The organism is Marinomonas sp. G8-14 (genome assembly GCF_055808935.1).
In genome coordinates this window covers 807,402-865,072 of the sequence record NZ_CM147891.1, presented here as the reverse complement: position 1 = coordinate 865,072, position 57,671 = coordinate 807,402, and the positions used below count along the sequence as shown (strand labels likewise).

At 43.3% G+C, this 57,671-nt stretch carries 55 protein-coding genes, 1 tRNA gene, 3 pseudogenes and 1 riboswitch (2 of these 60 cut by a window edge); of the genes and pseudogenes, 15 read left to right on the top strand and 44 right to left on the bottom strand.

Features of this window, described 5'->3' with window-relative positions:
* The 9 genes from AC0L6V_RS04350 to AC0L6V_RS04310 form a co-directional block, all read right to left on the bottom strand.
* On the bottom strand, positions 1-321 hold the start of the coding sequence (locus AC0L6V_RS04350) for a cytochrome-c peroxidase (RefSeq protein WP_409419854.1). 861 nt of this gene lie to the left of the window's left edge; 321 of the gene's 1,182 nt are visible here — the first part of the coding sequence; the start codon lies at positions 319-321; its stop codon lies off the left edge, out of view.
* A gap of 166 nt (positions 322-487) precedes the next feature.
* Positions 488-745 carry a cell division topological specificity factor MinE gene (minE, locus tag AC0L6V_RS04345; RefSeq protein WP_111605983.1) on the bottom strand — a complete coding sequence of 86 codons (258 nt, stop codon included), beginning with the start codon at positions 743-745 and terminating at the stop codon, positions 488-490.
* 1 nt (position 746) lies between these two features.
* Entirely contained in the window at positions 747-1,556 is an 810-nt protein-coding gene (gene minD / locus AC0L6V_RS04340; RefSeq protein ID WP_409419420.1) for a septum site-determining protein MinD, read from the bottom strand.
* A 61-nt stretch (positions 1,557-1,617) separates the two neighbouring features.
* Entirely contained in the window at positions 1,618-2,112 is a 495-nt protein-coding gene (minC, locus tag AC0L6V_RS04335) for a septum site-determining protein MinC (RefSeq protein WP_418138794.1), read from the bottom strand.
* Positions 2,093-2,344 (bottom strand): septum site-determining protein MinC, encoded by a 252-nt coding sequence (locus AC0L6V_RS04330; RefSeq protein WP_418138793.1) that lies wholly within the window; start codon positions 2,342-2,344, stop codon positions 2,093-2,095. Before AC0L6V_RS04330 ends, minC begins: the two co-directional genes overlap by 20 nt.
* 303 nt (positions 2,345-2,647) lie before the next feature.
* Positions 2,648-6,361 carry an AAA family ATPase gene (locus AC0L6V_RS04325; RefSeq protein WP_265217622.1) on the bottom strand — a complete coding sequence of 1,238 codons (3,714 nt, stop codon included), beginning with the start codon at positions 6,359-6,361 and terminating at the stop codon, positions 2,648-2,650.
* Positions 6,358-7,635, bottom strand: a complete 1,278-nt coding sequence (gene sbcD / locus AC0L6V_RS04320; protein WP_265217621.1) for an exonuclease subunit SbcD — start codon at positions 7,633-7,635, stop codon at positions 6,358-6,360. Before sbcD ends, AC0L6V_RS04325 begins: the two co-directional genes overlap by 4 nt.
* Before the next feature lie 62 nt (positions 7,636-7,697).
* Positions 7,698-8,138: a hypothetical protein gene (locus AC0L6V_RS04315; RefSeq protein ID WP_418138792.1), complete on the bottom strand. Its 441-nt coding sequence runs from the start codon at positions 8,136-8,138 to the stop codon at positions 7,698-7,700.
* Between the two features lie 31 nt (positions 8,139-8,169).
* On the bottom strand, positions 8,170-8,580 hold the full coding sequence (locus tag AC0L6V_RS04310; protein ID WP_418138791.1) for a 2Fe-2S iron-sulfur cluster-binding protein: 411 nt from the start codon (positions 8,578-8,580) through the stop codon (positions 8,170-8,172).
* A gap of 577 nt (positions 8,581-9,157) precedes the next feature.
* Here AC0L6V_RS04310 and AC0L6V_RS04305 point away from each other — a divergent pair.
* A complete protein-coding gene (locus tag AC0L6V_RS04305) occupies positions 9,158-9,310 on the top strand; it encodes a hypothetical protein (RefSeq protein ID WP_265217618.1) in 153 nt (50 codons plus the stop codon).
* A gap of 602 nt (positions 9,311-9,912) precedes the next feature.
* On the opposite strand, the gene AC0L6V_RS04300 is transcribed toward AC0L6V_RS04305, so the two are convergent.
* Both AC0L6V_RS04300 and gorA read right to left on the bottom strand, forming a co-directional pair.
* Positions 9,913-11,385 carry an aminoacyl-histidine dipeptidase gene (locus tag AC0L6V_RS04300; protein WP_265217617.1) on the bottom strand — a complete coding sequence of 491 codons (1,473 nt, stop codon included), beginning with the start codon at positions 11,383-11,385 and terminating at the stop codon, positions 9,913-9,915.
* Between the two features lie 246 nt (positions 11,386-11,631).
* A pseudogene (gene gorA / locus AC0L6V_RS04295) lies at positions 11,632-13,004 on the bottom strand (glutathione-disulfide reductase).
* Between the two features lie 179 nt (positions 13,005-13,183).
* On the opposite strand from gorA, the gene xthA reads away from it, so the two are divergent.
* Positions 13,184-13,999 (top strand): exodeoxyribonuclease III, encoded by an 816-nt coding sequence (xthA, locus tag AC0L6V_RS04290; RefSeq protein ID WP_265217615.1) that lies wholly within the window; start codon positions 13,184-13,186, stop codon positions 13,997-13,999.
* A gap of 177 nt (positions 14,000-14,176) precedes the next feature.
* Positions 14,177-14,491, top strand: coding sequence for an ArsR/SmtB family transcription factor (locus tag AC0L6V_RS04285; RefSeq protein WP_188322979.1), 315 nt, complete (start codon positions 14,177-14,179; stop codon positions 14,489-14,491).
* Between the two features lie 10 nt (positions 14,492-14,501).
* Here AC0L6V_RS04285 and AC0L6V_RS04280 read toward each other — a convergent pair whose 3' ends face one another.
* From AC0L6V_RS04280 to AC0L6V_RS04265, 4 genes are all read right to left on the bottom strand, one after another.
* A complete protein-coding gene (locus AC0L6V_RS04280; RefSeq protein WP_265217614.1) occupies positions 14,502-15,197 on the bottom strand; it encodes an alpha/beta fold hydrolase in 696 nt (231 codons plus the stop codon).
* 19 nt (positions 15,198-15,216) lie between these two features.
* Positions 15,217-16,056: a DNA ligase gene (locus AC0L6V_RS04275; RefSeq protein WP_265217613.1), complete on the bottom strand. Its 840-nt coding sequence runs from the start codon at positions 16,054-16,056 to the stop codon at positions 15,217-15,219.
* Positions 16,057-16,244: 188 nt separating this feature from the next.
* Entirely contained in the window at positions 16,245-18,173 is a 1,929-nt protein-coding gene (htpG, locus tag AC0L6V_RS04270; protein WP_265217612.1) for a molecular chaperone HtpG, read from the bottom strand.
* Between the two features lie 193 nt (positions 18,174-18,366).
* Entirely contained in the window at positions 18,367-19,104 is a 738-nt protein-coding gene (locus tag AC0L6V_RS04265) for a helix-turn-helix domain-containing protein (RefSeq protein WP_418138790.1), read from the bottom strand.
* Between the two features lie 149 nt (positions 19,105-19,253).
* Between AC0L6V_RS04265 and AC0L6V_RS04260 the strand changes: the two genes are divergently transcribed.
* The 3 genes from AC0L6V_RS04260 (at position 19,254) to AC0L6V_RS04250 (ending at position 20,481) form a co-directional block, all read left to right on the top strand.
* Positions 19,254-19,607 carry a hypothetical protein gene (locus AC0L6V_RS04260; RefSeq protein WP_265217610.1) on the top strand — a complete coding sequence of 118 codons (354 nt, stop codon included), beginning with the start codon at positions 19,254-19,256 and terminating at the stop codon, positions 19,605-19,607.
* A 78-nt stretch (positions 19,608-19,685) separates the two neighbouring features.
* Positions 19,686-20,132 carry a DUF2145 domain-containing protein gene (locus tag AC0L6V_RS04255; RefSeq protein WP_418138789.1) on the top strand — a complete coding sequence of 149 codons (447 nt, stop codon included), beginning with the start codon at positions 19,686-19,688 and terminating at the stop codon, positions 20,130-20,132.
* Positions 20,101-20,481, top strand: a complete 381-nt coding sequence (locus AC0L6V_RS04250) for a DUF2145 domain-containing protein (RefSeq protein ID WP_418138788.1) — start codon at positions 20,101-20,103, stop codon at positions 20,479-20,481. Before AC0L6V_RS04255 ends, AC0L6V_RS04250 begins: the two co-directional genes overlap by 32 nt.
* 92 nt (positions 20,482-20,573) lie before the next feature.
* On the opposite strand, the gene AC0L6V_RS04245 is transcribed toward AC0L6V_RS04250, so the two are convergent.
* Positions 20,574-21,284, bottom strand: coding sequence for an O-methyltransferase (locus AC0L6V_RS04245; RefSeq protein ID WP_265217608.1), 711 nt, complete (start codon positions 21,282-21,284; stop codon positions 20,574-20,576).
* Complete coding sequence (locus AC0L6V_RS04240; RefSeq protein WP_111605999.1) at positions 21,274-22,005, bottom strand: DUF599 domain-containing protein; 732 nt, start codon at positions 22,003-22,005, stop codon at positions 21,274-21,276. The genes AC0L6V_RS04245 and AC0L6V_RS04240 overlap by 11 nt, the downstream gene beginning before the upstream one ends.
* 183 nt (positions 22,006-22,188) lie before the next feature.
* On the opposite strand from AC0L6V_RS04240, the gene AC0L6V_RS04235 reads away from it, so the two are divergent.
* Positions 22,189-22,273 (top strand) — tRNA-Leu (locus AC0L6V_RS04235).
* A gap of 154 nt (positions 22,274-22,427) precedes the next feature.
* Here AC0L6V_RS04235 and pyrC read toward each other — a convergent pair.
* The 5 genes and pseudogenes from pyrC to sbcB all read right to left on the bottom strand — a co-directional run bounded on the left by pyrC (position 22,428) and on the right by sbcB (position 30,082).
* A pseudogene (pyrC, locus tag AC0L6V_RS04230) lies at positions 22,428-23,460 on the bottom strand (dihydroorotase).
* A 7-nt stretch (positions 23,461-23,467) separates the two neighbouring features.
* Entirely contained in the window at positions 23,468-25,297 is a 1,830-nt protein-coding gene (locus AC0L6V_RS04225) for an LTA synthase family protein (protein WP_265217607.1), read from the bottom strand.
* Between the two features lie 198 nt (positions 25,298-25,495).
* Entirely contained in the window at positions 25,496-27,415 is a 1,920-nt protein-coding gene (locus tag AC0L6V_RS04220; RefSeq protein WP_265217606.1) for a DEAD/DEAH box helicase, read from the bottom strand.
* A 168-nt stretch (positions 27,416-27,583) separates the two neighbouring features.
* A complete protein-coding gene (locus AC0L6V_RS04215; RefSeq protein ID WP_265217604.1) occupies positions 27,584-28,618 on the bottom strand; it encodes an AI-2E family transporter in 1,035 nt (344 codons plus the stop codon).
* A gap of 9 nt (positions 28,619-28,627) precedes the next feature.
* Positions 28,628-30,082: an exodeoxyribonuclease I gene (gene sbcB, locus AC0L6V_RS04210; protein WP_409419414.1), complete on the bottom strand. Its 1,455-nt coding sequence runs from the start codon at positions 30,080-30,082 to the stop codon at positions 28,628-28,630.
* Positions 30,083-30,174: 92 nt separating this feature from the next.
* Between sbcB and AC0L6V_RS04205 the strand changes: the two genes are divergently transcribed.
* On the top strand, positions 30,175-30,684 hold the full coding sequence (locus AC0L6V_RS04205; RefSeq protein ID WP_409419413.1) for a YchJ family protein: 510 nt from the start codon (positions 30,175-30,177) through the stop codon (positions 30,682-30,684).
* Here AC0L6V_RS04205 and AC0L6V_RS04200 read toward each other — a convergent pair.
* From AC0L6V_RS04200 to AC0L6V_RS04180, 5 genes are all read right to left on the bottom strand, one after another.
* Positions 30,681-31,733, bottom strand: coding sequence for an HD domain-containing phosphohydrolase (locus AC0L6V_RS04200; protein WP_409419412.1), 1,053 nt, complete (start codon positions 31,731-31,733; stop codon positions 30,681-30,683). The two genes, AC0L6V_RS04205 and AC0L6V_RS04200, sit on opposite strands and share 4 nt — an antisense overlap.
* A gap of 18 nt (positions 31,734-31,751) precedes the next feature.
* Complete coding sequence (locus tag AC0L6V_RS04195) at positions 31,752-32,855, bottom strand: response regulator (RefSeq protein WP_418138787.1); 1,104 nt, start codon at positions 32,853-32,855, stop codon at positions 31,752-31,754.
* Positions 32,836-34,197, bottom strand: a complete 1,362-nt coding sequence (locus AC0L6V_RS04190; protein ID WP_418138786.1) for a hybrid sensor histidine kinase/response regulator — start codon at positions 34,195-34,197, stop codon at positions 32,836-32,838. Before AC0L6V_RS04190 ends, AC0L6V_RS04195 begins: the two co-directional genes overlap by 20 nt.
* Entirely contained in the window at positions 34,167-34,667 is a 501-nt protein-coding gene (locus AC0L6V_RS04185) for a putative pterin-binding protein (protein ID WP_265217594.1), read from the bottom strand. The genes AC0L6V_RS04190 and AC0L6V_RS04185 overlap by 31 nt, the downstream gene beginning before the upstream one ends.
* Before the next feature lie 197 nt (positions 34,668-34,864).
* Positions 34,865-35,764: an aldo/keto reductase gene (locus AC0L6V_RS04180; protein ID WP_265217593.1), complete on the bottom strand. Its 900-nt coding sequence runs from the start codon at positions 35,762-35,764 to the stop codon at positions 34,865-34,867.
* Between the two features lie 275 nt (positions 35,765-36,039).
* On the opposite strand from AC0L6V_RS04180, the gene aroA reads away from it, so the two are divergent.
* Complete coding sequence (aroA, locus tag AC0L6V_RS04175) at positions 36,040-37,317, top strand: 3-phosphoshikimate 1-carboxyvinyltransferase (protein WP_265217591.1); 1,278 nt, start codon at positions 36,040-36,042, stop codon at positions 37,315-37,317.
* 127 nt (positions 37,318-37,444) lie between these two features.
* Here the strand turns inward: aroA and AC0L6V_RS04170 are convergent, their stop codons facing one another.
* The 7 genes from AC0L6V_RS04170 to rsmI form a co-directional block, all read right to left on the bottom strand.
* Positions 37,445-37,927, bottom strand: a complete 483-nt coding sequence (locus tag AC0L6V_RS04170) for a Spy/CpxP family protein refolding chaperone (protein ID WP_265217589.1) — start codon at positions 37,925-37,927, stop codon at positions 37,445-37,447.
* Between the two features lie 198 nt (positions 37,928-38,125).
* A complete protein-coding gene (thiH, locus tag AC0L6V_RS04165; protein ID WP_265217587.1) occupies positions 38,126-39,298 on the bottom strand; it encodes a 2-iminoacetate synthase ThiH in 1,173 nt (390 codons plus the stop codon).
* Positions 39,295-40,071: a thiazole synthase gene (locus AC0L6V_RS04160; RefSeq protein WP_265217585.1), complete on the bottom strand. Its 777-nt coding sequence runs from the start codon at positions 40,069-40,071 to the stop codon at positions 39,295-39,297. Before AC0L6V_RS04160 ends, thiH begins: the two co-directional genes overlap by 4 nt.
* Before the next feature lies 1 nt (position 40,072).
* A complete protein-coding gene (gene thiS / locus AC0L6V_RS04155; RefSeq protein ID WP_111606012.1) occupies positions 40,073-40,270 on the bottom strand; it encodes a sulfur carrier protein ThiS in 198 nt (65 codons plus the stop codon).
* Positions 40,267-41,781 (bottom strand): thiamine phosphate synthase, encoded by a 1,515-nt coding sequence (gene thiE, locus AC0L6V_RS04150; RefSeq protein WP_265217583.1) that lies wholly within the window; start codon positions 41,779-41,781, stop codon positions 40,267-40,269. The genes thiS and thiE overlap by 4 nt, the downstream gene beginning before the upstream one ends.
* Positions 41,782-41,797: 16 nt before the next feature.
* On the bottom strand, positions 41,798-43,816 hold the full coding sequence (gene thiC / locus AC0L6V_RS04145; protein ID WP_418138785.1) for a phosphomethylpyrimidine synthase ThiC: 2,019 nt from the start codon (positions 43,814-43,816) through the stop codon (positions 41,798-41,800).
* Between the two features lie 183 nt (positions 43,817-43,999).
* Positions 44,000-44,104: riboswitch (TPP riboswitch) on the bottom strand.
* A 74-nt stretch (positions 44,105-44,178) separates the two neighbouring features.
* Complete coding sequence (rsmI, locus tag AC0L6V_RS04140; protein ID WP_265217581.1) at positions 44,179-45,039, bottom strand: 16S rRNA (cytidine(1402)-2'-O)-methyltransferase; 861 nt, start codon at positions 45,037-45,039, stop codon at positions 44,179-44,181.
* Between the two features lie 101 nt (positions 45,040-45,140).
* On the opposite strand from rsmI, the gene AC0L6V_RS04135 reads away from it, so the two are divergent.
* From AC0L6V_RS04135 to AC0L6V_RS04125, 3 genes are read left to right on the top strand one after another with little or no spacing between them, the layout of a single operon-like run.
* Positions 45,141-46,928 (top strand): penicillin-binding protein activator, encoded by a 1,788-nt coding sequence (locus AC0L6V_RS04135; protein WP_409419409.1) that lies wholly within the window; start codon positions 45,141-45,143, stop codon positions 46,926-46,928.
* Complete coding sequence (locus tag AC0L6V_RS04130) at positions 46,879-47,262, top strand: YraN family protein (protein ID WP_265217578.1); 384 nt, start codon at positions 46,879-46,881, stop codon at positions 47,260-47,262. The genes AC0L6V_RS04135 and AC0L6V_RS04130 overlap by 50 nt, the downstream gene beginning before the upstream one ends.
* A 5-nt stretch (positions 47,263-47,267) precedes the next feature.
* A complete protein-coding gene (locus AC0L6V_RS04125) occupies positions 47,268-47,861 on the top strand; it encodes an SIS domain-containing protein (RefSeq protein ID WP_409419408.1) in 594 nt (197 codons plus the stop codon).
* A gap of 86 nt (positions 47,862-47,947) precedes the next feature.
* Here AC0L6V_RS04125 and AC0L6V_RS04120 read toward each other — a convergent pair whose 3' ends face one another.
* The 5 genes and pseudogenes from AC0L6V_RS04120 to zapE form a co-directional block, all read right to left on the bottom strand.
* Positions 47,948-48,328, bottom strand: a complete 381-nt coding sequence (locus AC0L6V_RS04120; protein ID WP_265217576.1) for a ClpXP protease specificity-enhancing factor — start codon at positions 48,326-48,328, stop codon at positions 47,948-47,950.
* A 95-nt stretch (positions 48,329-48,423) separates the two neighbouring features.
* Positions 48,424-49,056, bottom strand: a complete 633-nt coding sequence (locus AC0L6V_RS04115; protein WP_111606020.1) for a glutathione S-transferase N-terminal domain-containing protein — start codon at positions 49,054-49,056, stop codon at positions 48,424-48,426.
* 397 nt (positions 49,057-49,453) lie between these two features.
* A complete protein-coding gene (rpsI, locus tag AC0L6V_RS04110) occupies positions 49,454-49,846 on the bottom strand; it encodes a 30S ribosomal protein S9 (protein WP_072839866.1) in 393 nt (130 codons plus the stop codon).
* A 14-nt stretch (positions 49,847-49,860) separates the two neighbouring features.
* Entirely contained in the window at positions 49,861-50,289 is a 429-nt protein-coding gene (gene rplM / locus AC0L6V_RS04105) for a 50S ribosomal protein L13 (RefSeq protein WP_111606021.1), read from the bottom strand.
* A 152-nt stretch (positions 50,290-50,441) separates the two neighbouring features.
* Positions 50,442-51,541, bottom strand: a pseudogene (zapE, locus tag AC0L6V_RS04100) (cell division protein ZapE).
* 128 nt (positions 51,542-51,669) lie between these two features.
* On the opposite strand from zapE, the gene AC0L6V_RS04095 reads away from it, so the two are divergent.
* A complete protein-coding gene (locus AC0L6V_RS04095) occupies positions 51,670-52,125 on the top strand; it encodes a ZapG family protein (protein WP_265217573.1) in 456 nt (151 codons plus the stop codon).
* Positions 52,126-52,175: 50 nt separating this feature from the next.
* On the opposite strand, the gene AC0L6V_RS04090 is transcribed toward AC0L6V_RS04095, so the two are convergent.
* On the bottom strand, positions 52,176-52,937 hold the full coding sequence (locus AC0L6V_RS04090; protein ID WP_265217572.1) for a Nif3-like dinuclear metal center hexameric protein: 762 nt from the start codon (positions 52,935-52,937) through the stop codon (positions 52,176-52,178).
* 18 nt (positions 52,938-52,955) lie between these two features.
* Between AC0L6V_RS04090 and AC0L6V_RS04085 the strand changes: the two genes are divergently transcribed.
* Together AC0L6V_RS04085 and AC0L6V_RS04080 are read left to right on the top strand one after the other, a co-directional pair.
* Positions 52,956-53,648 (top strand): S1C family serine protease, encoded by a 693-nt coding sequence (locus tag AC0L6V_RS04085; RefSeq protein WP_418138784.1) that lies wholly within the window; start codon positions 52,956-52,958, stop codon positions 53,646-53,648.
* A gap of 13 nt (positions 53,649-53,661) precedes the next feature.
* Complete coding sequence (locus AC0L6V_RS04080) at positions 53,662-54,009, top strand: S1C family serine protease (protein WP_265217570.1); 348 nt, start codon at positions 53,662-53,664, stop codon at positions 54,007-54,009.
* Here the strand turns inward: AC0L6V_RS04080 and AC0L6V_RS04075 are convergent.
* The 4 genes in view from AC0L6V_RS04075 to murA are tightly spaced (at most 1 nt apart) and all read right to left on the bottom strand, a layout consistent with a single transcriptional unit that may run on beyond the window.
* Complete coding sequence (locus tag AC0L6V_RS04075; protein WP_265217569.1) at positions 54,006-54,557, bottom strand: SRPBCC family protein; 552 nt, start codon at positions 54,555-54,557, stop codon at positions 54,006-54,008. The genes AC0L6V_RS04080 and AC0L6V_RS04075 overlap by 4 nt on opposite strands.
* Positions 54,557-55,867: a histidinol dehydrogenase gene (hisD, locus tag AC0L6V_RS04070; protein WP_265217568.1), complete on the bottom strand. Its 1,311-nt coding sequence runs from the start codon at positions 55,865-55,867 to the stop codon at positions 54,557-54,559. Before hisD ends, AC0L6V_RS04075 begins: the two co-directional genes overlap by 1 nt.
* The gene (gene hisG / locus AC0L6V_RS04065; RefSeq protein ID WP_111606028.1) at positions 55,868-56,512 is read right to left on the bottom strand and encodes an ATP phosphoribosyltransferase; all 645 of its coding nucleotides are present in this window, start codon (positions 56,510-56,512) and stop codon (positions 55,868-55,870) included.
* Between the two features lies 1 nt (position 56,513).
* On the bottom strand, positions 56,514-57,671 hold the 3' portion of the coding sequence (murA, locus tag AC0L6V_RS04060; protein WP_111606029.1) for a UDP-N-acetylglucosamine 1-carboxyvinyltransferase. It continues 105 nt past the right edge of the window; 1,158 of the gene's 1,263 nt are visible here — the last part of the coding sequence; its start codon lies off the right edge, out of view; the stop codon is at positions 56,514-56,516.

The window sequence follows — 57,671 nt, the reverse complement described above, 5'->3', positions numbered from 1 at the left end:
ATAGCCTGCTGTTGGTGTATTGCGTCCGCCCATTGAATGGCCATCACTTCCCAATGAGACCGCACCCAACAATGCATCTTGTCTCTTATCAACAAACGCATTAGCAATATCATGACACGTACCACAAGACTGATTACGCTGTTTCGATAAATTTGTATCAAAGAACAATTGCGAACCAAGCAGCGCTTTCGGATCTGAAAGAGAAATGGGAAGTTCGGGAGAAACGTTCTCAGCGTTAGATACACCCACTGCTTGTTTAGGTTCGCTACAAGCAGAGAGAAACACCACAACAGCCATCATACTAAAACAAGAACGCAGCATTAAATTTTGCTCAAACTGAAAAATGAATAAGCTAGATAATACACCGACACAAAAAATCAGTAAAACAATGACAATCATTCTTAATTAATTTTGCAAAAAAAACACCTAACACGATCTATATCAAGAAGGTGTTAGGTGTTTTCTAATGGTAACCCGTAAAATAAGACTAATTTTGCTCAGGCAACGTGACATTTAGCTCCAACACAGAGCAATCATCGGTATTGTCGAGCTGTATCTGCACATCTTCATTACCGATATTCACATACTTACGAATCACATCAATGATTTCTTGTTGCATTTGTGGCAAATAATCAGGTTGATGGCGCTTACTGCGCTCATGAGCCACAATAATCTGCAGTCTGTCTTTAGCAACAGACGCGGAGCTAGGCACGCTTTTGCTTTTAAAATAGTCAAAAATTCCCACACTAACCCCCTAATAATCGTTTGATGAAGCCTTTTTTCTGAACTTCTAAGAATCGCAACGGACGCTCTTCGCCCATCAAACGGTCAACCGCATCCATATAAGCAAGACCCGCCTCGGATTCAGTATCTAATATAACCGGCGTACCTTGGTTTGACGCTTTTAAAACCGCTTCCGACTCAGGAATGACACCAAGCAATGGAATCGCCAAAATATCTTCCACATCGGATACACTTAACATTTCTCCTAGAGCAACACGCCCAGGATGATAACGAGTTAAGAGTAGATGCTCTTCAATAGGCTCTCTCCCTTCTTCTGCACGTTTTGACTTACTTTGCAAAATACCCAAAATACGATCAGAGTCGCGCACAGATGACACTTCTGGGTTCGTTACAACGATGGCCGCATCAGCGAAATACAGCGCCATTTGAGCGCCCTTTTCGATTCCGGCTGGAGAGTCACAAATAATGTACTCAAACTCTTTAGCAAGCTCCTCAAGAACCCACTGAACGCCCTCAGTAGTCAAGGCATCTTTATCGCGAGTCTGTGACGCAGGCAAAATAAACAAATCTTTTGTCCGCTTATCTTTAATCAAAGCTTGAGATAGAGTCGCTTCTTTGTTGATAACATTCACAAAGTCGTAAACCACTCGACGCTCACAGCCCATAATTAAATCTAAGTTACGTAAGCCTACATCGAAATCGATAATAACCGTTTTATGTCCTTTTAACGCGATACCAGTCCCAATAGCAGCACTGGATGTCGTCTTTCCGACACCCCCCTTGCCTGAGGTGACTACTATAATTTTTGCCAATGCTTTATCCCCCGACAAACCCAAATAGGGTTTATCTAACTAATTAAATGAATAGTAAACCTTAGAGCGGTACGATTTCTAAACTATCGTCAACTAATAACACTTGCGCCCCATCTTTCCAAACGATATTTCGCAGCGCATCACTCAACATAAAATTACCTGCGATAGAAACCAGTTCAGCCTCCATGCTTTTACAAAAAATTCTTGCCTCAACGTCACCTTTTACGCCAGCCAAGGCACGCCCACGCAATGCACCATAGACATGAATATTACCATCGGCTAACACTTCCGCGCCCGCACTGACTTGATTCAGAATAATCAAATCCCCTTCGGCATAGACTTGCTGCCCAGAACGAATCGGTTTAGTAATCACTTTCGTTGTTTGAGGCACGAGGCGCTCTTCAACAACGGTTTTCACCACCACATCTGGACTAGCCTCTTCTTTTTCCGCTGTGGATGTCGTAATTGCCCTTGCTTTACTCGCAGGCAAAAGCGGAATTTTGACCAACGCCTTCCATACAGGCAAAGCCTCTGGATCACAACGCCAACCAATCACACCAAGACCGAGCTCCACTGACCGACTGAATAAGAACATCAAACTCATCAATCGTAATGCCACGCTTCATTTTTGAAATATCAATAATGATCGGCGCTTGATTAAAAAAATGTGGAACCTGATCAATCTTTTCTTTTAAATGAAAAACGATGTCATCTAATGAAAAAGTCTGAATCTCCAGCAAAATCGTCGTAACGACACTTCCTTTAAGTCGGAAGCCTGAGTCTGTCATGCAAACTGTCCTTTTTTAATACCTTAAATGGCCCCAAATACTGCCAAGCCGCACTGAATTTTCACTATCAGCATTGAAAATCTATTCTATCAAGCTACATGATTAAAGAAAGCCATCAAGACACACTATTTACATTCTCGCTACATATTATTTGCTCTCTTATAGGGCTAAGAATAACGCAAAATGCACAATAATGAACGAAAGATTAAGCTTTTGATTTAGTTAATATTTTACAACTTACTTACATACTTGTTCCCATTAATCTGGGGAAAACTTTTGCACCACAAACACACAACAAAATTCTCATTCATTTGTTGAATGCGGTGCAAATTCTGGTGCAAGACGACTAACGCCTAAACCGCTTTGCTTAGTCAATTTTATCTGCACAGGAATACGCTCTTTCAGCGCACTAATATGGCTGATGATACCAATGGTTTTACCAGATGAGTGCAGGTTATCCAAAGCGTCCAATGCAGACTCAAGTGTCTCGCCGTCTAACGTGCCAAAACCTTCGTCCAAAAACAAAGAGTCGATACTGGTTTTATGAGACACTAAATCAGATAAAGCCAAAGCCAGCGCCAAACTGACCAAGAACGACTCGCCCCCAGATAAGGTCTTTGTATCTCGAGAAGCGTTTGCTTGCCAAGTATCGACCACCAACAAAGACAATGTCTCTTCATTGCGCATTAATTGATATCGACGATGCAAGATAGCCAAATGCTGATTGGCTAAATACACCAAATGATCTAAGGTGAGACTTTGCGCAAAACGGCGGAATTTTGCACCATCAGCAGAACCAATCAGATGATTTAGGCGCTCAAGATGCACAAACGCCTCTCGACGGGCCTCTAAGGTTTCTTTGGATTTCGCCACCTGTTCCCTACGTTGAAATTCTTCTTGGATCTGCTGAGTGACCACGCCCCACTGACGATGCATTGTTTGACGCTCAATTTCAAGCTGAGCATGTTTGTCCACAAGAACATCGAATGGTAACACCATCAACTCCGTCTCGTCTGGCACCATATTATTATGCTTTAACAAAGACTCAGCGGATTGATTCAGCAAGGTCTGTGATCGGGAAACGGCTTCCTGTAATGATGTCAATCTTGCTTGACGATGACTAACCTCTTCTGTGGATAACATCGCCTGTAACCAAACACCCTCGCCCTCAAAGCCTTTCTCAACCAAACGTTTCTGCCATTCAGATAGAGCAAGGTCATATTCCTTTTCTAAGGCAAGATGAGACTTAGAAAGCGTCGCCAATGTCGCCTTACTGGACGCTAATGCCTGAGCCATCTGCTGCCACTCCACTTCGACTTTTTCGAGCATTTGATGAGCATGATCAACCTGAGACTGCCTGTCGTGACGAAGCTCACCAATACTCTTGTCACCTAAAAGGGCATTTAACTGCTCTTCAATAGCCTGTAAGCTAGCCTCAAATCCAGCGACCTTTTCACTCGCTTCACCATATAACTGCTGACTGTCTGTTAACGCGTTTTCTAGGTTCTTTACCTCATAAGCAAGCTGATCTTTTTGCTGCAACAACACCTCGTAACCCGCTTTACTATTTCGCCACTGTGTTATCGCGTCTTGCAACTGTGCCAATGCCTCGGTCAAGGACAAGTCAAAGTAACTTTCAGGAACACCCGCTTGCTGCATGTCATTTTTCAAACGCTCAATGGTTTGTGCTTGCTCACCTTTCCTACTGGCTAAATTCTGCTGGAGCGTCTCTAGAGTTTGCCAGAGTAACTGACATTGAGATTCATTTTTCGCCGCCTGCTGTTGTGTCGCTTGCTGCTGAGCATGCAAGTTTTGCAACTCAGCCTCTAACGCTAAACGAGACCGCTGAAGCGCCTCAAGCTTAGGAGCAATGTCTTGCATATCTCGCCACTCTTGATCCACATACTGCACCAGAGCCAACACCTGTTCTTTATTAGAAAGACTAACACTAGCGCCTTGGCTTTTCCTGTCATGATGTAAAGATGCCAGCCACTCATTCAACTCCTGCTCTGTTTTCAGTAAAACATCCACTAATGGCTGACGACGAATTTGAATAGACGCAAATTCCCTCTGCATGGATTCCAAGTCCGCGGCCAACTGCATTCCTTCGCCTTTCAAACTATCAAGCTCTTTGCCTAAGCGAATAAATTCATCTTGACGACCAGAGTCTGCTTGGTACAAGGCATTGGCAAAATGATGTTCTGCTGAGCCACACAGTGGACAAGCATCATGCTCACCCAATTCATCCCGTAATTGAGTGAGCGCCACGATATGACGCTCGGCCTCTGCGAGTTTTTCAATCGATTTTTGAAGGAGAAGCTTATCTTTATAAGCGTGTCTTTGCTGCGCTAACTGAGTTTGTTGCTGCTGAATACGCTGCGTCATTGCATTCAAGTTCGCGTCCAACTCTGTTAATTGTGCTTGCTGTTCTTGGTACTGATGGAACTGCTTCCAAAGAGATTGCGCATGATACTGAGCGCGTTCAGCCTGATGATAGACTTTCTGCCAATCTGCGTAGTCACGTTGCGAGGACAAGGCCATAAAAGCATCAACATCTCTCTGCAGGGTGTTCTGATGCTCAGATATCCGCGCTTGATCCTGTTCAAGCTTAGCCTGATTTTCTAAATACAAAGCGCGAGCCACCTCATAGTTCTTTGTATTCGACACAATTTGCTGTTCAAGCTCAACAATCGCTTGGGTATTCGATGCCATGCTTTGCGCTTGATGCTGCCAACTGGCTAATTGATGTTCAATCTTCTCCGGCGAGCGCCAACGACTCAAAATCGCCTTACTTTCATCGCAGGCTTTATTAATATCCGTTTGTTTCTCAGTCATGCCTTTTAGTTGCGCCTGCTGATTTTCGACTTTTTCAGCGGCTTGCATGAAGCGAGCTGACGCATCTTGGTGCTGCGCCTTCACACTTTCTTGGCGTGTCAGGACAGGCTGAATCTCATCATTGATCTTATTATTCAACGCCACTAATTCAGCATGCGCCTTGGTTAATTGCCCTTTTGCCTGCTCAACCGATTCGGCTAAAACTTGGCTTTGTTTGAGCTGTGCGTCTTGCATTTCAGTGTATTTGCTAACGTCAGCCTGATTCTTATCTAAGCGCGATTTTAAGTCTTGCTGCTTTGCATAATCCGGTTGCAATACTTGTGCGGTCAATGCCTGCTCAAGTTGCTGCTGTTGAGGAGCAAAGTCCGCAAGGACCTGGGTTGCTTCATCGAATTGCTGCTGATATTGCGCCACTTGCTCTTGCAAATTTTGTTCTGTACGTCGCCATTCCAAAACTGCTTGATGATGTTTTAGCGCTCGAGCATTGGTTTTTTCATTGGCTTCAAAATTCGACTCTGTTTGCTTTAGCTCTGAAAAAGCCTCGTCTGTCAGCAATTGAGCTTGCTCATTGATTTTTTCCAAGGCGGCGATGGCCTGCTTTTCTTGCTTGTGTTTATCAAACACCCACTTAGATACATCACCGTAAATTTCCGTACCGGTTAGCTCTTCTAATAGCTCGGCTCTGTCATTAGGCAACGCATTCAAAAAGGCCGAAAACCCACCTTGAGCCAACAACATAGACTTGGTAAAACGCGAAAAATCCAAGCCAGTGATCTCAGCAATTTTATCAATTTTTTCGTTTATCTTGGTGGTGATAATGGTGCCATCACGTTCGCATAGCTCACAGGTCATGGGTTGCAACTTGCCATCGCTTTGACCGCGGGCGCGTCGTTGCCCCCAGAAAGCGCGATAACCTTTCCCCTTAATTTCAAACTCCACTTCCGCCAAACATTCAGACGTATGACGCGTCATCACATCATTCTGACTCGGCGAGACTTTCAAACGCGGTGTTTCATGGTACAAAGCCAGACAGATGGCATCCAATAAAGTCGACTTACCCGCGCCCGTTGGCCCAACAATGGCAAACACGCCCGCATCGTCAAACGGCGCTTTGGTAAAGTCAATTTCCCACTCGCCTTTGAGGGAATTCAGATTCTTTAGGCGCAGTTTGCAAATTTTCATGATTGCTTCTCCTCGCCGTTTTGCTGATGCGCTTCCAACTCCGTCAAACAGGCATTAAAAAGCTCCGTCAGAGTTTTAGACTCTTCTTCATCCAACTCTAAATTCGATTTAAGACTCTGCTGAAACACATCACCGACCGTCAATTCTGACAAGGTTTTACGCGCCTCAAAACCGTCGTTCTTTTTCTCTATGGCACTTCTTCGCATGACTCGCAGCAACTCGATTGGCTTGCCCTCAATCACCTCTAGCAAACGCTTATGCACATCGCTCAAATAATCATCTGCAATCACAGTGACTTCCAACCATAAAGTTTTATCTTCGTCTAATGGCAAGGCAGAAATCTGCTTAATAACATCTTTCAAATTGCCTTTTACACTCGCCATGGGCTGAAAATTTGGAATCGTTACCAACTGAACAGGGTCCACCGGCTCGGCAAACAAGTCTTCAACAAAGGTGTCTTCACCTAACAAGTCGGTATTCAGTATCACCAGCGTCTTGTCTCGTCCCAGTTCATCAAAACTCAACGGAATGGGTGACCCGCTGTAACGGAATCGACCGCTTTTACTGATTGGCTGAGCACGATGAATGTGCCCAAGCGCAAGGTAATCAAACGCCGGAAACACAGACGTCGGCAAGGCTTCTAATGTGCCGACATAAAGATCGCGAACCGACTCACTCACTTGCCCGCCCACCGCGGTCAAATGCCCAGTACCAATAATCGGCACTGGCGTTTTCAGCGCTTTATTTTTCTCACACGCTGCTTCATACACCTGCTGGTAAAATTCGCCAATCGACTGCAACAAACTCAACTTCTTGTCTTGCTCAGATTGCCCAGCAACGCTTTGCATCACGTCTTTTGGGCGCAAATACGGCACAGCACAAACCCAAGCAGCCACCTCGCCGGTCTTGTCTTTCAGCGCAACAACATGAGAGTCAATATCTTCGAGAGTGGCTTGGCTAGACACTTGCGTATCAAGATACATCAGCAAACTCTTAGATTCATTTAACATACTGACCGAATCGTGATTACCCGCAATAATCACCAACTGACAGTGGCGAGCCTTCATATCCAACACCAACTGATGGTACATTTCACGGGCATAACTTGGCGGAGAACCAGTATCGAACACATCGCCCGCGATAATCACCGCATCGACTGACTCTCGATCCACCAGCGCCAACAACCAATCAATAAAGGCCTTATGCTCATCTCGGCGGGATTTCCCCATAAAGTGCTGACCAAGATGCCAGTCAGAGGTATGTAGAATTTTCATTAATAGAATCCGTGAATAAAATTAAAAAGCATAAAAATATGCATAAAAATAAAAAGGCCAAGCTACCGAACAAAATGCAGCTGATTCGGATGAATCCGCAAAGGACGTAACAACCTACCCCAATCCTTCGCAGACACGTTTTGACCATGGTAAATAAGCTGTAAAGAGGCATCGCCTGCATCCACCAGCGCCGCTTGAAGAAACGCCAACAGCGCAGCATCCGCCAAACTTAGCTTGGGATCACTCTTCGCAGGCAAAACAAAATGCCCGAGAAAACTTGGCGTATAATCCAGCACTGCCTCACGCCAATAAGATTCAAAAATAGCGTTATCCGGAGAAGAAATCACCACCACAGGCGCATCGGAAATGTCCATTTCAAACAACAAACGTCCTTTTCTAATCCCCGTGAATAATTGAACAGCAAGCTTATCATCAGACGAAAGCGCCAAGGCTCGCCACCAATCCTCAGCGGAAACATGCTCTTTCTGCAGAACCAATTTCAAAGGGGCGCCAGCAGGATTTAGTGTCATGCATTCATAAAAATGAGCCTCGCTCAGCAGACGAATATTCAGATACCTTACTCGATAACCTTTCAGAGAGAAGAGACACAAAAACGCGGTCGCCAAAAGAATCGTCACTTGCTCCTAAAAGAGTCAGCTCAATCGATGCTTCATCAATAGTGATATTACTTAAAACAGTAAAAGAGGAAGACTCAGCCGGCGTTTGCCGAGTTAAAGACATCGCCGACACCACGGTCGTTTGACAGGAAAGAATCGACTCGCAATTACTCACATCATAAAGACGACAAGCCCCACACGCCCCAGCGCGACAACCGTAACGAACATCCGCACCCTGAGAAAGCAAGGAAGACAACAAGTTGCCCCCCAACACCACCTCAAACTGCTCGTCATCCAATTTTATCGTCAGCGCCTGTGAATCCATCATCCAACCTCGTTTTTTGATACGGCTATTATGACATATTCTCACACCTCACCCTCGCCCTTTCTTAAAACCCATTCCTAAAAAAGAAAAGGCAATGCTGATTGAACGCATTGCCTTAGGATCACATTTTGAAATGAGAAGGTTTGGTAGCAACAAAGTGAAATGACATTCCTCCCTCGAAACTATCGCCTACCTCGTTTTACTTTGTTTGAGTGGCAATTTTTCTTCAGAATGCTGTTTGGCTTCATCAAGGGCAGATCTTAATTCTGTGAATAAATCGCGATTACACATCACGTCATGCCTCCATATAAATCCAACAAAACACCGCTTATTAAAATATGTAATTTTTCAATGTACAGTTGCTCTTTTCATTTATGCAAGGGACTCATAGTGAAAAGATTTGCCTTCGTTAACGACGCAGCTGAACGCGAATACAAGATACTCTGTTTAAACGCAAGCTTTATCGGGCTAAAGCCACCTTACTTGATCCACCCTCTATAAAAATCGCACGGTTTAATCGCTTTAATTAAACCACGCCATAAATTATGCTTCTGGGTAATTCTAAAAATGAAGCTTAATTATGCATACTCTTACCACAAATGATGCTAAGAGAAATTTTGACGAGCTTGAAGCAATGAAACTTGATTACCTAAAACACTACGTTGAATCTGCCAAAAAAGAGTTAGACAGTGGTGACACAGCCGACGGTGAAGCTTTTCTAAACACTCTTTGAGGGCTAATGGTCAAAGCCAAAGACCTTTTAGCCCGTCCAGTCAAAAAGTGAAAGCTTCGCTTTCAACGGCACATTACGCTGCGCTCATGATGCTCTACGATTAGCTATGAAAAAGGCACGGCCTACAAAAGTCGATATATACAGGCCTAACGCCAGCCATTCACCTTGGTTTGATTTTGCGCTGACGCGTTGAGCCTGCGAAACAGGCGCAAGCAAAGCAATACCAAGGTGAGATATAGTACGACGCCCTTGTGCCACGAAGAAGTCAGTTCGACGCGACGAAGTTGCGCGACGTTATGGCGTTTCAGGGTCATTAACAGAAAGAGGCTCTCTACCAATAAAACCAATCTATGCCTTACGGTAAAAGGAGCGTAGGTAAAAATGATGTACCTATGAAAGAAATCAGGCATTAAAGATCTTAAAGCGAATTTTTGCTTTTCTTTATAAGGTAAGTTTTGGGCGCTTGCAAAAAGTTATCCGCTCAGCATTCACTGAATTGAAGAGCGGAATAACCTTTAGGAATACAAAGCCAATAAGAGGATTCAAAAGAAATAAAAGAACAACCCCATCTTCCGTCTTCCCCTTGAAGAAGGGGAAGCAACTTAGGCCTTCGGCGTGGACGCCAACAACGCGACGAGTAGTCGCCAAAAATCCCCAACGGAGTCGATTTCCATGCGCTCTGTTGGTGAATGGGCACCACGGATGTTGGGGCCGAAGGAGACCATTTCCATACCAGGGTATTTCGCGCCGATGATGCCGCACTCTAGGCCCGCATGGATGACTTTTACATTGGCTTCGTGCCCCATGACATTGGTGTGAACGGTTAAGAAGTGCTTGAGTAAGCATGCCTTTGGATCTGGGCGCCAACCAGGGTAGCCATTTTCGAGTTTCACGTCAGCTTGAATTAATGAGAAAGCAGATTTTGCCACGTAAGCCAGGTGCTCTACGGCAGAATCCACTAACGATCGTACTAACAAGCAGGCATCAAACGCTTTTTTACCGTCAGCGGTGTTACGAAGATTCATCACACCAAAGTTACAAGAGGTTTCGGTGACGCCTTCCAAGTCCGCACTCATGCGATGAACACCATGGGGCGCGCAGTACATGGCATTTAACAAAGCGTCTTTAGCGTTGCTTTCCAGTTCTGAATCCAATGCCGCCGTGGCTAAGGTAACGCTTAAATTCGCTTCTGTCGCTGAAAACTCCGCTTGTGTGGCTTTCTCAAATGCTTCAATAAAGGCAAACAGTTTAGCTTGGTCTTTGCTGCTGACGTTGATGGTCGCTGTGGCATCCCGTGAAATGGCATTGCGTAATGTACCGCCGCTAAACGCGCTTAAACCAAAATCACAACGCTCTTTTAGCAAGTTTAACAAACGGACTATCAGCACGTTCGCACTGGCACGACCTTTATGGATATCCAATCCAGAATGTCCACCACGTAAACCAGAGACGGTAATTTTGAAGGCTTTTTGGTCACTATCAGCCGCGATAGCGACGTACTGTTTTTCAATATTGATGTCCATGCCACCTGCACAGCCAATATACACATCGCCACGATCTTCAGAGTCCAAGTTTAATAAGATCTTGCCCTGTAAAATGCCCTCTTCGAGTTGTAGAGCACCCCGTAGACTGGTTTCCTCTTCGATGGTAAACAAGGCTTCAATAGGTCCATGGACTAAGTCAGTCGCTTCTAGTACGGCCATGGCGGCGGCAACACCAATGCCATTGTCAGCACCAAGGGTGGTTCCGGTTGCGTGAACCCAACCATCGATCACTTGGGTGACAATCGGATCTTTGGTGAAGTCATGGTCGATGTCGGCATTTTTCTGCGCAACCATATCCAAGTGACCTTGTAAGACGACAGTTTCTCTGTCTTCCATGCCTTTGTTGGCGGCTTTGCGGATTAATAGGTTGCCGACTGGATCAACATAGGTTTCATGACCTAGCTTGGTCGCCCATTGAATGAGGTGTTCTCTTAGTGCCGCTTCATGATAGGACGGTCTTGGTGTGTTACATAATGTTTGAAAATGGCGCCAAATAGCCGCAGGTTGTAACGTTGTTAGTACTTCGTTCATTTTAGTCTCGTGTATTTTTTTAAGAACATGTTGCGAATGCTAGCCACACTAATGAAGTGCCGCCATTGAGGCAATCGAAATTAAGACTATGCTGATAGAGAAAACGTATGCGCTGTACAATTTGATCGTGAAGAAGAAACCAAATTCTAGATTAGATGGACAAACATTAGACATACAAAAAAGACGCCATGATAAACCGTATCAAGGCGTCTTCTTCAGTGCATTACTCGAGCGTCTTTGTCCGTCTTATTTTTTCTTTAAAGACGCAGCTGAAAAAGTCACAAACTCTTCCGCGCTGGTTGGGTGAACCCCTACCGTGTCGTCGAAATCCGCTTTGGTTGCACCGGCTTTGATCGCAATCCCTAAGCCTTGGATAATCTCGCCAGCGTAATCGCCGACCATGTGCGCACCAATGACTTTATCGTCTGCATTGTTTACCAACAACTTCATCATAGAGCGTGACGTGCTGCCACTCAGTGTGTGTTTCATTGGGCGGAAGTCCGTTTGATACACTCGGAAGTCTAAGCCTCGCGTCTCGGCTTCCTGCTCACTTAAGCCTACGGTGCCTATTGCTGGTTGGCTGAAAACAGCGGTTGGAATATTGTCATAATCGAAGGTCACTTCTTTGCCTTCAAACCAATAAGCGATCAACGCCATGGCTTCTTTAATCGCAACCGGCGTTAACTGGATACGATCCGTCACATCGCCAAGAGCAAAGACGCTTTTTGTAGAAGTAGTGAAGTTTTTATCAATGATCACTGCACCGTTTGTACCGGTTTTGACGCCCGCTTTGTCAAGCGCTAGGGAAGCCACGTTGGGCACACGACCAGTGGCATAAAGAATCAAACCAAACTCTTCTACATGACCATCTTTAAAATACACTGTTCGAGCGCCTTTTGGGTCCGCCGCATCCGCCAATTCAATGTATTCAACGTCGGTATTTAAACGAACATCAATGCCAGATTTTTTGTATTCTTCACTGGCAAAATCCCGAACATCTTGGTCGAAGCCACGCAGCAACTGATCTCCACGGTAGGCAAGGCTGGTTTCCACGCCTAAGCCATTCAGAATACCAGCAAATTCAACAGCAATGTAACCACCACCAACAACCAGTGCTTTTTGAGGCAGTTCTTCTAAAAAAACATCTCGTTAGAGCTGACGACGAGGTCGCTGCCTTTAAATTCAGGGATAAAAGGCTTAGCGCCAACAGCAATCAAGATGCGTTCTGCGGTATAGGTTTTACCATCTACCATAACAGTATGCGCATCGACAAAACTCGCAAAACCGGCAATGACCTCAACACCAGCATTGCCAAGTAAATTGCCGTAGATGCCGTTGAGGCGTTGGATTTCTTTGGTTTTGTTATCACGTAAAACCGACCAGTTAAACTCAACACCTTGGTGAGACCAACCATAACCAGCCGCTTCGTCAAAACCATGGCCAAATTCTGAACCATAGACAAAGAGTTTTTTAGGCACACAACCGATGTTGACACAAGTGCCACCCAATGCGCCGCCTTCTGCAACGGCGACTTTATAACCTTTCGATGCTGCTATTCGGCTCGCTCTAACGCCACCAGAGCCTGCGCCAATAACAAATAAGTCGTACTGATAAGGCATTTTGAGTCTCCAAAATTACTTTTTAAACCATTCGTACAGTGTAACAGGCCAGCCAAAAGAAGTTAAAAACAATCCCATATACGTGCCATGAAAAAGCCATCAATTCATCTTATTTAACCGCTTTATGTAAACCCCACATCTCGGTATCATTGAGCAAATTCGTTTAACAAGGAATCCCCGTGAAATTTGTCTCTTTTAACATCAACGGTTTACGTGCTCGACCACATCAAATAACCGCGCTTGTCGAAAAACACGCACCGGACGTCATTGGCCTGCAAGAAATCAAGGTGCACGATGATGCTTTTCCTCACGAGATTCCACAATCTGTTGGCTATCATGCTTATTATTACGGACAAAAATCCCATTACGGCGTGGCTATTTTTAGTAAGCAAGAAGCGACTAACGTGGAGTACGGCTTTCCAGATGATGATGAAGACGCGCAGCGTCGAATGATTATTGCGACGTTTGACACTCCCCAAGGACCAGTAAAAGTGATAAACGGTTACTTCCCTCAAGGAGAAAGCCGCGACCATGAAACTAAGTTTCCAGCGAAGCGTAAATTTTATGCAGACTTAATGCAGTACCTTGCAGCCCATTCTCCTGATGAAAAAATCATTGTCATGGGTGACATTAATATTTCCCCTACGGATTTAGACATCGGCATTGGAGAGGTCAACGCCAAACGCTGGTTAAAAACAGGCAAATGCAGTTTCTTGCCAGAAGAAAGAGAATGGTTCTCTACCTTGGCCAACTGGGGACTAACAGACACTTATCGTCAGCTTAACCCAACACGAGATGATCGTTTCAGCTGGTTTGACTATCGCTCCAAAGGCTTTGAAGACACGCCTAAACGTGGCTTACGAATCGATGTCATTATGGCCTCCAATGGACTGACACCTTATTTAGAAGATGCCGATGTAGATTACGATTTGCGCGCCCTAGAGAAGCCATCCGATCACGCCCCTATTTGGACAAGCTTTAATCTTAACAAATAAAAAGCCATGACACGGTCATTGTGCAAATATCATACAACACGACATAATGACCGCATTACCTGACAACAACAGTAGTTGACAGCGACTACTACCGAGTTTATCCACAGACAATGTGGATGGTTTTGTTGACGGCAGAAAACACGATGCACCAACGGCTACTTTAGAAAGAGAAAAACAATGGAAAACACAACGCCTACCATGAAAGATATGCTACAACAATCCTCACAAGCCGCCCTGTTTTTAAAAGCACTCAGTAACGAGAATCGTCTGATGATTTTATGCCATTTGCTGGATAAAGAACTGTCCGTGACGGCTTTAAATGAAAAGCTGCCTTTGAGCCAATCCGCCCTTTCACAACACCTTGCGATATTGCGAAAAGACGGTTTAGTCAACACCCGTCGAGAGTCACAAACTATTTTCTATATGATAGGCGACAGCAGAGTAAAAGAGCTGATCCAAACACTTCACAGACTTTTTTGCCCAACACTTTAGTGCGAGGGGATTAGCCTTTATAAAACGCCAGCATCCGCTGAGCCAGCCACGCTGGCTGCTCCAAAGGCACCATATGCCCACAATGATCGATCTTTTGCAGGGCGTAACGCTCACAAGACTGCATTTTATCTAATACCGCGCCCGATAATAAAATATCGTCTGTACCGACAAGAAAACACAACGCAAACCTTGCATGTTCAAGCTCAGTTAATAGCTCTGGACGCTGCAAACTGCTTTTCAATTGCTGAATAAAAACCGCTTCGCCCAATGCTTCGTCCATGGCCAAAATGCAACCAATCAGCTCGCTATTACCTTGGTTCACAGGACTCAACATAGCTAGGGCTTTTTTACGCGGTATGCCATGATAGCCTTGTTTCGCAACCCAATTAAGGGCAATTTCACGTTGCTGACGCTCTGACTCTAACAAGCCACTTGCGGTATTAGACAAGACCATTAGTCGGTTTACTCGCTCAGGGTATGTCAAGGCAAAAGCACAAGCAATGTACCCTCCCATAGAAAATCCCAACAGATTAATGGGCGCTGTCGGCAATATCTTAGCGAGGGCTGCGACCATTAACTCAATCGAGCTTTCACTGGGTATCGCCACATGGCGCAGTGCAATTTGGGAACCTAGAGCCTGTTGCGTTGTGTCCCAAAGGCGCTGATCACACATAGTACCAGGCAAACAATAAACCTCTGTCAGCACGATCACCTCTTCAAAAGCATTAATAGTCTATTTCTCGAAGCCGCAAAAAACTGGCGAATCTTGGAATGCCTCGCTCCGTAAAACCATGATATTTATAGGTTACATAATCACCAGGCTGAGGTGGGTTACGTCGTTCATCATCGGAAAAACCGCTGCCAATTTTAAACTGAATGCCCGATGGCATTTCAACCAGAATCGACCCCATCATACCATCGTATTTACCTGCGCCATTCATGATAGCAATCACTTTGGCTTCTGCATCCATGTGTGGCTTCAGTTTTAATAAATTATCAGTGCAGCCACTTTCAAACGTCGCCGTCTTGCGATGCAGCATTAAACCCTCTGCGCCATTTTTTACGTAAGCATCCAATAATAATGCCAATGCCTGATTATCCACGACAGTAAATTGTTTGACAGGAAGGACATGGGAGGCATTCAGGCCATTCACAATCCGAGTATAACGTTCATACCGTTGCTCAAATGGCATCTGTCTAGCTTGATCCGGTGCATCAAACACCATGTAATGGATTTTTCGCCATTCACTATCAACTGGTGTATTTTTTCGCACCGTTGACATAATAAAAGCAAAGTCATTATGTGTTGACCACAGCTCGCCATCTAACCAAACCTCGGGCAGTGGGTCAACAAACCAATCTGGCGCATAGATGGAATTTCCTTGGCGGGTTATCAATTGCTTTCCCGTCCAAATCGCTCGAATGCCATCGTATTTTTCACTAATTAAATAGTCATTAACGGGGACATCATCAGAGAATTGAGAGGCTAATTGCACCTGTGGTTGAGACACAGCAAGTGCCGAAAAAAGCAGAAAACACGTGGCTAGGCATTGTTTTAAAAACATATGTCACTCCTTTGAATAATTAACACGTTGAATAGTTAACACACTGTCCTTAGTGCCTTATCAACCTAAAGAATTATCCAACAAAAAGCAAACCACCTGCCATAAAAAAAGCCCCTATACAGTTTAAATAGAGGCTTTACTGAGCTTAGCATCACGGCGTAATGAGACAATTACACCGTTTGCTAATATTACTTACTTAGCTGAACAATCAATTTGTTCATACGACTAACAAACGTCGCGGGGTCTTCTAGCTGACCACCTTCAGACAAAGTTGCTTGTTCGAATAACAGCCAAGCCATATCCGCAAAACGTTCTTCGTCTGTTTCAGCGTCCATCTTAGCAACAATGGGGTGATCTGGATTCACCTCCAATGTTGGCTTAGATTCAGGCAATTTCTGACCCGCTTGTTCAAGCAAGCGACGCATCTGCAGACCCATATCGTATTCCCCAACCACTAAACACGCAGGAGAATTGGTTAAACGATCGGTACTGTTTACGGCTGTCACTTTCGACTCAAGTACGGTTTTCATGCGATCCAGAAGCGGTTTGATTTGCTCAGCCTTTTCTTCTTTCTCTTTCTTCTCTTCTTCGTTTTCTTGGTCAGCTAAGTCTAGCTTGCCTTTAGTAACGTCTTGGAAAGATTTGCCTTCAAACTCTTGTAGAGAAGACATCATCCACTCATCAATGCGATCACTTAGCAATAAGACTTCAAAGCCTTTCTTACGCAAAATCTCTAAATGTGGGCTGTTTTTCGCCGTATTATGACTCTCAGCGTAGATATAATAGATCTTATCTTGGCCTTCTTTCATACGCTCGATGTAATCAGCCAACGAGACAGTTTGCGCGGCAGCATCTGTGTGAGTCGAGCTGAAACGCAACAAACCAGCAATTTTATCTTTGTTGCCCATATCATCAGCTGGGCCTTCTTTGATCACGTTACCAAATTCGTTCCAGAATTTTTGGTAATCCTCAGGCTCATTTTTCGCCATCTTACTTAGCATATCGAGTACGCGTTTCGTCAATGCTGAGCGCATAGAATCAACGGCATGATCATTTTGCAGGATTTCACGAGACACGTTTAACGACAAATCGTTAGAATCTACCACGCCTTTCACAAAACGCATGTAAGGTGGCAGGAATGCTTCCGCTTCGTCCATAATAAACACGCGCTGAACATAGAGTTTCAAGCCACGCTGCATATCACGATTCCATAGATCGTAAGGTGCCTTAGAAGGAATATACAACAAACTAGTGTATTCCAATTTGCCTTCAACCTTATTGTGAGACCATTTCAAAGGCTCTTGATAATCGTGAGAAATATGCTTGTAGAACTCTTGATATTCTTCATCAGTAACATCGCTGCGTGAACGTGTCCATAAGGCTTTTGCCGAGTTAACCGCCTCAAATTCTGGCGCTTTATTCTCGTCAACAGGCTTAGGATTCCCCTCTTCGTCCATTTCTGGGTAAACGGGCTTTTCCATTTCCACTGGAATAGAAATATGGTCAGAGTATTTAGTCACTAGATGACGCAAACGGAAGTTGTCTGCAAATTCTTTTTCATCACTTTTAAGATGTAAAGTAATGCGTGTACCACGCGTCGCTTTTTCAATATTTTCAATAGTAAACTCACCAGAACCATCCGATACCCAACGTACCGCTTGATCTGCTGCTACACCAGCACGACGGGTTTCAACGGTCACTTGATCCGCCACGATAAAGGCGGAATAGAAACCAACACCAAATTGACCAATTAACTGGCTGTCTTTTTTCTGATCGCCACTCAATTGCTCAAGAAAAGCCGAGGTGCCGGATTTAGCAATCGTACCTAGGTTGGTAATAGCCTCTTCACGGGACATACCCACGCCGTTATCATCAATAACGACAGTGTTGCTGTCCTTATCAAACTCAATACGGACACGAAGATTTGGATCTTCGGCGAGAAGGTCTGCGTTAGCGACAGACTCAAAGCGAAGCTTATCAACCGCATCAGACGCGTTCGAAATCAGCTCCCGTAGAAAGATCTCTTTGTTGGAGTACAAAGAGTGGATCATCAAATGAAGTAGTTGTTTTACTTCGGTTTGAAACCCTAACGTTTCTTTTTGAGTATCAGTTGCCATGTTATAGCTTGCTCCTATTTGAATGAACCCTCGGACCCAAGATCCAAAGGCGTATTTCTTTTCACTTGTGACTCATAGATAAAGCCTCTTGTGGCAATTTCAAGAGGCAAACTCAGCAAAAGAAGCAAAAAAGTCACAAGTAAATTTATGGATATAGATGAATGGCAAAAACGTTAGGCGAAATCATTGATACTTAAGACGGCCTACGCATGCGTTCAAACAACGAGGGTTCCCATGGACGCATGGCCATTAACAAACCTGTATGTTGACGTTTTTCTAGAGGGGTCTCAGCATCCTCTTGATTGAGAATGGCAGCCTCTTTGGTAAGTTGATTTAATTTACGCTGAATAATATCAATGGAGGTTTGTGAATAATGACCACGTAGATAAAAACGAAAATCCCAAGTTTCGCCCTTCTTCGGTTGCATGAATTCAGTAAATATATTCTGCTCCATGAATTTTTCTAAGGGACCATGAGGTCTCCACCTAAAATCTTGGGCAATCAGTGATTTATAGTGATTATCAGGCAACAGATCAATAATCTTCAATTTATCTAACCTAGCTAATAACTGAATACATTGATGTTTATCTATATCATATGAAGCTGTGATTTCATCAAACTTCCAACCATCTCGAACACAGACAGCCACTAATAGTAATTTGGGATTGGCCAATAACTCATTTTCTTGCTCAATGGTTAACTGGCTAATTTTTTCTACTTGTTTTTGCGCAATTAAAAACAAATCAGAAATACTCATTTTCAATATCTGACAGATTTGCTCAAGTCGCTCAAGAGTAAAATTTTGCGTCGCGAAAATACGCTTTATGTTGGCTTCACTCATATTTAATTCAACAGCAATATCCTTATAAGTAATCTGTTGTTGACGTAATAGCTGCTTAAGAGTTTGTTTAATTTGATTAATTTGGCTCATTACGACCACTCCTACACATAAAAAAGTCCAAAAAGTATATGATAAATAGACTAATAGTTTTTAAAAAGTATACATATCAGAACAAAGTTTACATTAAAAATATCAACCACTATTGTCTATTTCATCAACCACGTAAAAGGAATACGACAATGAAATTAGCTCACATCACAATTGCACTCACTCTTTCGCTTACCACCCTTACTTCACATGCAGCAGGTTCAAGTGAACATAGCAGTCAAGCAGGTAAACACTCTGCCTATGCCATCGGCCACGGCACAGCATCCGTCGCCCAAGCAGCGAGTACAGCGGTGGCTGTTCCTCTTATGGTCAGTGGCGGTGCTGCTCTTGCTTCTGGAGCAGCGAGCACACAAGGAAGCACTTCAATCGCCAACAACTATGATTCAATCAGCAACACAAATGGCCCATTAACCATCACTGAGACCACCATTACCGCAGACCCTGCACCAAATCAGGCCATTGCGAATCAAACAATAAAGCCATAAGAACTTCTTCTAAGTGACATAGACTGCACAATATTTAAGCAGTGTATGTCATTCGGCATTTTTCAAAAGGATACTGAAATGAATATCAGGATATTACTAACTTTATTAATACTAATATCGAGCAATATTTGGGCAGGCAGCCAAGCCACAGAGCAGGCCGTGATAGAGCCTGAAAGAATTATTAAGTTTGCTAAGAATGTCGAGAAATACGCCGCGTCTAATGGTGCACGAGCCTTTATTATCGCTCGTGTTGGCAGACCCAAAAAAGACTTACCGGAGGGTATTAACTATACCCACACAGCGATTGCTGTTTATTCAAATATTCAACTTTCTAACGGAGCAACAGTCCAAGGCTATGCAATACATAACTTATATCAGCTAGATGGAGAAGCAGATCGAAGTAAGCTAGTGATAGACTACCCTGTTGATTTTTTCTGGGGTGTTCAGGAATTAAAGGCGGGAATAATCATACCGAGTAAAGAGATACAAGCCAGTGCTAATCGCCTTAATCGACAATGGAAATGACGCTAAGCTACATAATCCTAATTATTCTGTTATTGCCAATCCATTTAATAATCAATATCAAAACTGTACGGAACACACACTAAATTTAATCAATGCTGCTATCTACCAAACCACGGATATGAAAAGACTCAAAGCCATTGAAAAGACCTACTTCACACCACAAGTCGTTAAGATTAATAGTTTTAAGTTAGCTCTTGGTTCTATGTTTATAGATGACATTACGACCAAGGATCATCAAGGTGAGATTAGAACAACCACTTTCACTTCTATCTACCGGTATCTCGAAAAATATCAGCTAGCTACATTGGGAGTAAGTTTAAATGAGAAGCAAGAAGTCACGCCTCTTTAAATAAAGAGGTTCATTAAACGTCCCAAAATACTGGGGCGTTTAAAGTCACTACCTTTATTTTTCATCTTAATCAGCATTAGAAATGAAATCTGTTAACTATCGATCTTTTTCCTAACCAATGTAAGGCCATCACCAATAGGAATAAGTGACAACTCAACATCCGTGTCTTCATAGATAGTTTTGTTAAGCTCACGAACAATTCTGGTGTCTTTATCGGTAAATGCTTCATCAGCCACATTGCCCCACCACAATGTATTATCAATCAACAGACAACCACCTGGACGCAATAATTGCTTTCCCAATTGGTAATAAGCCAAAAGATTTTGCTTGTCCGCATCGATAAAAATGAAGTCGAAACTTTCCCGCTCAGCGGTTAAAAAAGACTGCATGACTGGCAAGGCTTTATCGCAATAAGTGGTAACACGATCCATCACCCCTGCTTGCTCCAAATAACGCGTCGCAATATCCAGCCACATCTGCTTCTTTTCAATGGCGACTAATCTCGCATTTTTTGGCATCGCCATCGCCATTGATAACGTGCTGTAACCAGTAAATACACCTATTTCGAGCAGTTTTTGGGGGGCTTGTAGTTTGACTAATAGAGCCAACAACTGACCAACTTCTGGGGACAGTTGCATGCGAGCCATATGATATTGTGCTGTTTCACGTCGTAACGCTTTCAAAAAATCATTTTCACGAACGGAAACATCAACCAAATACTGGTAAAGCCTGTCATCAACATTCACCGTACGATTAACAGGCTTATCCTCTACTGGTAAGGGCTTGGGGAAATTAGGAAGCATGAGATTTCATAACGAGTCCTCGGCTCAATGTTTTGAATGTTTTAGAACGGAATTCACGACGATACAATACCGCCACCACCATGACACTGGCGGCCATACAAAAGTATGGACCAAGAAACCAACCACAAAACGCCATCGCAAAATAAAAAGCACGCAATCCGTAGTTGAATTGATTGGCCGCTAAACTACAAATCTGCGCCATATGCATGGCGTACAATTCACGCTCACTGTCTTCGATACCACGTTCTGTTGCCAGTGGTGCACTACCAACCAATACAGAACAAAAATTATACTGCCTAACAGACCAGGTGAAAGTGAAAAACGCATAAGAAAAGATCGCCACCAAAACAATAATTTTCAATTCCCACTCTTGCTGACTCATGGGTGAGACAAGATAAAAATCGGATAAAATACCAATGGCTTTTTCGGAGTAATTAAAGGCAGTGAACAAACCTGCGATAATCAGCAAACTACTCGATGCAAAAAACAAACTGCTGCGCTCCAAATTCGCCATCACCGAGGCATCGGCGATTCGATTGTCTCGTCTAAGTAAACGAGACATCCACGCTAAGCGAAATTGATGCAACACACTCACCAAACAAGAACGACGCTTAGAATTGTATTGAGCATAAAAAGCGTATCCCCACCAGCAAGCAAAAAAGACAAAAAGTGTAACAAGATCAAGAGGATTTAATAACATTAACACCGAATGACTTTCCATATTCTCACTCTGCTGAAATAACAAGTTAGGGTACTATTATTAGACCATTTTTGATTTTATAAGTCCTGTTTCATCTTATAAAATTCCGTGATCCATTCTAAAAAAATAAATATAAATACTTCACCAAAAAAACGCTTGCATCAGCAAAAAATATCGGTAAGATCTCGCACATTAACACGGCATGCGGATGTGGTGGAATTGGTAGACACGCTGGATTTAGGTTCCAGTGCTTCACGGCGTGAGAGTTCGAGTCTCTCCATCCGCACCACCTTATACTTCTCTAAATTTCTTTCCCATCTTTAATCATCCAACGTTTATACCTCCAAGTGCTACCGAATCGTTGACGACGTTAATCTCAAAATGATGAAAAAAAACCGAACACATTGCTGCATCCGGTTTCATTTAAACATAGACAGAGTGTCTTACTTCAATTTCCAAGCCACTTGCTTACCAGCAAAAAACGGCACAATGGAGCTCACCATTTGGCAGGGTGATATTACTAGGCACCTCCCAAGACTCGCGAACCAAGGTCACGGTTTCTGTATTGCGAGGCAATCCATAGAAGTCAGCACCATAAAAACTCGCAAAACCTTCTAACTTATCGAGTGCGTCTAGCTCATCAAACACTTGCGTATACAACTCAAGTGCAGACCAAGCACTGTAACAACCCGCGCACCCACAGTCGGATTCTTTGCGATGCTTGGCATGAGGAGCGGAGTCTGTTCCCAAGAAAAATCGTGGCGAGCCAGATTTCACCACCGCGCGTAGAGCTTGTTGATGAGTACTGCGCTTAAGAACAGGCAAGCAATAGTTGTGCGGGCGAATCCCACCATCCAACATATCATTACGATTCAACAGCAAATGTTGAGGCGTAATAGTCGCAGCAACCCCTTCACGAGCAGACAACACAAAATCAGCAGCCTCTTTGGTCGTAATGTGTTCAAACACAACTTTTAGGTGAGGTACACGTTCAACAATCTTCACCATGTGTTGATCAATAAATTCTTTTTCACGGTCGAAAATATCAATGTGCTTCTGGGTCACTTCACCATGGATCAACAACAACATACCATTGTCGGCCAACGCTTCAAAAACAGGGTATAAAGACTCTAAAGAATTGACCCCAGAATCAGAGTTGGTCGTCGCGCCAGCTGGATACATTTTCGCCGCCAATACACCGGCCTTTTTTGCGTCTTTAATGTCTTGCACACTGGTTTTGTCTGTTAAATAAATGGTCATTACTGGCATAAATGTACTGCCAGCTGGACGGGCCGCTAAAATACGTTCTTTATAGCTTAATGCGAGCGCTGCCGTTGTTACTGGCGGCACCAAATTGGGCATCACCACAGCACGCTCAAAGCAGCGAGCTGTTGCTGGAACCGTCTCGAACAACATGTCTTGATCGCGAAAGTGTAAATGCCAATCATCTGGCTTAATAATAGTAATCTCGTTCATTAGTTACCTACTGCGTTTTGTTAGATGAAAAATTGTACAACGAATTATCAATCAGCCCGTTGGTGTAAATCTGCACATACGCTTTTAAGCGTTGTTCTAACTTATCCAGATCTACCCTTGCCTCTTTGTCAGTTGGCTGCATAAATGTTCCTGGGAGACTACCCGTTTCAATCACCCCACCTTTAATCATGGGCAATTTCACATATTTGCCCTGAGACATTAGCCAGTAAGCATCTTCCGCTTTAATAAGAGCATCAGATTGCGCATCATCTTCCAGCAATGATCGTCCAAATGGCAAGATCTTATCTCTTTCTGGCAGATTTAAATAATCAACAATTGTTGCAGGAATATCTATTTGCTGAGCCATATCCGTAACCACACCTGGAGATAGTTGATGATTTGGCTGATACAAGATTATAGGAATTTGATGACGGCCCAAAGGCGTTGCAAACGCAGGATCAAAATTATCAGACGTATGATCAGCCGTGATAATAAAGAGCGTATCTTTATACCAATCTTTCTTTGACGCTTCGTCAAAAAAACGCTGCAAAGCCATATCAGAATACTGAATGACGCGGTGCATTGGTATACTGCCCTCCTCTATTTTACCCATGTATTGCTCAGGCAAAGTATAAGGTGGATGGGAGCTAATGGTAAAAATTCCAGCCATAAATGGCTTAGGCATCTTATCCATCTCATGAATAGAGAATTGAAGGAAAGGCTCATCGAAAATCCCCCACTGCCCATCAAAATGTAAAGGATTTGGGTATTCATTTAGCCCAAAGTAGTGGTCAAAGCCAAAACGATAAGTTGTATCATCAAAATACATACTGCCATTTTTAGCGCCATGAAAAAATGCCGTACTATAACCGTAAGGTTTAACAATCTGACCTAAACCATGAATAGTGTTTGACTGGTAAGGAGAACGCATAAAGGCTTCCGGCATCAATGATGGAATCCCAGCTAAAACAGACGGAACCGCCTCAATTGAGCGACGTCCGTTCGCCACTCCGTTAGGAAAAAATCGACCTTTTTCTGAAAGTTCTTGTAAGAAAGGAACGTAAGATTTAAGTCCATACGGCGGTCCGAAATATTCAAGACCAAAGCTTTCCAACATCAGAATAACAACATTATGTTTTTTTATTTCAGACTCGTTATTGTGACGCTTTTCAGCACGTAATGATTTCCTGACATCCTCATCTGTTGCAAAATACGCCACTTTTTTTAAGTGATCGGCATCTTCTTTTAGCAATGTAAAAGGCGTATTTAATACCAAAGCGCCAAGCCTACTAGACGGATAACTATAGGCATTCAGCGACCTGATAGGCTTAGATTGAAAGCCTCCTCGAATAGCAAGAATAAAAATTAGACACAAAGAAAAACATAAGAAAAATAGAAAGATTTGATTTAGTTGCACAAGAGGTACACGCTTTTTTACCTGCAAAAGCAACCAAAAATAAGCAGCAAAGATCAAAACACTGGCAACAGCGTATCCCCAGTAAACAACCACTAACTCTGGTAACTGAGACACAACATCATTGGTCATAGAAAAAACTTCCATACCGCTACGGCGATCTGTGTATGGAAAATAAATTGTATCGACAAAATTAATAACGATAGCTGAGGTATTCACTACAAATAGATAGAGAAATACCAAGTTCATATTTACTTTAGCTAAAACACGAAACCAAAGAGAGACAAATAGAACCAACAATAACGGTGCATTTAAAAATGCCATCGCAGACAAATCAAAACGCACACCATGAAAAAAAGCTAAGAGGATATTGCCAAGAGGTTCCGCGGCAAAGTAACTGGCGTTTGTCGCAAAAAAATACAATCGGGTTAAAAAATACCCTATTAATGTAAAAAATAGTCCGATACCTAAAAAGACAAGTGCTGTTACGTTTTTTTCTGTCTATTAAATAAAGCACTTTTGATCATAGCTTATCTTCTAACCCGACTAAAAAATTGAGTGCTATATGATACAAAAAAAACCGCTATAAAGCGGCTTTTTTGTATTATCGTTTTTACACGATTAGCTATTCTTTTTTGGCGCTCTTGGACGACGCTCAGCACTGCGATTTGCATCACGGTCGCGACCGCCACCCGCACCGGCGCTTGAACGACGACGCTCACCACCATTAGTAGGACGACGCTCACCGCCACCTGCTGGACGCTTACGAGTAGAAGGCGCGGCTGCACGCTTATTCAACTCATCAACATTCTCTAGCTTAGTAATATCAGTACGCTGTCCACAGATGCGCGTCTTCCCCAACTTACCTAATGCATCGGCACTTAAGTTAGAAGGCAAATCAACTGTTGCAAAATCTTCATAGATTTCGATATGACCAATATAACGGCTTTCAATATCCGCTTCATTCGCAATCGCACCAACGATATTGCCAGGTTTAACACCATCACTGTAACCAACTTGAACAACGTAACGGGTCATGGACGTACTTGGATCATCTTTTAACGGCATTGCTTCTGCAGTAACAGGACGAACCTTGCGCTCACGCGGCGCGCGATCACCACGATCACCACGATCACCACGATCGCCTCTATCACCTCGCTCAGAACGAGATCCATCGCGATCTTCACGACGCTCTCTGCGTTCTTGGCGAACTTCCATTTCAGACAATAGCAATGGCGTTTTGCCTTGTGCCATATGCGCTAAAGCAGCCGCCATTTTCAAAGGATCCACTTCATTATCTTTCTGGTAACTTTCTACAAGCTCCAAGAAGAAATCAAGGTTTTCATTGTCCATCGCATCAGTGATGCGCTGCTTAAATCGATTAACGCGATGTGCGTTAATATCGGAAGCAGTTGGTAACGTCATGCTTTCAATTGGCTGACGAGTCGCACGCTCAATAGCTTGCAACATACGACGCTCGCGATGAGCAACGAATAGAATCGCCGTCCCTAAACGACCAGCACGACCTGTACGTCCAATACGGTGAACATAAGACTCAGTATCGTATGGAATGTCATAGTTGACCACGTGACTTACGCGTTCTACATCTAGACCACGAGCAACAACGTCTGTAGCAACAAGAATGTCAATTTGGCCATTCTTAATGCGATCAACCGTACGCTCACGCAAGTTTTGACTGATATCACCATTTAGCGCTTCACAGGCATGCCCACGAGCGGTTAGTTTTTCAGCAAGCTCAATCGTTGCGGCTTTGGTACGAACGAAAATGATCATACCATCGTGTTCATTCATCTCAAGAATACGAGTCAAAGCGTCTAATTTATGAAGACCACTTACCGACCAATATTTTTGTGTAATCGTCATAGCCGTAGAAGTTTTGGTAACAATTTTCACTTCTTTCGGATTGTTAAGGTGACGGTTAGCCACTTGACGAATCACGGCAGGCATTGTTGCAGAAAACAAAGCGATTTGACGTGTAGGTGGCGTTTGCTCAAGAATCCACTCGACATCATCGATGAATCCCATACGTAACATTTCATCCGCCTCATCAAGAACCAAAGCTTTAATGCCATCTAGCTTCAATGTTTTACGACGAATATGGTCCATTACACGACCAGGCGTTCCGACAACAACTTGAACACCACGCTTTAATTGGCGCAATTGTGTGTCATAAGACATGCCGCCATAAATAGGCAGTACATGGAAATCGGGTAGATTGCGAGCATAACTTTGAAATGCTTCAGAAACCTGAATAGCAAGTTCACGAGTTGGAGCCAGTACAAGTAATTGTGTCGTTTTATCTGTAACGTCAATGCGAGACAGTAACGGGAGCGCGAACGCTGCTGTCTTACCGGTACCCGTCTGCGCTTGCCCCAAAAGGTCTCGACCTTCTAATAGATATGGAATACTTTGCGCTTGGATAGCAGATGGTTGCTCGTAACCTAGGTCAGCAACCGCTTTAAGAACAGGGGCGATTAGGCCCAACGAATCAAATGTAGGCTGAGTATCAGCGTCAGACATGTAAATTAGTACCTTTTATTGGTGAGTATAAGGCCTGTAAGTATTTACATGCCTTAATAGATTTCTTCGGACGAAAATCCGATGGCGAAGTATACGCGAAAAAACAAAATAAAGCCAGCTAGGTTCAAAATAAGATCCTGCCAGCTTAAGACCATAGACTAAGCTGAATTAACGTCTTGGATTACTTGAGTCCGAATCGATCATGACAGCCAACCATTGCATTCTTGGATGCGCTTCAAATGCTAATTTCATAATAATAGTCAGAGGAATCGAGAGTAACATGCCAACGGGACCAAAAACCCAACCCCACAAAAGTAAAGACAAAAACACCACTAAGGTAGACAGCCCCAACCCCTTCCCCATATATCGAGGTTCAATGACATTTCCTATGATTAAGTTGACAGCTAAAAATCCCGCCGCAGTCAGTCCTGCAGAAAGACTACCCAACTGAACAAATGCCAATAAAACGGCCGGTACCGCCGCGATGATGGACCCTATATTAGGCACAAAATTCAAAAGAAAAGCACACACACCCCATAAAATAGGAAAATCTACGCCAATCACCCAAAGCCAAAGCGTAATGAGCACCCCTGTTAAAATACTCACCAAGGTCTTAATGACAAGATAACGATTAACAGACTGAATGAAAGATTCAAATTTCTGTAGGGATTGCGACGCGTCATTTAAAGCCACAGATAACTTTTTGGGCAACTCAACCGCTTCGAATAAAATAAAAATAACGATCATGACAACCAAAATAAGATTTGTCAGAGCGCTACCCAGTCCACGTAACGCATTGGCTACCATCTGCATTAATGCTGAAGGGTCAATATAGCCTTTTACTTGATCATAGGATATTTGTAAGCCAAAACTGTTCACTAACTTAATCAGATTAGATGTTTCTTCAGCAAATCGAGCTTTGTAGCTTGGCAGTTGACTGGAAAAGTTATCCAAGGATGCGCCAACCAACACGGCTAAAGATCCAATCCCAACCAATATCAGCATCACCACCAAAATAATAGCCAACCAAGTCGGCACTTTTCGATGACGTAAACTTGACATCAGAGGCGCACAAATAATAGCGATAAACACAGATAGCATAAAAGGTACGACTATTTGTGATGCGGCTTTTAGCCCTGCAATAATGATGATGAAAGCGGCAAAACCAACCAGCCAATTTGTACCATTATGTTGTTCGCTCATTTTAATTCCTTATAGCGCAATAGGATAAATACTTTGTGCATAGTCAGCCAAGTCTTGCAGCATTATTTGCTTTGCCGGTGTCAAATCAGGAGTTTGAGCGATCTGATTCAAGCGTTCAAAATACTGCTCCATACAAATAGAACCGCCACCATCTTTTTCAAGCAAGCGGACTTGACGATACTCTTCCCACTCCACTCTTTGTTGCTCTGTCAATTGATCTGGGTAATTACGCCCAATGTAGCGCATTAACATTTCTGGCAATCGTCGATCATCAAACGATACCGCCAGTTCAGCCAATTGACTTGCTGGCGTCGAACGAATCGTTTCCATTCTGGCTTTATCTTCTCTGGAGAAAAAACCACCAGAATAAAGCATGACATCTGGATCTTTATGGATGAGTCGTTCCTCTTGCGCAAAGACATCGCTTAACTTAGCCGCAAGACCAGCATGCCCTTTTATGATGGCAAGATTATGACGACAAACAGCACCATCTAAACCTAAGCGCTGAACAACTTGCGCATCTTTCAGAAAAGTGGCGGGAGCAACTGCTGGAGATTTATTGTAATGAATGACTTTTAAAGGCAACCTTTCAAGTTCCCCCAACTCATCCTGACGCGTAAACACACGATGGCGAATTTCCTCAACACTCAAATCTACTAGAGGTTGTGCATCTGCCATTAAGTCGTAAACAATCACACCATTTTTATTGGTTGGATGAGGTGCAATCGGGACAACGAACGCAGCATAGTATCTCGCCTGACCAAACATTCCAGAGATATGCAGAAAGGGTTTTAGCCTCGATATGTCAATAAACTGCTGCAACTCATGTTTTTGACGCATCTTAAAATAGTAGGCAAACAATTTAGGTTGCTTACTACGAATCAATTTCGCTATCTCGATGGTGCCATACACGTCGGACAACGCATCGTGTGCTTGCTCATGCGCAATACCATTGGCTTTTGTCAGTGCTTCGAGCTTCATCGAGACCTGACCATCGTCACCTTTTGGCCAAACGATTCCTTCAGGACGCATAGCATAAGTCATTCGAACTAGATCAATAATATCCCATCGAGAACAGTTATTCTGCCACTCTCTAGCATAAGGATCGATAAAGTTACGATAAAAACTGTAACGCACCACTTCGTCATCAAACCGAATAGAGTTGTAACCAAGCGCACAGGTTCCTGGTAAAGACAATTCAGCTTCTACCGCCTGCATAAATTCCGCCTCACAAAGCCCTTCACGATTTGCATCCTGGGGACTTATCCCCGTTAACAAACAAGCTTCTGGTTGCGGGAGCACATCTTCTGCCAATCGGCAATAAAACATGACAGGCTCACCAATAGGATTAAAATCAAGATCTGTTCTAATTCCAGCAAATTGCATGGGACGATCACGCGCTGGGTCCGTTCCGGTTGTTTCAAAGTCAAACCAAAAAAATGATGTAGGGCCCGATGAGGTCACAAATAATTCCTGTTAGCCATTAAATAAAAAGGTATTATACGCACCTTGAAGTACATTTGTGAAAGTGCATTTGGCGATGAGAGGAGTGAACCATGCCAATTCCAGTAAATTGTCCTTGTGAAACAGGCAGCCCCTATGAAATGTGTTGTGGTATGTACCATAACAATCCGGGTACCGCTCCAACGGCAGAAACCCTAATGCGCTCACGCTACACTGCTTTTGCTTTGGGCAATTTTGATTACATCGCGGCAACTCAAAAGCTGATTGATGACCCTAACCAGTCTGCCTCAGACATACAAGACAGCAATGAACAAACAAAATGGATAAAGCTTGAAATCCATAGTACTGAAGAGGGTTTAGAAAAAGACAAAAAAGGTCTTGTGTCCTTTTCTGCTCATTTTAAGGAAGGGAAGCACATTGGTCGCTTGAGTGAACGCTCCCTATTCAAAAAAATTAAAGGTAAATGGTTTTATATATCAGGCGAACATGACATACAAAAAAATACGCCACTGATCAATTCTGAAGCAATGAAAGTAGGCAGGAACGACCCTTGCCTATGTGGATCGGGCAAAAAGTTTAAAAAATGCTGCGCTGTTCATTAATCAACAGCGTCCCATTTTTCCTTAACCTCGCGTATTTCGCTTTCAATTGACAAGAAGCAGTCAACCAACTCTGGGTCAAAATGTGAATGGGCAGCGTTTTTAATATGCCCAAGAGCCTCTTCCACTGTCCAAGATTGCTTGTAGGATCGCTCCATAGTGAGGGCATCAAATACATCAGCTAAAGCAACAATCCGAGCGGATTGCGGAATTTCATGTCCAGTCAAGCCGAAAGGATAACCGGTGCCATCCCATCTTTCATGATGCCCAAGCGCCACTTCAGCCGCCAATTTAAACAGAGGTGCATCGCTTTTAATTAAAATTTGGTGACCTATAACCGTATGTTGGCGCATTACTTCCCACTCTTCATCACTCAATTTATTTGGTGACTTCAAAATAGAATGGGGAATACCAACCTTACCCGTATCATGAAGGGGTGCGGCTAACTTTAGTAATTCAACTTGCTCTTCGTTCCAACCAATCGCTCTTGCTAAAATGGCGCAATAATCGGCCATGCGCCACATATGCACACCGGTATCGGTATCGTTAAGCTGCCCTACCTCACCAAGCATCTCTATAGCAGACTTTAAAGCATCGTCTAATTGCTTTGTTCTATATGCTATAGTTTGTTTATTACGTTTATTGTTATCAGCAAGCTTCAGGTGAGTGGCGACTCTAGATAAGGTAGTTAATGGCGTAATCGGTTTCGTAATAAAATCAACACAGCCGACATTGAAACCCTCTTGCTCATGGTGTGCATCCGTTATTGCCGTTAAGAAAATCACTGGAATATCCGCTGTTTTAGCATCCGCTTTGAGCACTTTACAGACGTCAAAACCGTTCATGCCCGGCATCATAATATCCAACAATACGATATCAGGCATACACCGATTGATAATATCCAACGCGGCCTGACCGCTTTTTGCAACCTGAACTTGATAATGTTCGGCTAAAATGCTTTTGAGCAAATCAATATTACTCGGCACATCATCGACAATAAGCACTCGCTTATCTTTCATATCCATCGAAAATTCTAGTTTCATTTTATTCATTTATCTTTCCCTCAGAAACTACAGTAAAAGTTGCCTTTTAAACGTTCTAACCTTTATCAACGCATCTTGATAGTCATAAGACGCAATATCCTTTGCCGCCGAAACAAGCACGGCTAAGTCATCACATTGTGCACATTTCTTCACTAGACTATCTATTATCATCTCAGAATCAGAACCACCTGATAAAAGCAAGTTTTCAAGCACCTCTATTTTAGAGAGGACATATTTTAAATCCTCATAACTCACCGATGAACAGCTGGTATTCTCCGTACCTTGCAAAGCATTTACACCATATTTCATCATCCAAAACTCTATCTTTTCAATCAAAAGATACGGATTAAGCGGCTTAAAAAGCACATCATCGATACCAGATCGAATCATATTTTCTTGCGAGTCCATAAATGTATCCGCTGTTAAAACAATAATCGGGGGCTTACTTTCGGATAATTTTTGACAAATTTTTTCACTTGCCTCATAGCCATCCATCAGTGGCATCCTAATATCCATGATAATTAAGTCATATTGTTGAGAAAGGGAACGTTCAACTGCTTCCTTACCGTTTTCCACCCAATCCACTTTCGCTCCTACTTTCTCAATAATAGCTTTAACAATGTTGGCGTTAACTTTATTATCTTCTGCTAACAGAATAACCTTATCTTTGAAAAAATATTTTTTATCAGAAAAATCAGAAGAAGGCTCTACTTCCTGATTTGAACCATGCAATTCCAATAGCAAAATTTTCTTTACGATATTCGAAGGTGTAATTAATCCGGTCATGGAATACTCACCTATTTCATCTAGGCCGCCACCTAAAAAAAGCACTTTTTTTGTTAAGAATTTTTCTAGTTGAGTAGACAACACATATTCTGATTTAAGCCAATGAAGACTGGCAATAACAGGAAGGTGACAATTGAGCAAATCAGATGTACGCCATTCAGTTAAAGAACTGATCTTAAGGTCTTTTAATAAAGCGTTCGTTTGAACATCCTCTTTTATAAAAGCAATATTGCTCAAAATAAACGGTTCTGAGCTTTGATCGGGGCAATAAGGTATGGTAATTCTAAACAAACATCCTTCACCGAGAGCACAAGTGTAAGAAATATCACCACCTAATAAGGCCACGAGTTTTTGTGTGATACTGAGTACCTAACCCTGTTCCACCATACAATCGAGTGGTACTACTATCAGCTTGCTTGAATACATCAAAAACATCCACTCCCTCTTTAATTCCCACTCCAGTATCCTCAACCTCAATCACTAAATTTTCATTCGATGACAAGGATAGATTAAGATGTACAAATCCAGAATGAGTAAACTTAATTGCATTACCCACAACATTAATTAAAATCTGCTGTAAGCGGGTTTTATCTCCAATAAGATTGTCACAGATAGAAAAATCACGACGGATAATAAAATCTATCTTCTTAGACTCTGCTGCTGTTTCATTACTTTGATAAACATAATCCAAAACATCATCTAGACTAAAAGCACTTTTTTCTAACTCCATTTTTCCTGATTCAATTTTTGAATAATCTAAGATACTGTTTATTATTGCTAACAAACCATCAGCAGACTTCTGGATTTTAATCACTTTTTCTCGCTGATTTTTCTCTAGACTGTCATCAAGCAGCAGATAACTGAACCCGATAATAGCATTCATTGGCGTCCGTATTTCATGACTCATGGTTGCCAAGAACTCTGATTTTATTTTTAGTGCTTGCTCAGCTGAATAAACCGCTTTTTCTAATTCATCAGCTAATTTTTGTGTTTTCTCGTACGATTCACGAGCCACCTTTAACTGCCTAAAGAGCATGACGATAATACACATCATGGTAATAGTTAATAAAGCGATCAATGACCCTAGATAAAGAAACAGGCCTAAAGAATCCTTTCTCTGTACAACTTTCTCTTTTGATCGAAAAGCGACTGTCTCAACCACAGTAATTTCTATATTTTTCAATAAATCATTACTTTCATGTAACAAAAAATTAATGTCTATGGCGTCTTTATTAGAGAATAAAACACGGTCTATTTCAGACATTTTCATTTGAAGGAAAGTCAAAATTTGATCAGAGTTTTTCAATCGATCAAAAAGCACCCTTAACTGACCTTTCTCTAATATATTGACTCGACTATACAGTATATCGAAACGATTCTTGGCATCTTCAAGGCGTTCATCAGTGAAACTATCATGCAATAAGCTGAGCGAATTGCTGAATTTCAATGCCTCTCTATCTAATTGATAAGCAGCCCATACAGCATCTTCCTCTACCGCAGACATAATCATTTTTTGCCGCTCAACTAATTCGGTAAACATTAGTACAGCAGCACTCATAAAAACAAACGCCAAAAAAACCAATATAATAAATGGCGATAACTGCCTATTGGTAATTTTTTTAAGCCTTGGCAGAAAGAGAAAACGCATGTTGTAATTTACTCTACTTTTATCAGTTTTATCTGCCAAACAGATCGGTTGTAAATTACCTCATTGTTTAGACTTGGCACATCACTAAAAGGATAAAGTAAAAAGATAGGCCCCTTATCTCTTACAGACATCGGTTTCCCATTAATATCCATAGCAAGCATAACATTATGATTCTTACCATCTTGCACAGGTACTATGGCACTAAAATCGTTTAACGCAGTCACAGACAAAGTACCAGAATCTACCCCCACTGCAGCCATCAAGGATCTCAATAACGGCCCTTTATAGGAATCCACACCTTCACTCCACGGCGTCATTGTCTTTTGCTCGACAACCCCCAAATTCATCAGCATCTCACGATCAAATTCTGCTGTTTTACTCTCTGTATTAGTATTACTTATATTCCCCGTCACCGTTAAAATCACTGGGCCTGTTGGCTTTGGTAACGTATGCGCGTGTGAATCAACAACAGCCAGCGCCATTAATGCCATAACCAAGTATTTTTTCATTTAATAAATCTCCTCTTTATACAGATACATTGCTGCCAGTATAGGGAATAAAAGTGCACTTTCCATCCTATGGTTACGAAACAACACGCTTTCTACACCAAGCAAAACAAATACAAGACACTAGATACAAAAAAAGCCGCATATAGCGGCTTAATATCCTGTTTAGAGCTTAAAATGACGGTTAACAATTCCAAGTTTTAGGGAACAGGCTGACCTTTAGATGCAACCCAAATACGAAACCAATCATCATCACTCAGTGGAATGGATAATGCGTCAACAGCAATGGCCAAACGTTCAACCTTTCCTGATCCCATAACAGGACAAATATCAGACGGGTGTCGCAATAACCACGCAATAACAATTTGATCGACAGTACAATTCTTTTGCTGTGCTAGCTCACTCAATACCATTTGAACGCGTTTTGCTTTTTCACTGGAGCCTGAGAACAATTCACCACCCGCAAAAGGTGACCACGCCATGGGGGTTACAGCATGTTGTTGTAAATGGTCTAAGGTGCCATCCTCAAAATGTTGCAATGCCAATGGTGATAATTCCACCTGATTCACAATCAAAGGCGCATCAAGACGAGACTGCAACAAGTCAAATTGATGAGTTGTAAAATTGGACACACCGAAATGCTTTACCTTGCCAAGCGTAAACAACAAATCAAACGCCTGTGCAACTTCATCCGCATCCATCAAAGGGCTTGGGCGATGCAAGAGTAACGTATCAATATACTCACATTGCAAATTAGCAAGAGAACGATCAACACTGGCTAGAATGTGCTCAGCACGATAATCATAACGATGAACCTGTATTTCAGGGCGATTCTCTGAGGGCAGCAATATTCCGCATTTTGTGACAATTTCCATTCTATCTCGTAAAGCGGGCTTATGTTTTAACGCCTCACCAAATAATGCTTCGCATTGATAACCACCATAAATATCCGCATGATCCAATGTCGTTACCCCTAAATCTAGACAGGCCTCAATAAAGCCAAGTGTTTCTGACGATGTCATATTCCATTCTTGCAGGCGCCAAAAACCTTGGGCAATACGCGACCCTTCAAAACCTAGAGGATGGTATTGATGTCTCATAAACTTTTTCCTATACGTCATTATATTATTCACCAACATTCTAAAGAGACTTTGTGGTAAAAAACAGCGAACTTAGTGAATTTGCAGAACTGACAGGAAACGCCATCAAAGGTATACTATCTCACATTCAAGACTGACCTCTTAATCACAGAGCGACGCGACCACCTGCAAATGGACATTTTTAAACAATACCGAACACGAATCATTGACTCGCGGCAACACGCTACTAGCACAAGACCAATACAATAAACACAACCACTGTGATGGACTTAATAATGAATTCAATAACACTAGGCCCTCTTTCTAACGCCAATGGAGAGATCCAAATCCCAGGTTCTAAAAGCCTTTCAAACCGTATTTTATTACTAGCCACACTGGCAAAAGGCACGACAAAAATCACCAACTTACTGGATAGCGACGACATTCGTCGCATGCTAGAAAGCCTAACCAAATTAGGCGTTAACTATTCACTAGAAGATAACGGTTCAACCTGTGTGCTAGAAGGTCTTGCTGGCCCAATTCAAGCAGATTTCGGTGATTTATTCCTTGGTAACGCTGGCACAGCAATGCGCCCCTTGGCTGCCGCACTTTGCCTAGGCAAAGGCGAGTTCCACCTTCACGGCGAGCCACGGATGCACGAACGCCCCATTGGCGATCTTGTTGATGCCTTGCAAGCACTGGGTGTCGACATCGCATACGAAGGCGAAAAGAATTACCCACCTTTGCGTATTAAGGCGAATGGTTTATCTGGCGGCGAAGTGTCTATTAAAGGCAACATCTCAAGCCAATTCCTAACCGCTATATTGATGAGCGCACCATTGGCAAAAGATGATTTAACCATCAAAGTCGATGGTGAATTGGTTTCTAAACCTTATATCGATATTACACTACATGCCATGAAACAATTCGGTGTGGAAGTGGAAAATCAGAACTACCAAGCGTTTGTGGTGAAAGGTCAGCAAACTTACCAAAGCCCTGGTGAAATCATGGTAGAAGGCGACGCATCTTCTGCCTCTTACTTCCTAGCCGCTGCGGCGATTGCTGGCGGAAAAATCAAAGTCCACGGTGTGGGAACAGACAGCGTACAAGGCGACGTGAAATTTGCTGATGTACTGGCCAAAATGGGCGCAAAAATCACTTATGGCCCGACTTGGATTGAAGCTGAACGTTGCGAACTGAACGGCATAGATATGGACATGAACCACATTCCTGATGCGGCTATGACCATAGCTACCACCGCTCTATTCGCCAAAGGCCCAACCACCATTCGCAACATCTATAACTGGCGAGTCAAAGAAACCGACCGTTTATACGCCATGGCAACGGAACTGAAAAAACTGGGTGCTGACGTGATCGAAGGTGAAGACTTTATTACCATCACTCCCGTTGAAACACTTCAACATGCGGCCATCGATACCTACAATGATCACCGCATTGCCATGTGCTTCTCGTTGGTTGCTTTTTCTGAAACGCCTGTCACCATTAACGATCCAGGTTGTACATCAAAAACCTTCCCAACGTATTTTGAGCTATTTAATACCATAGCAAGCTAAGAGCCCACCTCTTATGAAACAAATAGCCAAAGGGATCAAAGTCCTTTGGCTGTTAAACTAAAAAAGCCCCAGCTGTTTAGAACTGGGGCAAGGCTCTCAATACAAAGGGAAATGTATCAATGAAAAATTACGATTGCGGCTGAACTGGGGTTTCCAGTTTTTCGATCTGCTCTGGCGTAAGCAGCTCATACAAGCCCACTCGGTTTTTTGCGTAGGCAACAGTAAGATCTTCGGTTAACTCGCCCGTTTTTTCGGCAAGATCATCGACCTTATCTAGATAGTCTTTTGAACTTGGTGACAAGCCACTTAATTCCATTTGAGTCGCTTGTAACTGCTCTTGAATTTTACGAATGGCCTTACCATCTTTTTCAAAAAGATCAGACACTTTCGTTTGTGTTTTTTCATCTAAACCAAGTTGCTGCGCTATACGGCTTGCCAATTGATCATGGGTTGGCACGGCATTAACTGGCGCTTCCTGAGTGGCTTGTCCTTGTGTAACTGTATTTTGAGGTGCTTTCGTATCCGCAAATGCACTCACAGCCACACCGGTTATAATCGCGGCACTCAAACCAATAACGCCCATCATTCCTGCTTTTTTACGATCCAACATAGTAAGCTCCTTAAGCTGTTTCCTGTTTTGTTGGAATCTATTATGTCTATTTCTGCGTCAAACAGTGCCAAAGAGAAAGAATCCACGTGCAAAACTTGTCATTAGTTTGTAAAGGTAAATCGACATTTGTTTGTTTCCACTTGCAACCAAGCAAATACCATCACATTCTTGAAGATCAGCGTAGATCTTGATCTCCTACTAAGGTCCAGAAAGTGCCGGATCCCAATCTTTCCAAATCACGTCACGTCCCTGCTCACGAATCATCGTCATAATATCAGCCACAGGGCGCTCATCACTGATCTCAAACTGTTCAAGAGCATCTTGGGCATCGTCCGCATAACCACCAGGCTGAGTTTTTGACTCTGCACTCATAGTAGTAAAGCCCATTCGCACCGCATGATGACGGAACGTTGGAGATTCACGCGTTGACAAGCTCATTTCCAAATCGCGGTCAAACAAACGCCACGCCGCAATAAGCTGAACCAATTGTCGATCCGAAATGATCGACTTTGGCACTATGCCACCTTCACAAGGACGAATACGCGGAAACGCCACACTAAAGCGACTTCGCCAATAGCGCTTTTGCAGGTGCCGTAAATGATGCGCCATCATTAATGAATCCGTGCGCCAGTCTTCCAAGCCAAGCAACACACCCAAGCCAATTTTATGAATGCCAGCTTGACCGATACGATCCGGTGCGTCCAACCGATAATTAAAATTGGATTTGTTGCCCCGTAAATGATGCTCAAGGTAAGTTGTACGACGATAAGTTTCTTGATATACCAACACACCGTCTAAGCCGATACCTTGCAACCGTTTGTACTCTTCCATATCTAATGGCTGGACTTCCATGGATAGCTGACTAAAGTGAGGCTTGATAAGAGGAATCATGCGTTCAAAATAAGGCATGGAGACTTTGTTAGTTTCTCCCGTCACCAAAAGAATATGGTCAAAGCCTTTGCTTTTAATGGCTGCCACTTCTTTGTTTATCTGCGATTCATTCAGCGTGAGGCGCTTGATTGCATTACTCATGGAAAAGCCACAGTAAGTACATTCGTTTGCGCAGGTGTTGGATAAGTACAAGGGCGCAAACAAACTCAAGGTATTTCCAAAGCGCTGCAGCGTCAGTTGCTCGCTTTTGGTCACCATTTCCAGCAAATACGGCTCTGCCGCAGGGGAAATCAACGCCGCAAAATCGTCTACGTCAAGTTTGCTTTTAGCCAAAGCACGCAACACATCTTGCTCGGTTTTTGCCTGATGCGTTTGCGTCACAACTTGCCAATCTGTGCTTTCGACAAACTGACTAAATTGACCTTCTATTGCTGGGCTTTGTTCTAACAAGCGAATCTTATGGCTTGCACCATCCATCATGACAAGGCTCCAAGGAAATCCGTCAATGGGCTGGTGGCTTGCGCTTGTAAACGACGCTCCCCCAAGCCTGACTCATAGGCCATTCGACCCGCTTCCACCGCAAGACGAAAAGCTTTGCCCATTTGCGCAGGGTGTTTGGCAACGGCCATGGCCGTGTTTACCAACACCGCATCCGCGCCAAGCTCCATGGCCAATGACGCATCCGAAGGCGCACCAATGCCAGCGTCAACAATGACAGGTACCCGACTCTGCTCAATAATAATTTCCAAGAACGGACGACTCGCCAAGCCCATGTTTGAACCAATAGGCGAACCCAGTGGCATAACACACTGACAACCGACTTCTTCCAATCGTTTGCAAAGCACAGGATCGGCATGAACATAAGGCATGACCACAAAACCTTTTTTGATCAACTCTTCGGCAGCCAACAAAGTCTCCATACCATCTGGCATCAAGTAACGCGGATCAGGGTGTATTTCCAACTTCACCCAATGGGTCTCTAATGCTTCACGAGCTAACTCTGCCGCAAAAACGGCTTCTTTGGCGGTACGCGCGCCGGAGGTATTGGGTAACAACTTTATGCCCTGCTGCTGCAAAGGCTGAAGAATATTGTCCGTGTGATTTTTTAAATCCATACGACGCAAAGATAAGGTCACCAGTTCGCTTTCGCTGGCCGTTAGCGAATCCATCATGGCATCAGCACTGGCGTATTTCCCAGTACCCGTAAAAAGTCGAGAGTGAAATTCGTGCCCTGCAATCAATAAAGACGACATGTTAACCTCCAGCAATGGATTCAAAAATAAACACCTGACTCTGCTCATTCAACTCAGTAGCGCACCACAAACTTTTTGGCACGACCTGTTGATTGATCGCAATGGCAATACCTTGCTGACTTTTCCCCAACTCATTCAGTAAGTCTTCGAGAGTGTTTCCAGTAAATTCGTAAGGTACGTCGTTTAGCACAATCTTCATCGCTTATCTCCCACACTGGACTCAAAGGCCATCATCAAAGATCGTGTCGCGGCCTCGGGTTCTGTTGCTTTGGTAATGGCCGTCACTAAAGCAATACAATCCACGCCCGTTTTCACCACGGCTGGTAACCGCTCTGCATTGATGCCACCAATCGCCACCGTAGGAAACGTGCCTTTCAATAAAATGGCGTAATGTGCCAGCCGAGTTAAACCCTGTGGCTGAGAAGGCATTTCTTTGGTTTGTGTCGGGAAAATATGACCTAACGCGATGTAGCTTGGCTGAATAGACTGAGCGCGAGCGATTTCATAGTAACCATGGGTGCTGATGCCAAGACGCAATCCGGCGGCTTGAATTTGCGTCAAGTCCGCCACATCCAAATCCTCCTGACCAAGATGAACGCCATACGCACCAAACGTGATAGCGTGCTGCCAATAGTCATTAATAAAGACTTGAGCGTCGTATTCTTTTCCTAGGGTAATCGCCTGCTGAATTTTATGCTTTAAATCAGCATCGTTAGGGTCTTTGATGCGCAGCTGGGCCATTTTCACTCCTTGCTTAAGCACTAACTCTAACCAAGCAACGGAATCCACCACTGGGTACAAGCCCATTTTATCAAGATCCATTTTGGCAAATGGCTGATGTATGGGCATGACTGGCGTATTTGGCCAAACAATTGTCGGCAGGTTTGCAATCTGAAGCGGCCAACCAGGTCGCCCCAATGGCCCAGCACCAACCCCAATCTGCACGCCACTTTTTAACGCCCCAGTGATATAGGCCTTAGCCATGGTCATGGCATCTAGAAGATCGTAGCCATGGGCAATAAAGCTCGCCAACGCTGTCGACAAGGTGCAACCTGTGCCACGGGTATTGTGCACAGTGAGTTTTTCATAAGAGAAACCGATGACAGAATCTTGGTTCACCAGCCAATCCGTTGCTTGTTCAGCGTCTGAATGCCCAGCTTTCAGTAACCACGTGCATTTTGACGACGCTAAATACGCGGCCAATTGACTCTGTATGTCCACCACTGGCTGCTGGCCAGACAAGCCAGTCAGCCGCTCAAATTCCAGCAAGTTGGGCGTAATCACATCCACATATGGAAGCAAAGACTCCAATAAAGAAGCCCCAGCAGAATCTTGTTGCAGGCGATTACCCGATTCACTACTCGCCGCCATAACAGGATCAAAAATAACCAGCACATTCGGAAAGTCGGTTTTGACGCGTTGCACCCAAACCGAGCAAGCTTTCACCATGTCGATGGAAGGCAGTAAGCTAACCTTAATGACCGCTGGTGACACATCATCGAGTAAGGCTTGCCACTGTTCATTGAACACAGTCAGCGAAACAGGTTCCACAGACCGCACTTCTTTAGAATTTTGTGCGGTGATGCACGTCACTATCGTTTGCACGTGGCAACCTAAGTCTTGCCCTGTACGCAAATCCGCTTGGAGTCCAGCGTGGGCGGACGAATCCGATCCGCCCACACACCAGACAACAGGAGGTTTTATCGACATAAATCCTCCTTAGCGCCTACAGCGATGTTTCTTTTAGTTTATCCGTAGTGAGATAGACATCACTGCCTAGCTCCCGGAATTGCGCCGACATTTTCTGCATGCCTGTTTCGGCTTCACTAGCAACGGCATCGCCCTCCAAAGCACTCATGTCGATTTTTTGAGCGCCTTCCAAGCCTTTGGCATCCTCTAAGCCCTTGGCATAGTCGCGAACTTCTTGAGTGATTTTCATCGAACAGAATTTTGGTCCACACATAGAACAGAAATGCGCCACTTTACCTGACGCTTGCGGCAATGTTTCATCATGGTAAGAGCGAGCGGTTTCAGGGTCTAAAGACAGGTTAAATTGATCTTCCCAACGAAATTCAAAACGCGCTTTTGATAAAGCATTATCGCGAATTTGTGCGCCCGGATGACCTTTGGCAAGATCAGCGGCATGGGCCGCAATTTTGTAGGTGATCAAACCTTGCTTAACGTCTTCTTTATTAGGTAAACCAAGATGTTCTTTTGGCGTCACGTAACACAACATAGCGCAACCGTACCAACCAATTTGCGCGGCACCAATGCCAGAGGTAATGTGATCATACCCTGGTGCAATGTCTTGGGTTAGAGGCCCCAAAGTATAAAATGGTGCTTCGTGACAATGCTTTAATTGCTCTGTCATATTCTCTTCGATCAATTGCATGGGGACGTGACCAGGACCTTCAATCATCACCTGTACATCGTATTCCCAAGCAATTTTTGTCAATTCGCCCAAGGTGCGAAGCTCCGACATTTGCGCTTCGTCATTGGCGTCCATAATAGACCCCGGACGCAAGCCATCACCAAGCGACAAAGCCACATCGTATTCCGCACACAACGCACAAATTTCACGGAAGCGCTCATAAAGAAAACTCTCTTTGTGGTGCGCCAAACACCATTTCGCCATGATGGAACCTCCACGAGACACGATGCCAGTAAGACGTTTGGCGGTCATCGGCACGTAGCGCAACAACACACCCGCGTGAATAGTGAAATAGTCGACCCCCTGCTCTGCTTGCTCAATCAAGGTATCGCGAAAAATGTCCCAATTTAGATTTTCAGCCACGCCATCCACTTTCTCCAAGGCTTGATAGATGGGGACGGTACCAATAGGAACCGGCGAGTTACGCAAGATCCACTCGCGGGTTTCGTGAATATTTTTACCCGTCGATAAATCCATCACGGTATCTGCGCCCCAACGGGTCGACCAGACCAGTTTTTCTACTTCCTCTTCGATAGACGACGTCACGGCTGAGTTACCAATATTGGCATTGACCTTCACCAAGAAGTTACGGCCAATGATCATTGGCTCGGATTCAGGGTGATTGATGTTATTGGGGATAATAGCGCGACCTCGAGCGACTTCGTCACGAACAAACTCGGGGGTAATACGGGTTTGTAGGTTCGCGCCAAAGCTTTGACCTGGATGCTGTCTTAGCAGTAATTCACTGTTAATAGCGTCAATATTTTGGTTTTCACGCAGTGCAATGTATTCCATCTCTGGTGTAACAATGCCTTGACGTGCGTAATGCATTTGCGTCACACACTTACCTTGGCGAGCTTTACGTACTTTAGGTAAGGCCTTAAAGCGTAATTCGTCCAGCGCCGCGTTCTCCAGACGAGATTGAGCAAACTGAGAAGACACACTTGGTAATACTTCCGTGTCGCCGCGCTTTTCGATCCAAGACTCACGCATGGGCGCCAAGCCACGATACACATCTATGTTTTCTTGTGGATCCGCATAAGGACCAGAACAGTCGTATACATAAATCGCTTCATTGAGACCGAAGGTTAAGTTGTCAGGATCCGATCCAATTGGGGTATCGGTCAGATTGATCTTACGCATAGGAACGCGGATGGAGTCGTCAGAGCCTGTTAAATAAATGCGCTCGGACGCAGGAAAAGGTTTGGCCTGCAATGACTCGATAAAGGATTTCGCCGCTTGGCGTGACTCTTCACGAGATTGCTTTTTAGATAAATTCGCTGAGCTTCGATGTAACTCATTACTAGTAGACATAAGCGCTTCCCTTATTATTAAAATGGAGAATGGCTTGTCTGGGGTGCTGCTTCACAACGATTAACGCACTACAGGCGTTGATTGCAAAACATGAACCCTGAATTTTAGTAGAAAGGACGCTTTAAATGATATGACCGCATCGGTTCCATAAAAATCAGGAGTTCATTCGATGCAGAAAAGAAAAATGGAGACTTTCTTGTTTCCTACGCGGGTATTAGCCCGATCAGGTTCTGCGGATCCCGCATTTAATGATGCGATCTCAGCCAAATGGCACTCCGACAAGTAGAGTGGAGTATACCCAGTCTTATCGGAATGTAAACACCCATGCTTTTTGTGAGTGTTTACCAGAAAAAATCCAAAAACTATTCGCTTTGCATTTCCAGTGCCATTTTGTAGAGATAATTTTTCTTTTCACCGGTTAATTTGGCCGCCATAGCGGCCGCCTGCTTAACCGGTAAATCTTCCAACAAAATAGTAAGAATACGCTTCGCTTCTAACTCGGCTTCGTTACCGCTTTCTTGCGTGAAACTCAGCATAACAACAAACTCACCACGCATTTGGTTGGCATCGGCATCAAACTTAGCAAGAATCTCAGACGCCGTACCCGACAAAAACGTCTCGAAGGTTTTGGTTACTTCACGAGCTAATACCAATTGCGCGTCATCACCGTAGACTTTTTGCACGTCCGTTATGGAGTCATAAACACGGTGTGTAGATTCATAAAATACGACCGTGCCAGCCTGCTTCTTCCAAGATTCAAATAAGTCGCAACGCCCTTTCGACTTAGCTGGCACAAAACCCGCAAAAAAGAATTGGTCGGTTGGTAACCCAGAAGCACATAGAGCAGCAACCAAAGCACAAGCTCCAGGAATAGGCACAACTTTATGGCCTTTTTCACGTAATGCATGTACGACATGATAACCAGGATCAGAGATCAATGGCGTACCAGCATCTGAAACCAAAGCCACGTTTTTACCGTCATCTAACAAACTGGCAACATAATCGGCTTTGTCTTTTTCATTGTGGTCATGAATGGAAAATAATTTCGCCTCAATGGCAAAATGGTTCAATAAACGGCGAGTGTGTCGCGTATCTTCCGCCGCAATATAGTCTACATCACGTAAAATTTGCTCTGCTCTTTTGCTAAAATCATCTAGATTACCAATTGGGGTTGCAACTATGTATAACGACCCTCTCGCATCATCAGAACTATGTGGTAACATGTTGCCTCTTTTATTTGTCATTTTGTAAGCTTATGAGCCTCATTAATTATCGCATCATATCATTAACTCTATGTTCTTTTCTTCTGAGCGCCTGTAATTCCATGAATTTAAACACGGAATCACAGCAAAACGGCGCTCAATACACTGAAAACGGTGCTATGCAAGATAGAACGTTGCCGCCAAGCATTTACCATCCTTTTAAAGGGGCGGGGGTGTCAGGTGCATTAGCGAACGCTTATAACTCAGCCAAAACGGACTATGAACAAGGTGATTTTCTAAACGCCATTGATACCTTAGAAAACAAAGTTCTGTCAGTGAATTCACCTATCCAGTTTGACGCCTATCTATTAGCCGCTTTAGCAGCGTCTAATTTAGATGACTCTCTAGAAGCATTAAATTATTTAGCGCAAGCAAATCAGTTGGCTCTTGCCAGTTACCCTGATAACCAAAACAAATTGAAACAAACCAAAGCCACCATATTAGAATATTTCGGCAACTGGTTTGACGTCGTTTTGCTGCGTATGGAATTAACCTACAACTTGCCACTTAACGAAGTCGAAGAGAACCAAACTCGACTTTGGATGGCTGTACAGAATCTCACTCAAAATGAGATTGATGAGCTTTATAAAAGACAACAACCCCTACTGAATGGCTGGCTTACCATCAGCAGTATTTTAAGAAACCAATCTCTGTCAATAGAACAACAAATCGATATGTTCAAGAATTGGCAGACTGAAAACCCAAGCCACCCTGCGGCTATTTCACCACCACAAGATTTTGCAATCATGTCATCTATTGAAAAGATGGCACCAAAGAAAATTGTATTAATGCTACCCATGAGTGGAAATCTAGAGCGCGCTTCACAAGCCATTGTAGATGGTTTTTTTGCAAGCTTTTACAATCAACAAGAAGCAAGACCTCAGGTCAGTATTATTGACGTCAATCAATATCCAAACATCGTTGACGCAATGACCGCCGCAAATGAAAGACAACCCGACGTCATCATTGGCCCATTACAAAAGAACAATGTTGCCCAGATCAGTCGCCTAGATCTGCCATACCCTGTTATTGCTCTCAATCAATTAGACTTTAACCAACACTCAAAAAATCTATACCACTTTTCTCTAAGCGCAGAGGACGAGATACATGAATTAATCAACTTTGCAAAACAAGAGGGTGCAACAAAAGCAGCGATTTTGAGCACACAAGATACATGGGCATTGAAACAAAGCGATGAATTTAGATCGGCCGCTGTTGAACAAAATATCGCCATTACATCAAATCAATCATATGCTAATACCCCTCAAGGTAGACAAGATGCGATACAAAAACTCTTACTGATTAACGAAAGCTACGCTCGCAAGCGATTAGTGGAACAGTGGACTGGAGGCAGTGTTGATAGCATCGCCCGCTCTCGCGAAGATGTTGATTATGTTTTCTATGTTGGCAAGCTTAATGATGCCAAGCAAATACGCCCTCTTTTAGATTTTTACTTCGCTGATAAAATTCCTATGCTCGCCACCAGTACACTTAATGACAGCGCCCTTGATAAGTCGATCAAGCCTGGCGATATCGAGCGTATTCTTTTCACTGAAGTGCCAGCACTTACCCCTAACAGCAATGTGCTTGATGAACTGCCCAAAAATCAAAATTCAAATATCCTACGTCGACTTCAAGCTCTAGGGGCAGACTCTTATTTGTTGGCCAACAAGTATCAACTGTTCACATTACTCCCGAGCACTAAAATTTCAGCTAACACAGGCATTATCACCATGGATGAAGATGGCATTTTTCATAAAAGGCCCGTCATAATGACTTACCAAAAAGGAAATTTGGTTTATGCAAACAGTCCAGAATTTTTTGAGAAAAAGGAAAGTACCGAAAAATAACGGTGAAAAAGCCGAACAAGCCGCTGAAGACTTTCTGCGTAAGCAAGGACTGCGCTTTGTAGAAAGAAATTTTTTCTGTCGCTTAGGAGAAATTGACTTAATTTTTCTCGATCAAAATACGTTTGTTTTTATCGAAGTTCGGTTTCGTGCCAATAGTGCACATGGCAGCGCAGCTGAAAGCCTTCGGCAATCTAAGCTAAGAAAAGTACGCAATAGCGCGGCTTTATGGCTGCAAAAAAACAATAAAGAAAATAACGCGAGTCGTTTCGACGCAATTTTATTTGACGAAAAAATAGACACTCAACATTTAACTTGGCTTAAAGCAGTATTTTAATCACTATGGATTTTCAAGAAGCAATCTACACACAATTTGCCCAGAGCTTTGAAGCACAACAACAAGCACTGGAAAGTTTACCGCCTTATATTGAACATGCAGCCAAAGTCATTTTTTCGAGCATAGCTTCTGGGGGAAAAGTAATCTGCGTAGGCAATAGCACAGGCTCTCATCTTTCTCAGTATTTCAGCACCTTGATGCTAGATAGAATGGACAGAGAAAGACCGGGTCTACCCGCTATCAACCTGAGCGGTGAAGGTGCGGCATTATTAGCCATTACTCACAATGACAGTTATCACGATGTTTTTTCCAAGCAAATAACAGCACTTGGTAATCAAGGCGACATATTGTTCGTTATAGCCAATCGCGGCAATACATCACCAATAATACAAGCCATACAAGCTGCCCATGAACGAAAAATGAGTATAGTTGCGCTCACCAGCCCAGAAGCTAAAAACGTTTCGTCACTCACCTCTCAGGATGATACAGAGATAAAGATCAACCTTCTTGGAACAGCAAGAGTTCATGAATGTCAACTGAGCGTCATTCACATCTTGGTTGATCTTCTAGAGAGACAACTTTTTGGCTATGACGACTAACCTGAACCAATCAAGATACGACCACCCATAACAAAAAAGCCGCTCTTGAGCGGCTGTTTTTTGTCGTATTGAATACGCATGATACTCTATTTAACCACTTTTAACTGAAAACCCTTTTTAGGTTCTGGCGTTGTTGGTGGCGTCGGTTCATCTAAAAATTCTTCGTGCGGAAAAACGAAGCCATCACCATTCTCTTTCGCATACAAGGCCAATGCCGCTCGCATAGGCACATAAACCTGCATCGGCTTACCACTAAAGCGAGCCTCAAAAGAAACCGCCTCTTTATCCATAATCAAATGACGTACAGCAGACATACCAATATTGAGCACTATCTGACCGTCTTTTACAAATTCTGTGGGCACAACAACATCTTTCTGTTCTGCATCTACCAACAGGTAAGGCGTCATATCATTATCTGCCACCCAAGCGTATGCAGCATTTAATAAATAAGATCTTTTTGGTAACATTTTTCCTCCAACCTAATAACTATTAACTATTTAGTAAAAAAAGGAGCCATAAGCTCCTTTTTTGTAACTTGATACGATCGTTTCAGAGACTACATTTAGTCTAAACGCATTTCTTGTTCTGCTTCGGACAGACTCTCTTGGAAAGACTCACGAGAGAACACGAGATCCATATATTTATACAGCGCTCTTGCCTGATCTTTCGGTATCTCTACACCTAATATAGGTAAACGCCACAATATTGGAGCCAAACAGCAATCAACTATCGTAAACTCATCACTCATGAAATAAGGCTTTTCTTCAAAAATAGGAGTCACGTTCAGAAGACCTTCACGTAGCTCTTTTTGAGCCTTTGCGACCGCTTCTTTATCTTTGCTTGTTAAAATCAAATCCACTAACTTTGCCCAGTCACGCTGAATGCGGTACATAAACAAACGACTTTCAGCACGAGCAACAGGATATACAGGCAATAACGGTGGATGTGGAAAACGTTCATCCAAATATTCCATCATGACGTTTGGCTCATAAAGAACCAAGTCACGATCGACTAAAGCTGGCAACTCATTATATGGATTAACATCAGCTAACTCGTCCGGCTTGTTAAACGGGTCTACATCTATGATATCCACTGTGACGGCTTTTTCAGCCAATACAATACGAACTCGATGGCTGTAATGATCTTCTCCATCAGAGAAGAACGTCATTGAGGAGCGCTTTGCAATAACACCCATGTCTAACCCCTATATTGAAAACATCTACGTCCCCTTCAAAGGAGGGGACAAACTATAATATGATGGCAAAATAACAAAAATATTACACGATTTCGCCACCACAAAAAATCTTTAATGAAACTTTACCACGGACCTTTTACAAAACAAGGCTTCAACTTAGCGCCTAGCATTATTAGAATAAACGATCGTGCATCCAATAAACTAAGCGATACGCAGCAAGTTCAGAATACCACCATGAAGTCATGGAGTTTAAAGCCAAGCTATTCTAACATCATTTTCAGAAAAATTTTCTTAGAAAAACGATTTTGTTGCAAGAATAGTATAATGCGCTTTATTTAAAACAAAAAAAACGCTTGGCGAAACACCAAGCGTTTTGATAATAATTCCAAAGCGAAAATTAACGCTTAGAGAACTGAGGACGACGACGTGCTTTGCGTAGACCAACTTTCTTACGTTCAACTTCACGAGAGTCGCGAGTAACGAATCCTGCAGAACGTAGAGTACGACGTAGAGTCTCATCATATTGCATCAAAGCACGTGTGATACCGTGACGGATCGCACCAGCTTGACCAGAGATACCACCACCTTTAACAGTGATATAAACGTCAAATTTTTCAGTAGCACCAACAAGTTCAAGAGGTTGACGAACAACCATCTGAGCCGTTTCACGACCGAAGTACTGAGAAAGAGTACGGTTGTTGATAACTAAGTTACCAGAACCCGCTTTAAGGAACACACGAGCGGTAGACGTTTTACGACGACCTGTACCGTAGTATTGAGTAGCTGACATAATGATCTTCCGTATTAAATGTTAAGGGCTTGAGGTTGTTGAGCAGTATGTGGATGCTCAGTACCAGCGTACACTTTCATTTTCTTGTGCATTGCACGGCCCAAAGGACCTTTTGGCAACATACCTTTTACGGCGATTTCAAGAACGCGCTCAGGAGCGTGATCAATCAACTTCTCGAAATTCATAGAACGCAAGCCGCCTGGGTAACCAGTATGGCGGTAGTATTGTTTAGCAGCTGCTTTGTTACCTGTAACGTGAATTTTCTCAGCGTTAATAACAACGATGTAATCGCCAGTGTCAACGTGTGGAGTGTATTCAGCTTTATGCTTGCCACGTAGACGGCGAGCAATTTCAGTAGCCAAGCGGCCTAGAGTTTTGCCTTCAGCATCAACCACGAACCAGTCGCGGCGAACTTCAGCAGGTTTAGCTGTAAAAGTTTTCATCAAAAAACCCTTTCAATACGCGAGCTTAATAGCACGCTATACCTATTATTATTGGTTGGCCAAATAAATACTATCTGATCAACGTACACTTACCTTTAAAAAGGCGAGCGAAGTATACACCAACACAACCAAATATGAAAGCCATAAGAAGATTATGGGCGGTGCTCTAAAGACAAATACTCTTCTGATTGCATTTCTAATAGTCGACTTACTGTACGGTCGTATTCGAACGCCAATCTAGTGCCCGTGTAGATATCTGGAATAGCCACTTCAGCGCTAAAAATTACCTTAACATGACGATCATAGAACTCATCCACCAAGTTAATGAAACGTCTCGCCAAGTCATCTCGTGATGCATCCATTTGCGGTAAATTGGAAATAATCACTGTGCTATACAAACGCGCAATCTCAATATAGTCAATTTGACTTCTTGGACCGTCACACAGCGCTTTAATATCAAACCATGCCATCCCTTCACAGCTACGCAATAACGGGATGTTTCGTCCTTCGATTTCAACCGCGCCCCCCTCAACAATATGGGAAGCATCAGAGATCAAGCTCATAAAACGATCATTGAGGCTCTTTATTCGCCATCTCGCTTAGTGGGAAGTGATACAACTTAGCTTGTTTTAAAGTACGCAAGCGGTAATCTACCCCCCATCAACATTCATCACTTTGGTGTGTTTCTTTACTAGATCAATGGCAGGCAAAAAGCGCGCACGTTGCAAACCATTTTTATACAAACCATCTGGCTCTATGTTAGACGTTGCCACTAACGTCGTACCATTCTTAAACAACACATCAAGCAAACCGGCTAAAATCATCGCGTCTGTAATATCAGTCACAAAAAACTCATCAAAACATAACACTTGAGCTTTCGACGAAATTTCTTTACCGACAATCTCAAGTGGATTTTTTACATCGTGCAATTTGCGCAATTCTTGATGCACCATCTGCATGAAACGATGAAAATGCAGACGCATTTTCTTTTCCGTCGGCAAACAATCAAAAAAAGTATCCATTAAGTAGGTCTTGCCTCGGCCTACTCCCCCCAAAAATAAAGCCCTTGCTCCACCGCAGGCGCTTTCTTTTTCAAAAGACGCCCTAGAAAACCAGTAGAGGATGCCTCTGATTGGCTTGCAACCAAGCGATCAAATAAATCTTGAAGCGCTTCTACTGCTTCCTCTTGCGCTGGGTCATAATTAAAGTCTGCTCTTGTTAAATCTTGCTTATAACGTGTAATGGGTGTCATCGCCGCTCTTTCATTAGAATAAGTGAATTATATCTATTCTAACAAATTGCATCTTAAACAACACCTATCAAGCTGTTATCGTAAGGGGTGTTTCGCTATAATGGATTATCTGTTTTTTGGAGAAAGTCATGAACTTAGAAGAATTTAACATTATTATCTTTATCACTGGTATTATTATTGGCTGTGTCGCCACACTTGCTCTTAAAGGTTACATTGCGAAAAACAACCGCAATAAAACGGACTCAAGCTCAAACATCATCACTATGAAGACATTGCAGCAGGAATTAGACAGCAAACAAGTCATCATTGATAATTTTTTCACTGACAGCAACCAACACCTCATTTCCGTTGAAAAACGATTAGCAGAATTACGCAACTGCCTAGCAGAAAACGCTAGTCAATTGAGCAACATTCCTGTTGAATCCAGCGCAATAGGAGAACAAAACCAAACGTCTGAGTTTTCAGATTCAGTAGAACCTCCAAGGGATTACGCCCTAAAACATGGAAAAGAGCCTGGCATGTTAAGCGAAAACTTCGGCCTAGAAGGCAGAGCACAAGACCTAGAACCAAAACGCACCATTTAAACGAGAAAACGGGCCATGAATAGCCCGTTTTTTTTATTTCCGACCATAGATCAAGCCGGATTATCAATATCAATAAACACAGCATCCAGCCCACATTCTTGAACAAGAAAATCTGCCATTGATTTCGCACCAAAACGCTCCGTAGCATGATGCCCAGCTGCCACAAAATGAATTCCCATTTCACGAGCTATATGAATTGTCTGCTCAGAAACTTCACCCGTAATATAGACATCCGCACCTGACGCGACTGCCTGCTCAATATAACCTTGAGCGCCACCCGTGCAAAGTGCAACCCGATGTATCAAATGGTCATTGACGCATTCAAACAATACGTCACGCCCTACTGCCGACTCTATTTTTTGACGAAATACTGATGGCGAAACTGGTTCGCTTAATTCACCAACCACACCAATAGAGTCCTCAATAGCAACCCCAGCTTGCAACCCAGATCGGTTTAAAAGCCCAAGAGCATCCGCCAATCCAGCATTATTCCCTAACGTTGGATGCGCATCCAATGGCAAGTGATACCCATATAGATTTATGTCGTTCTTTATCAAGGCGGCAAGGCGACGATACTTCATGCCAATCACACGAGGATCTTCATTTTTCCAAAAATACCCATGGTGAACAAAGATCGCATCTGCCTTATAATCAATTGCGGCATCGATTAACGCTTGGCTCGCTGTAACGCCAGTAACAACACGTTGAATCTCTTTTTTCCCTTCCACCTGCAAACCATTGGGCGCATAATCTTTAAAACGATTGGGACATAATGTCTTATCAAGTAGACTATCAAATTCACTGCGTAGCAAAATAACCCCTTATATTTTATGAATCAAAAAAACGTTTGGTCACCCCTCATCTTTTCTGCACTTGCTGGCACATGCATAGGCTTAACGGTTCTCTTAATACAAGAAAAGCACAAAGCAACGAATGCTAGCTATTCCACTCCCGTGCAAATAGCCACACCATCAGTGGTTAATATTTACACTCAAGTGATCCAACAGAAAGGACTTAATGACTTAGACACAGCAAAACATAGCATTAATTTAGGTTCAGGTGTAATCGTCACAAAAGATGGCTTTATTCTCACCAACCATCATGTGATTCAAAACGCCCAAAGCATTGTTATCGCCCTACACGACGATCGACGTATCGAAGCACAACTCATCGGCTCAGACCCATCAACTGATCTGGCAGTTTTAAAAATACCACACCTCAACCTACCAAGCATTAAAATGGGAGACAGTAGCAAGGTATCAGTAGGAGATCGCATCCTAGCTATCGGTAATCCTTTTGGAATAGGACAAACCGTAACAGCCGGAATCATTAGCGCCAAAGGCCGTAACAGCATAGGCCTTAATACCTATGAAAATTTCTTACAAACAGACGCAGCCATTAACCCAGGCAACTCCGGTGGCGCTTTAGTCAACTTAAAAGGCGAGGCTCATTGGCATCAGTTCAGCCATTTACTCAAGCTCTGGTGGATCTCAAGGAATTGGCTTTGCAACCCTGGTCGATGACGCCATGGAAGTCATGACCGACATAATAAAATACGGAGAAGTCATAAGAGGCTATTTAGGAATGGAGGCACAAAAAATCACCCCTTTACTGGCTGACAATTTATCCCTACCATCCAATCATGGCCTTCTTGTAAACGACATTACGAAAGAGAGTCCTGCAGAAAAAGCAGGCATTGAAGTTGGCGACATCATACTAGAAATAAACAACACACCAAGCGAAGATCCATTTCAAATCAGACGCTTTATCGCATCTCTGAAGCCAGGAACACACATATCCTTAGTGGGCATTAGAGGGCTACAATCCTACCAAACCAATATCACGCTAGAAAAGCAGCCTACCATGCAAAGAATCAATTATTAGTGTTGACGCTCAATCAGCACTTTTAATTGATTCAAACTACGCTCGAAGTTATTGCCTGCAATGTCATTAGCAAACAAAGCAAGATAAGGACTCAACAACCCAGCACTAAGATCACCATCAATCACCCAATTCACCAAAGTACCACCGTCCACATCAGATAACATAATTTGATTATGAACAAGATTCACATTGGGCTTAGGGCGAACGTCGAAACGAATAACAGACTCAGAGGACGACACTATCGACAAAACACCTTGATCACTTGTTTTATCGTAGATTAAGGCAACTGAGTCGCCCTCCTCTAAAACGCCATCAAATACTTCCAACTGACCATCTTGGATAAACATCCATTCTGCCAAATAGTCCCCATGCAGCATGTCTTTATAAACCGTTGCCTTTGGAGCCTGTATAAAAACACCACGCTCCACACGGTAGTCAGTCGGCATAAAAAAACCCACTACCACCAAAAGCAAAATAACCAACGCAGTAACACGAGTTACTCTTCTAAGTTTATAAAGCGCTGTCGGATGTGATGAACCGCCTACCATTACAAGCTCTTCAGAATACGATATTCAGCCGACATAGCATGCGCCTCTAATGATTCGCCTCGCGCTAAGGGTGATGCTATTTTTGCCAGTGCACTTGCACCTTCAGGTGAACAATAAATCAATGAACTACGCTTTTGGAAGTCATACACCCCCAAAGGAGATGAGAATCTTGCTGTACCAGACGTTGGTAAAACATGATTCGGCCCAGCACAGTAGTCACCTAGCGCTTCTGGTGTATGGCGCCCCATAAAAATCGCACCAGCATGACGAATTTTCTCTACCCATTTTTCGGGTTCATCAATCGACAACTCAAGATGCTCAGCAGCAACAATATTGGCAATATCCATCGCTTCATCCATATTTTCAACATGAATGAAAGCACCGCGCCCCTCTAATGAAGCCTTAATAATGTCTTTGCGACTCTGAGTCTCAATCAAGCGCTCCATTGACGCTTTTACTTCTTTTAGAAAAGCCATGTCAGGAGAGATTAAAATAGATTGGGCATCTTCGTCGTGCTCAGCTTGAGAAAATAAATCCATAGCGATCCAATCTGGATCTGTCTTACCATCGCAAACAACCAAAATTTCGGAAGGCCCAGCGATCATATCTATACCAACAACACCAAAAACCATTTTCTTCGCGGTGGCCACATAAATATTACCCGGACCAACAATTTTATCGACTTTGGGAATAGTGGCTGTTCCGTACGCCAAAGCAGCCACTGCCTGAGCACCGCCTATAGTGAATACACGATCAACACCCGCAATGTAAGCCGCCGCCAAAACGATATCATTCACTAAACCATCAGGCGTTGGAACCACCATGATAATTTCACCAACACCAGCTACTTTTGCAGGCATAACATTCATCAATACAGAAGAAGGATACGCTGCTTTGCCGCCTGGCACATACACACCAACACGATCTAAAGGCGTCACTTTTTGACCAAGCACCGTACCGTCATTTTCTTGATACTGCCAAGAAGGTTGCTTTTGGCGCTCATGATAATCATGTACACGTTTGGCGGCCGCCTCTAAGCTAGTCACAAGCTCAGCACTGACTCGACCTTTCGCCAGAGCCAATTCTTCACGTGTTATTTCAAGCTCAGAAGAGGACGCAACATTTCGACGGTCAAATCGATTGGTAAACTCAATAACGGCCTGGTCGCCGTTAAGGCGTACTTGCTCAACAATATCAGCAACGGCTTTCTGCACACCGGCATCGGAAACAGAGTCCCATGCCAGCAAAGATTCTAGCTCAGAGCGAAAACCATCAGAGCTAGAAGAAAACGCTCGAATATTAAGATTCAATTATTTACCCTCGTTATCGTCAACCGCACGTCGTATCATTTCTAAAATAGGCTCAATTTCAGCGTACTTAGTTTTATAAGCCGCTTTATTGACCACTAAACGCGTGCTAATCGGCGCAATCAGTTCTCGCGCCTCTAGACCATTGGCTTTTAGTGTATTACCCGTATCAACAATATCAACAATCAGGTCAGCTAACCCCATGATAGGCGCTAACTCCATGGCACCATAAAGCTTAATGACATCAGCCTGAATACCTTGTTCGGCAAAATACGCCTTCGCTGTTTTAATAAACTTAGAAGCGACTTTCAAACGCCTATTTGGCAGCGGCTGCCCCACCACACCGGCGGTCATCAAGCGACATTTGGCTATTTTAAGATCCAGAAGCTCATAAAGGTTTTTAGTGGATGCTTCCATTAACACATCTTTACCAGCAACACCAAAATCCGCCACGCCATGGTCAACATAAGTCGGCACGTCCGTTGCACGCAGAATCACCAACTTAATATGCTCATGATTGGTATCAAAAATCAGCTTACGACTTTTGCTAATGTCTTCAATTGGAACAATATTCGCTTTTTCTAAAAGAGGTAAAGTCTCGCCAAGAATACGCCCTTTCGACAGAGCAATCGTTAATGTTCTGCTCATATTAATTTAAAACTCGTGAAATTTTCGCACCTAATGCTCCGAATTTCTCTTCGATGCACTCGTAACCACGATCAATATGGTAAATACGATCAATTTTCGTATCGCCCTCAGCAACCAAAGCCGAAAGCACCAAACTAGCGGATGCACGCAAATCTGTCGCCATGACCGGAGCACCTTTCAAACGCTCACAACCACGAACAATCGCTGTATTACCACTCACTTCAATGTCTGCCCCCATACGAAGCATCTCATCGACATGCATGAAGCGGTTTTCAAAAATATTTTCGATGACTCGACCAACACCGTTAGCAATAGAGTTCAACGCAACAAACTGCGCTTGCATATCCGTTGGAAACGCTGGGTAAGGTGCAGTGCTGATATTAACAGCATCAGGACGGCGTCCCTCCATATCCACTTCTATCCAGTTATCACCGCAAGTCACTTTTGCGCCGGCTTCTTCCAATTTAGACAGCACTGCCTCAAGAGATTTTACATTCGTATCAATCACTCTTACTTTACCGCCAGTAATAGCCGCAGCGACTAAAAAAGTCCCTGTTTCAATACGATCAGGCATAACAGGATAAGTAGTACCATGTAAGGACTCAACGCCTTCAATAGTAATAGTATCTGTACCATGCCCCTTAATCTTGGCTCCCATAGAAATCAAACACTCAGCCAAATCAACCACTTCAGGCTCACGCGCTGCGTTTTCTAAAATCGTTTTTCCATCTGCCAAGGTCGCAGCCATCAACAAGTTCTCGGTCCCAGTAACTGTCACCTTATCAAAGAAGATACGCGCACCTTTAAGGCGACCATCTACGCTTGCAATGATATCGCCACCTTCAACCGAAATTTTCGCCCCCATTGCTTCTAAACCACGAAGATGAAGGTCAACCGGACGACTACCAATGGCACATCCGCCAGGAAGAGAAACAACCGCTTTACCAAAATGACTTACTAATGGCCCAAGGACCAAAATAGAAGCTCGCATCGTTTTAACGAGGTCATATGGTGCTTCACAGTTATTGAGTGTAGAAACATCTAACTGCACACTCATTTTTTCATCAACAACCACACCACAGCCCATAGAACCAAGCAGTTCAAGCATGGTGGTAATATCATGTAAATGAGGAAGATTTTTAATTGTAATTAGTTCTTT

What these genes read in the sequence shown, in the direction of transcription:
- rpsI (WP_072839866.1), bottom strand. Translation starts at nt 49,846, where the DNA reads ATGTCAGCTACTCAATACTACGGTACAGGTCGTCGTAAAACGTCTACC.
- AC0L6V_RS04220 (WP_265217606.1), bottom strand. Translation starts at nt 27,415, where the DNA reads ATGTCTGACGCTGATACTCAGCCTACATTTGATTCGTTGGGCCTAATC.
- AC0L6V_RS04275 (WP_265217613.1), bottom strand. Translation starts at nt 16,056, where the DNA reads ATGTTTTTAAAACAATGCCTAGCCACGTGTTTTCTGCTTTTTTCGGCA.
- thiS (WP_111606012.1), bottom strand. Translation starts at nt 40,270, where the DNA reads ATGAAGATTGTGCTAAACGACGTACCTTACGAATTTACTGGAAACACT.
- thiE (WP_265217583.1), bottom strand. Translation starts at nt 41,781, where the DNA reads ATGTCGATAAAACCTCCTGTTGTCTGGTGTGTGGGCGGATCGGATTCG.
- AC0L6V_RS04310 (WP_418138791.1), bottom strand. Translation starts at nt 8,580, where the DNA reads ATGATGGATTCACAGGCGCTGACGATAAAATTGGATGACGAGCAGTTT.
- AC0L6V_RS04300 (WP_265217617.1), bottom strand. Translation starts at nt 11,385, where the DNA reads ATGAACGAAGTACTAACAACGTTACAACCTGCGGCTATTTGGCGCCAT.
- AC0L6V_RS04240 (WP_111605999.1), bottom strand. Translation starts at nt 22,005, where the DNA reads ATGGAAAGTCATTCGGTGTTAATGTTATTAAATCCTCTTGATCTTGTT.
- AC0L6V_RS04205 (WP_409419413.1), top strand. Translation starts at nt 30,175, where the DNA reads ATGCCAATTCCAGTAAATTGTCCTTGTGAAACAGGCAGCCCCTATGAA.
- AC0L6V_RS04185 (WP_265217594.1), bottom strand. Translation starts at nt 34,667, where the DNA reads ATGAAAAAATACTTGGTTATGGCATTAATGGCGCTGGCTGTTGTTGAT.
- AC0L6V_RS04215 (WP_265217604.1), bottom strand. Translation starts at nt 28,618, where the DNA reads ATGAGCGAACAACATAATGGTACAAATTGGCTGGTTGGTTTTGCCGCT.
- AC0L6V_RS04245 (WP_265217608.1), bottom strand. Translation starts at nt 21,284, where the DNA reads ATGCTTCCTAATTTCCCCAAGCCCTTACCAGTAGAGGATAAGCCTGTT.
- AC0L6V_RS04130 (WP_265217578.1), top strand. Translation starts at nt 46,879, where the DNA reads ATGCAAACAGTCCAGAATTTTTTGAGAAAAAGGAAAGTACCGAAAAAT.
- AC0L6V_RS04135 (WP_409419409.1), top strand. Translation starts at nt 45,141, where the DNA reads ATGAATTTAAACACGGAATCACAGCAAAACGGCGCTCAATACACTGAA.
- sbcD (WP_265217621.1), bottom strand. Translation starts at nt 7,635, where the DNA reads ATGAAAATTCTACATACCTCTGACTGGCATCTTGGTCAGCACTTTATG.
- aroA (WP_265217591.1), top strand. Translation starts at nt 36,040, where the DNA reads ATGAATTCAATAACACTAGGCCCTCTTTCTAACGCCAATGGAGAGATC.
- htpG (WP_265217612.1), bottom strand. Translation starts at nt 18,173, where the DNA reads ATGGCAACTGATACTCAAAAAGAAACGTTAGGGTTTCAAACCGAAGTA.
- AC0L6V_RS04075 (WP_265217569.1), bottom strand. Translation starts at nt 54,557, where the DNA reads ATGGTAGGCGGTTCATCACATCCGACAGCGCTTTATAAACTTAGAAGA.
- AC0L6V_RS04330 (WP_418138793.1), bottom strand. Translation starts at nt 2,344, where the DNA reads ATGACAGACTCAGGCTTCCGACTTAAAGGAAGTGTCGTTACGACGATT.
- AC0L6V_RS04260 (WP_265217610.1), top strand. Translation starts at nt 19,254, where the DNA reads ATGAAATTAGCTCACATCACAATTGCACTCACTCTTTCGCTTACCACC.
- AC0L6V_RS04160 (WP_265217585.1), bottom strand. Translation starts at nt 40,071, where the DNA reads ATGTCGTCTTTATTGATTGCAGGGCACGAATTTCACTCTCGACTTTTT.
- AC0L6V_RS04305 (WP_265217618.1), top strand. Translation starts at nt 9,158, where the DNA reads ATGCATACTCTTACCACAAATGATGCTAAGAGAAATTTTGACGAGCTT.
- hisG (WP_111606028.1), bottom strand. Translation starts at nt 56,512, where the DNA reads ATGAGCAGAACATTAACGATTGCTCTGTCGAAAGGGCGTATTCTTGGC.
- AC0L6V_RS04180 (WP_265217593.1), bottom strand. Translation starts at nt 35,764, where the DNA reads ATGAGACATCAATACCATCCTCTAGGTTTTGAAGGGTCGCGTATTGCC.
- AC0L6V_RS04095 (WP_265217573.1), top strand. Translation starts at nt 51,670, where the DNA reads ATGAACTTAGAAGAATTTAACATTATTATCTTTATCACTGGTATTATT.
- thiH (WP_265217587.1), bottom strand. Translation starts at nt 39,298, where the DNA reads ATGATGGATGGTGCAAGCCATAAGATTCGCTTGTTAGAACAAAGCCCA.
- AC0L6V_RS04120 (WP_265217576.1), bottom strand. Translation starts at nt 48,328, where the DNA reads ATGTTACCAAAAAGATCTTATTTATTAAATGCTGCATACGCTTGGGTG.
- AC0L6V_RS04115 (WP_111606020.1), bottom strand. Translation starts at nt 49,056, where the DNA reads ATGGGTGTTATTGCAAAGCGCTCCTCAATGACGTTCTTCTCTGATGGA.
- rsmI (WP_265217581.1), bottom strand. Translation starts at nt 45,039, where the DNA reads ATGTTACCACATAGTTCTGATGATGCGAGAGGGTCGTTATACATAGTT.
- AC0L6V_RS04170 (WP_265217589.1), bottom strand. Translation starts at nt 37,927, where the DNA reads ATGTTGGATCGTAAAAAAGCAGGAATGATGGGCGTTATTGGTTTGAGT.
- AC0L6V_RS04265 (WP_418138790.1), bottom strand. Translation starts at nt 19,104, where the DNA reads ATGAGCCAAATTAATCAAATTAAACAAACTCTTAAGCAGCTATTACGT.
- AC0L6V_RS04080 (WP_265217570.1), top strand. Translation starts at nt 53,662, where the DNA reads ATGACCGACATAATAAAATACGGAGAAGTCATAAGAGGCTATTTAGGA.
- AC0L6V_RS04200 (WP_409419412.1), bottom strand. Translation starts at nt 31,733, where the DNA reads ATGAATAAAATGAAACTAGAATTTTCGATGGATATGAAAGATAAGCGA.
- rplM (WP_111606021.1), bottom strand. Translation starts at nt 50,289, where the DNA reads ATGAAAACTTTTACAGCTAAACCTGCTGAAGTTCGCCGCGACTGGTTC.
- AC0L6V_RS04285 (WP_188322979.1), top strand. Translation starts at nt 14,177, where the DNA reads ATGGAAAACACAACGCCTACCATGAAAGATATGCTACAACAATCCTCA.
- thiC (WP_418138785.1), bottom strand. Translation starts at nt 43,816, where the DNA reads ATGTCTACTAGTAATGAGTTACATCGAAGCTCAGCGAATTTATCTAAA.
- AC0L6V_RS04325 (WP_265217622.1), bottom strand. Translation starts at nt 6,361, where the DNA reads ATGAAAATTTGCAAACTGCGCCTAAAGAATCTGAATTCCCTCAAAGGC.
- AC0L6V_RS04125 (WP_409419408.1), top strand. Translation starts at nt 47,268, where the DNA reads ATGGATTTTCAAGAAGCAATCTACACACAATTTGCCCAGAGCTTTGAA.
- AC0L6V_RS04085 (WP_418138784.1), top strand. Translation starts at nt 52,956, where the DNA reads ATGAATCAAAAAAACGTTTGGTCACCCCTCATCTTTTCTGCACTTGCT.
- AC0L6V_RS04255 (WP_418138789.1), top strand. Translation starts at nt 19,686, where the DNA reads ATGAATATCAGGATATTACTAACTTTATTAATACTAATATCGAGCAAT.